This window comes from Halomonas organivorans (genome assembly GCF_014192055.1).
Classification (GTDB): domain Bacteria; phylum Pseudomonadota; class Gammaproteobacteria; order Pseudomonadales; family Halomonadaceae; genus Halomonas; species Halomonas organivorans.
The window spans coordinates 236,590-288,389 of the sequence record NZ_JACHXM010000002.1 but is presented as its reverse complement, the minus strand read 5'-3'; the positions used below and the strand labels follow the sequence as shown (position 1 = coordinate 288,389).

The following is a 51,800-nucleotide window of genomic DNA, read 5'->3' as shown; positions in this document are numbered from 1 at the left end:
GACCACGACCACGACCACGACCACGACCACGACCACGACCACGACCACGACCACGACCACGACCACGACCACGACCACGACCACGACCACGACCACGACCACGGCGCCGGGCACCATCATGCTCACCACGGCCTCGATCCCCATGCCTGGCTGGACCCGCGCAATGCCCAGGTGTGGCTCGGCGTCATGGCCGAGACGCTGGCCGAGGCCGACCCGGAACATGCCGATGCCTATCGCGATAACGCCCGTCGCGGTCAGGCGGAGCTGGAGCAATTGATCGGGCAGGTCCAGCAGCGTCTGGAGGATGCCGGTGACCCCCGCTTCATTGTCTTCCACGATGCCTACCAGTACTTCGAGCGGCGCTTCGGCGTACCGGCGGCCGGCGCCATCTCGCTGGGAGACGCCTCCGACCCGAGCCCGGCGCGAATTCGCGAGATCCAGCAGAAGGTCACGGAACTCGGCATCGACTGCGTCTTCTCCGAGCCCCAGTTCAATCCCGATCTGGTGCGCAGCGTGTTCGGCGACATGCCCGTGGATACCTCGACGGTCATCGATCCGCTGGGCGTGGGGCACGAGCCCGGCCCCGACCTCTATGCCGGGGTCATTCGCGACCTGGCCGAAGGCGTGGCGGGGTGTGCGGCGCATTGACGACGGCAAGCAGGCGAAGGGGCAGAGAGAAAGTGTCCATGGAGGAGGCCGTGGAGCTAGCGAGATGGTCATGTGGCGATGTCTTGGGCAGCGTCGAGCGCCCTGCTAGAGTTTCGGGGCAATCATCTCGACACTCACGGAGGACCGCGTCCGATGAGCATCTCCGACGCCCGGCTTGGCATCCTGCTGCCCGATGACGGCCCGGACGACTACGAGTGGCACGAGCTGGCCGCGCGCCAGGGCGGGGAGTCGCCCCGTTTCCTGGTGGGCAGGGTGTCCAGCGATGGCCATCATTCCCCGGCGGCGCTGCTGGCCCTCGGTGACCCCGAGCGGCTTGCGCCGGTAGGCCGCGAACTCGTCGCTCAGGGCGCCGGGGCCGTGATCTGGGCCTGCACCAGCGCCAGCTTCATCGGCGGGCTCGAGTGGGCCCGCGAACAGGCCAAGCGACTGGAAACGGTCCTGGACGTGCCGGTCACCAGCACCGCACTGGCCTTCCTGGAGGTCCTCGAGGCGCTGGGTCACCGCCAGGTGGACCTGCTGAGCCCCTATCCCGACGACGTCACCCTGCGCCTGGTGAGCTTCCTGCGCGAGGCGGGGGTGTCGGCGGGCACGGTGAAGTCCCTCGACTGCCCCTATGCCGCCGATTCCCATGCGGCTGACATCCTGTACGAGGTGAGATCCCTGCGCGCGCAGCATCCAGAGGCCACCGCGCCGCTGTTGATCCCCGATACCGCCGTCAACAGCCTCGGCGTGCTGGCGGCCCTGCAGGCAGAGGCGGGCAGGCGCGTGTTGACCGCCAACCAGGTGACGCTATGGGCGGCACTTCGTCGCCTGTCGGCCGTCGAGGCTACCCCATGGCCGCTTGGCGACCTGGACGGGTTGCGCTGAGCGCAAGCGCATCGGGCCGGTTTGGCAAGCGAGATCAGCGACACGCCGGCCCCGGCAGCCGGACTTTTTTTCATTGGCCTCTCGCAAGGGTGGCCGAGAGCTATAGTGAAGAAGCCAACGCCGGGCGCCCACCCAAGGCGGCCAGAAGGCGAAGCGCCGAGAACCTGGGGCCTCCCACGGGTCCCCACTTTCCCCCGCAACTCCTCTCCACCACACCAGGACGGGCATGGCTGGTGGCACGGTCGTGCCCCGGTCGAGCATCGTGTCGGCCGGGTGCATGCTTTGCAATACGGATCGTAGAATCGTTGAGGTGTCCCATGAAACGCATGATTCTGGCGACGTCATTGGTCGTGGGGCTGATGACATGCGGTTCACTGATGGCCATGGAGCCGCTCATGTCGGTATCGCCTTCCGCCGACCTCCGCACCGCCGGGAACGACACTGCGCTGCAGATCGGCGAGAGCCCGATGCTGCTTGCCTCAGGCGATGCCTGGGAAATGCGCAGCGAACCACTGCAGCAGCCGCTCAGCCGCAAGATCGACAGGCCGATGCGGCGTCAGGACGTTCGCGAGACCAATCCCTGGTGGCGGTGAGCCACGCGGACAGGAAATGGCCGGGGCCATTGCCCCGGCCATTTCATTGGCGTGGCCGATGGCCCACCGCAAGAGGTTCTCATCGGCTAGGCTGTGGGCGACAGCGCAGCCCGAGGAGAGGCACCATGAAGCTAGAAGGATCCTGCCATTGCGGGTCGATACGCTTTCGCGTGGAGGCGCCGCACCCCTATCCCTTCAACCGTTGCTATTGCTCGATCTGTCGCAAGACCGCGGGTGGTGGCGGATACGCCATCAATCTCGGAGCGCTCGCCGCGACCCTGGAGGTCGAGGGCGCTGAACATGAGACGGTCTATCGTGCGGTCATCGACGGCGAAACGAGCAGCGGCGAGCGGCACTTCTGTTCGCGCTGCGGCAGCGCGCTGTGGGTCCATGATCCCCACTGGCCCGAGCTGGTGCATCCCTTCGCCTCGGCGATCGATACCGAATTGCCGGTGCCGCCGGAGCGTGTCCACCTGATGCTGGACAGCAAGGCATCCTGGGTCGACGTCGAGGCGGGGCCCGACGATCGCTGTTTCGCCGGCTACCCGGACGAGAGCCTGGCCGAATGGCACCGGCGCCTGGGCTTGGAGAGATAGGCCTGGAACCCGAGACCGATGGCGCCAGAGTGTCGACGTCGGAATATCGAGGTGAAAACGGTGGCCATGAAAGAACGCGCGGCGGGCCAGGGCCCGCCGCGCGTAGAGTGGATACCGGCCCGCCGGGGCCGGCCGTGTTCAGTGGAAGACCGTGAAGCTGTCGGCGTTGATCCACAGGTGGGTCAGCACGCTGGCGACGTAGCCAAGTGCAATGACCGGCGCCCAGCGCATGTGGGCGGCGAAGGTGTAGATGCCGCGGGCCTGGCCCATCAGCGCCACCCCGGCGGCGGAGCCCACCGACAGCAGGCTGCCGCCGACGCCGGCGGTCAGGGTGATCAGTAGCCAGTTGCCCATGGCCATGTCGGGGTTCATGGAGATCACCGCGAACATCACCGGGATGTTATCGACTACCGCCGAGACCAGGCCCAGTACCACGTTGGCCCAGGTCGGATCCCAGCCGGCATAGAGGGTCTGGGAGAGCAGGCCCAGATAGCCCATGAAGCCCAGGCCGCCGACGCTCATCACCACGCCGTAGAAGAACAGCAGGGTGTCCCACTCGGAGCGGGCGATCCGGGTGAAGACGTCGAATGGCACCACGCTGCCCAGCGACTCCAGCTTGCGCCAGTCTCCGCGCTGGCTGTAGCGGGTGCGCTTGCGCTCAAGCGAGCGCGGCAGGCTGCGGCGCAGGTAGTAGCCGAAGAACTGCAGGAAGCCCAGGCCGGTCATCATGCCCAGTGCCGGCGGCAGGTGCAGCACGGTGTGGCACAGTACGGAGATGACGATCGTCAGCAGGAACAGCAGGACGATCCGCCGAGCGCCGCGCTTGAGCCAGATATGCTCCTCGAGGGCACTGGGCTTCTTGTTCTGGATGAACAGGCTCATGATGATCGCCGGCACCAGATAGTTGACCAGCGATGGCCCCAGCAGCTCGAAGAACTCCTGGAACTCGACCAGCTTGGACTGCCAGACCATCAGCGTGGTGATGTCGCCGAAGGGGCTGAAGGCGCCGCCGGCGTTGGAGGCCACCACGATGTTGATGCAGCACAGGCCGATGAAGCGCTTGTCGCCCTCGGCCACCTTGAGCACCACCGCACACATCAGCATCGCGGTGGTCAGGTTGTTGGCGACGGTCGAGATCCAGAAGGCGAGGATGCCGGTGATCCAGTACAGGGCACGATAGCTGAAGCCCTTTTCCACCATCCAGGCGCGCAGCTTGTCGAAGACGCGGCGTTCCTCCATGGCGTTGACGTAGGTCATCGCCACCAGCAGGAAGAGCAGCAGTTCGGTGTATTCGAGCAGGGTTTCCTTGAAGGCGTGCTCGGCGGCATCCGGCAGGCCTTCCTGGACGTAGACCCAGCCGATCAACGTCCAGATAAGGCCCGCCGCGACCAGCACGGGCTTCGACTTGCGCATGTGCAGCTGTTCCTCTGCCATGACCAGGCCATAGGCAACGATGAACAGCGTGACGGCAATGAAGCCGCTCAACGAGTAGGTGAGATTCAGCTCGCCGGCCCCGGCGGCCAGCACCTGAGGGCTGAACAGCAGCAGGGCGGCGAGCACGACAAAACCTGGCAGCCGGTCGCGTTGCCGGAGCCAGTGTTGCGTACGACATCTTGTCAGCATGACGAAAGCATCCTGAGGTAGAGGAGGAGGGGTTGAAAAAGCGTGCGTAATTCTACTACATGACCGACTCGATCACTATGGACGTTTCACCTGGATGAGGGGTCCTGGCCCCCGACTTTCGGCTAGTTCTGAAGGAATCGTCATGGTCATCTGCCAGGCGGGCGCCAGCCTGGCGGAGCTGGCTTAAGGAACTCTTAAGACGCGGCGCAACAGGCAGGCGCCAGGGTGAAAAAGATGACAGGGTGGCATGGATCGCGTCGGTCGCGGTTCATGGGGCCGGAAAGCGGGCCAGCAGCTCTCGGCGTCGACCGTCCCGCTCCACCACGAGGGGCAGGGCGGTGCCGGGGAGCATGTCGTCGAGCAGGGCAAGCAGAGCGCCGGGGGCGTCCAGCGGTCGCCCGGCCGCCGAGACGAGGCGATCTCCCTCGCGCAGGCCGGAGGCCGCTGCCACGGAGTCCGCGGCCACCGCTTGGACGACCATGTCGTATGGCCCGGGACCGAGGCGGATGCCCAGCCGCCGCGGGGCGGGCGCGGTGTCATCGAGGGAGGTCGCCATGACGAAGAAACCGTCGGCCTGGCCTCGGGGCATTGGGTCGCAGGCAGCGGCCGCGTCCTGGGGCAGCAGTACCGCGGCATCCGGGATGCCCAGGTCCGCCAGCTGATGCGGCACGCCGTGGCCGCCGGCCAGGTGGCGAGATCCCATCAGTCCCACCACCAGGCCGTCGCCCTCGGCGGCCTGTGCCAGGCCGCTGGCCATGGCACGGTCCCACACCAGTTGGGCAGCGACGAAGGTGGCCTTGGCCTCGTCGTCCAGGTCGAAGCCGTGTTCGGAGAAGCTGTCCTCCAGCTCGTGGCGATAGGCAGGCGAGGCCGGGGCCGGCGCGGTGATGCCGAAGCGCTCCGCGAGTGGCACGCGGTTCCACCCCTCGCGAGACAGCCGATGGCGTAGCGCGCGCGAGACGTTCAGCGCCACCAGCGGCACCCTGTGCAGGCGTGCGAAGTGCAGGATGGGCCAATAGAGATCGGGATCGAGCCCCCAGTGCCGATACCAGTGGCTGGCGGCCAGGAACTCGGCCTCGCCGAGTTCTCCGGCCACCCAGGCGTCCAACGCCGGCTGGGCCTCTCGCGGAAGCATTTCCAGGCCGATCATCAGCTTCGGGTGCAGCGCAAGCAGCCCGGCCAGGGTATGCAACTGCCAGCGATGATGGTCGGGGCGATCGTGCCGCTCGCCCAGCAGCAGCACCCGGCGTTGGGCCATGGCGCCGAGCAGGGCGTCGTCGGCCACCGGAGCACCGTCGCCGGACAGCCACTGACCCGGGGCCGGGCAGTCGCGCGTTTCGGCGGCTGCCGGCGTGGCGAGGCCAAGCCACAGGGCGAGGGCGGCGAGGGCGCTGGCGGGGCGAGGGAACATGCGTGCTCCGGCAAGTGGTCCTGGCGCCAGACTACCCGGGGCGGGTGTGGCGGCAAAGTCCCCGGATGCCTAACTGGCTTGCATGGCGCGAGGTGCCCCGGCGCGTTGTGCTGCCGTGCCGGGCTGATCCTGAGCGGCCATGCCAAGCTCAACATCGGTAGCCAGGCCGAGCTGTTCCGGCAGTTCATGCTGTTCCAGCATCGCGAGGCGCGCGCCTGATCGGGCCTGGCATCTCGCGAGCCCAGGCGCCCGGCGTTATCCTGTGCGCATGGCAGTCACTGGCACAGGAGCGCTTGGCATGGCGCAGCAATCACAGCACGGCATCCCGGTCGGCATCAGCGCCTGCCTGACCGGCCAGGAGGTGCGCTACAACGGCGGTCACAAGCGGTCGCGCTACTGTCTACAGGTGCTCGCGGAGCGCTTCGCGTTCGAGCCCTTCTGCCCGGAGCTGGCGGCCGGGCTGGGCGTGCCCCGCGAGCCGATCCGCCTGGTCGGGAAGAGCGGCGAGACGCCCCGCGTCAAGGGCACCGTCGACGAGACGCTGGACGTCACCGAGAGATTGGAAGAGGTAAGCGAGACCTTCATCGAGGCGCACCGCCACCTGCGTGGCTTCATCTTGATGAAAGGCTCGCCCAGCTGCGGGCTCGAGCGGGTCAAGGTCTATCATCCCAACGGCATGCCCAGCCATGCCGATTCGGGCGCCTTCGTGCGTGCCTTGCGCCGCGGCTTTCCGGAACTGCCGCTGGAGGAGGAAGCTCGGCTCAACGACCCGGTGCTGCGCGAGAACTTCATCACCCGCATCTATGCCCTGGACGACTGGAAGCGCAGCGTCGAACCGGCGCCCAGCCATCATGCCCTGCTGCAGTTCCACAGCCGCCAGAAGTTCCTGCTCATGGCGCATCGGGTGGAGACCTATCGCGAGCTGGGCCGCTACCTGGCCGAGGCCCACCAGGTGCCGGTGGAGGAGGCCATGGCCCACTACCTGCAGCGCTTCATGGCGGCGCTGTCGCGGCCGGCCACCCGCAAGTCCCACACCAACGCCTTGATGCACGTGATGGGCTATCTCAAGCGCGCCCTGGATGGCGAGACCCGCCAGGACCTGCTGGCCGTGGTGGAGGAGTATCGCCTCCAGCAGGTGCCCCTGGCGGTGCCCATGCGGCTGCTCAATCACTATCTCAAGCGCCACGGCTCCGACTACATCCGTGCCCAGTCCTATCTCGCCCCGCATCCCTACGAGCTGGGCCTGCGCAATGCCATCTGAGCCGGACCTCGAGGCCCGCTTCGTCGCGCTCACCCGCCTGCTGGCCGACGGCCAGCCGCTGTGGCGACCGCTGCCGTTCCAGCACCGTGCCACGCCCTGGGGAAAGCATGCCCCGGGGCTCGCCGAGGCGCTGCTGGCGCTGCCCGACGACGCGGTCGAGCGGCTCCAGGCGGCGCCCTTCGAGGCGTCGCCGCTGGCGGCCTGGCTGCCGGTAGCCGAGCTTGCCGAGGCCGCGGCCCTGCCGGATCTGTCGGCAGGTGGCGCTGCGCTGCCCGAGGCCTGGGGCGAGGGCATCGGGGCGCGCAAGTGGCGTCAGCTCCAGGCCTTCGCCGGTTGCGTGGCGCCCGCCGAGGGCGAGTCGCTGGTGGAGTGGTGTGCCGGCAAGGGCCACCTGTCACGCACCCTGGCGCGGCTGCATGGCCGCCCGGTGACGGGCCTGGAGTGGCAGGCGGCGCTGTGCGAGGCGGGCCAGGCGCTAGCCGAGCGGCAGGCGCAGCCGGTGCGGTTACACCGGCAGGACGTGCTGGCCGACGACGCCGGAGATTGGCTGGAACCCGGGCGGCGGGTGACGGCGCTGCACGCCTGCGGCGACCTGCATGCCCGGCTGCTCGAGCTGGCCGCCGAGCGCGGCGCGGCGGTGAGCCTGGCGCCCTGCTGCTATCACCGTACCGAGGCCAGCGAGTATCTCGCGCTGTCGCGTCGCGGACGCGCGCTGATGGCCGAGCACGGCCTGGCGCTGTGCCGCGAGGATCTGGCCATGGCGGTGCAGGAGACGGTGACCGCACCGCAGGGCGTGCGCCGCCACCGGCAGCGCGCCAATGCCTGGCGGCTGGGCTTCGACCGACTGCAGCGCGAAGTGCGTGGCGATGACGCCTACCTGCCGGTGCCGAGCCTCGCCTATGGCCGGTTGCCCGATGACTTTGCCGGCTTCTGCCGCTGGGCGGCCGAGCGCAAGGGCGTCGCGCTGCCGGCCACGCTCGACTGGGCGGCCTATGAGACGGCGGGCTGGCGGCGCCTGGCCGAGGTCTCGCGCCTGGAGCTGGTGCGCCATCTTTATCGTCGCCCGCTGGAGGTCTGGCTGGGGCTGGATCGCGCCTGGCGACTGGTGGAAGCCGGCCAGCGGGTGCGCCTCGGTACCTTCTGCACGCGAGAGCTGACGCCTCGCAACCTGCTGCTCGAGACATGCTGATCGAGCCGGTTGTCGGGGCCCGGGGCCCGGCCCCATCATGACCCCGCACACTATGGGAATACTGACTGGGAAGACCGCATGTCCGACGACGACCTCCTGATCCGTCCGCTCCAGATGAGCGACAAGCCGGAGTGGGCCCGCCTGTGGCAAGACTATCTGACCTTCTACGGCACCGAGCTGCCGGAGGCGGTATATGACAACACCTTCGCCCGCCTGCTGACCCCGGGGCCCGGCGAGCCGAGCGGCTTCGTGGTCGAGGTGCCGGGGGAGGGGGAGCCTGATGCCCCGGTGCTCGCCGGGCTCGTCCACTACCTGTATCACGCCCACTGCTGGAAGCTGACCTCGGTCTGCTATCTCCAGGACCTGTTCGTCGACTCCCGCTATCGCGGGCGGCGCCTGGGGCGGCAACTGATCGAGCGGGTCTACGCCCAGGCCAGCGAAGACGGGGCGCCCGATGTCTACTGGATGACCCAGGACTTCAATCGCGAGGCCCGGCAGCTGTACGAACGCGTTGGTGCGCTGACGCCGTTCATCAAGTATGTACGCCCCCCACGCGATGCCTGAAGGCATGCCGGCGATGCCCTGACAGCGCTCGGCCACGCGACGAGGCGTGGCCGAGCGGTGGTGAACCCGGCCAGGGCTCAGTGGGGGCGACTGAAAGCGCCGTGTCGGCTTTCGGCCATCAGACGGTCGAACTCGTTGCCGCTCATGTGCACCAGCGTTTCGTGGTCGCCGGCATCGAAGTAGATGTCCGGCTGGTGGCGTAACTGGTCGTCGAGATAGACCTTGAGGCCATAGGCCTGGCCCACGGCGATCGTCGCGCCGGGGTCGCAGTCGCTGAACTCGTGCTGAATCTCCTCCTCGCTAGCCAGTTCGAGCTTCTCGTGGAACATCTGCGAGAGTTTCTCCAGATCCGCATCGCAGGTGCTGGGCACCACGGCGACGCGATAGCCCTGGTCGCCGTGCAGCATGATCGCCTTGGCCAGCTGGCTGCCGCCGATGTGCGATATCTGGGCGATGCGGCTGGTGGAAACTTCGCGTGGATGGGGAACCTCCTCGTAGTCGATATCACAGGCGCGGAGATACTCCCGTATCGTCATCGGCATGGCCATGACGTGCACTCCTTCGGCCCCCAGGGCCGACCCATCGGATTACCGTGTCTCCCTGCTTGGCATGCGTGTCTCCCTGACTAACAGGATAGTCCGCTCTGCAACGTCATCCAGGGAGCGGCCTGGCGGCTTTCGGCCGTCGGTCGCACCCCTGCGAGAAGCCGGCCTCGGGCCGGGCATCGCCCGGCGGGCGGCCATGGTCTGTCTCCGCGTTCACTGGGTGGGACGGGGAGCAAGCCTGCGCCGTTGCTCTTCGTCGAGGAGTTCGAACAGCGATTGCTGGAGCTGGCGGTGCTCCTGCCACATCTGTCGCTGCAGTTCGGCCAGCCGGGATTGCGTGTCGGCGAGGGCCTGGGGATCGCGCTTCTCGTCGGCGTAGAGCTGGGTCATCAGATCCTGCTGGAGGACCATCATCTCTCCCCCGTGCTCACATTGGCGCTGATGGAAGTCGTCCATCAACGCTCTGGCGCGCTGGCGTTGATCTTCGTTGAACAGCGACCAGGTATCGGGGCCCATGCCTGGGCCGTAGCCCCCCATCATGCCGGGACCCATGCCGTGACCGTAGCCCCCCATCATGCCCGGGCCCATGCCGGGACCGTAGTCGGCTCCACCATGGGCAAAGGCGGCGGGGCTGGAGAAGGCGGCGACGAGTATGGCGCCAAGGGCGTGACGCCGCAGTCTGCAACGTGGCATGAAGGTGTCTCCTGGCGGGCTCGGCCCGCGGTGCAGGGCGGATGCGGGCCTGGCCTACCGGGCGGAACCCGCATGTCTGCAGGCTAGCGCGGTGCCCTGGAAACGCCGTTGACACGCATCAATGAAACGGCGAGTCGGCATACCTGTTGGCCGCCCATAGGCTGCTGATTTCATGAGATTCAGCAAGGGAGGGCGACCCGGCAGGGTGCGGAGGATCTCGCCCTCGCCCGACGGACGGCTCCGTCGACAGAGGCGAGTGCCGTCACCGGCGCGTCACCTTGCGTCCCACCGCCAGGAAACGCCTCAGAGCGTTTGGCGTGTCGCCAGGACGCGCGTGGCGATATCGCAAAGCCCCTCCGGCTGCCAGGCACTGCGCCCGATGAACAGGCCGGCGACCTCGGGCAGTGAGGCGAGCTCCGCGCAGTTTTCCGGGTTGACGCTGCCGCCGTAGAGCACCGGCAGCGGCGCGCCCTGGGGCGTGTTCGGCAGCGCCTCGCGAATCCGGCGATGCATCCAGCCGGCATCCTCGGCCGTGGCGGGTGTGCCGTGTTCGCCGATGGCCCATACCGGCTCGTAGGCGATCAGCACCCGGTCCAGCGCCTCGGCGGACACCTCGCTGAGGGCGATCCGGCACTGGCGGATCACGGTATCGGCGGCCACGCCCTGGGCTTTCTCCTCCGCGGTCTCGCCGACGCAGATCAGCGGACGCAGCCCTTGGGCCAGGGCGGCTCGAACCTTGCGGCTGACCGCGCTGTCGGTCTCGTTGAAGTACTGGCGTCGCTCGGAGTGCCCCAACTCGACGATGTCGGCGCCGCAGTCCCGGACCATCGGCGGCGATATCTCCCCGGTGTAGGCGCCGTCATCGGCCCAGTGCATGTTCTGGGCGCCGACCATCACCGGCGTGTCGGCCAGCGCCCGGCATACCTCGCCGAGCGCGGTGAAGGGGGGAATCACGAAGCCCTGCAGCCGCGAGTCGCGCAGTACGTCGGCGTCCTGCAGGGCGGCGCAGTAGTCGGCGGCCTCACCCAGCGTCTTGTTCATCTTCCAACTGGTGCCTACCCAGAATGGCATGGTCATGTCGGGCGTCCTCTCATGTGGTCGGTCTTGTGGTCGGTCTTGTGGTCGGTCGGTGTCGTCGATCTCGGTGGGCATCAGGCGTGGCGGATGTCGTAGTCGCGGATCCAGGCCAGCGAGGCTTCGGTCCCGGCACTGGGGCTGTACTCCAGCGAGATGAAGCGGTCGAAGGCCAGGCGCTCCAGCTCGGCGAACAGGAAGCGGTAGTTGATCTCCCCGGTGCCCGGCTCGTGGCGCCCCGGGTTGTCGGCCAGTTGGATGAAGCCGATGCGATCCAGGTAGTGGCGCAGCGTTTCGACGAGCTCTCCCTCCGAGCGCTGCATCTGATAGAAGTCGTACTGGATCAACAGGTTGGGATGTTCGACTGCGTCCAGAAGGGCCGCCGCCTGGGCGGTGTTGACCAGCGGGTAGCCGGGGTGGGTGATGGGATTGAGCGGCTCCACCAGCAGGCGGATGCCGGCCTGGGCGGTGGCCTCGGCAGCAAGGCGCAGGTTGTCGATCAGCGTCTGGCGCTGGCGCTCAGGCGCCAAGCCCTCGCGCGGGTAGCCCAGCGGGCAGTTGAGCTGGCCGCAGCCGAGCTTCCCGGCGATCTCGATGGTGGCGTCTAGCCCGCGAAAGAACTCGTCGCGGCGATCCGGCAGTACGGCGATGCCGCGCTCGCCGGCCTCCCAGTCGCCGCCCGGCAGATTGAAGTGAATGATCGACACGCCGGCCCGATCGGCGGCCTCGCGAATCGCCTCGGGGCGCTCGCAGAACGGATAGGGGTTGTGGAACTCCACGTAGCGAAAGCCCGCGGTGCGGGCACGGGCGAAGCGCTCCAGGAAGGGCACTTCGGTGAACATGAACGTCAGATTGGCGGCGAGCTTGAGCACGCTGACCTCCTGCCTTGTCGTTGTTGGTGGGGCCTGGGGCACCGCTTCCTGGCGCCTTGCGGCCCGTCATGGTGAGGCTGTCGAGGTCGATATCGCGCATCGACGGAACGTCTTGACAGGCTCGATAACCTACCCTAGCGTTATTTTTAACAACGCATGAACAAAATATCAAAGCCGGAGACCACCATGAAAAACACCCCGCCCAGCCATAGCGAGAGCGACCTGGCCCTGAGAGCGGCCTGGCTGTCCTATGTGGGGGGCTATACCCAGGCGCAGATCGCCGATCGCCTGATGGTGTCGCGCATGAAGGTGCACCGGCTGATCGCTGCGGCCCACGAAATGGGCGCCGTCCAGGTGTTCATCAAGGGCTCGCCCGAAGCGTTGCTGACCCTGGAAGACGAGCTCAAGCGGCGCATGAACCTCGAGACCTGCTCGGTGGTGCCGGCGATGCCGGCGGAGGAGGGCGTCAACCCCGCCGCCAATCTGGGCATGGCTGCGGCCTACTACCTGAAGAGCCGGCTGGATGCCAAGAGTGTCGAGGTGCTCGGGCTGGGCTGGGGCCGAAGCCTGTCGGAGATGGTCAACTGCCTGCCGCAGATGGACTGCCCCCGGCTCAAGATGGTCCCGGTGCTGGGCAGCGTGGTGCGCAAGATGGCCCTGAACCCCTACGACGTCATCCATCGCCTGGTCGACAAGACCGGCGGCGAGGGCTACCTGCTGCCGGTGCCGCTGTTCGCCGACACCGCCGAGCACAAGCGCGTGCTGATGGAGCAGCGCAGCGTGCAGGACGTCATCAATATCGCCACGTCCGCCGACCTGACCATGGTGGGGCTGGGCGCGGTGCCGTCGCAGGGCCATTCGCTGCTGATGGAGCTCGGCGAGCTCGACGCCGAGGACGCCCGCCGGCTGCGCGACGCCGGCGCCGAGGCCGAACTGCTGGGCCAGTTCCTGGATGCCCACGGCAACCGGGTGGACTGCGAGATCAACGCCCGCACCCTGGGGCTCGGCCTCGAGCAGTTGCGTGACCATCACATCGTGGCCGTCGCCGGCGGCGAGGAGAAGGTCAGCGCGACCCTCTCGGTGCTGCGCAGCGGGCTGCTCAAGGGGCTGATCACCGACGAGGTCGTCGCCCGCGCGGTGCTGGACCGGCTCGACCAGGAGAGTAGCTAGGCCACCGCGGCCGTCAGCCGAGACACGCCACGACAACGATAACGACGGAAGACGCGCATGGCCCTCAGGCGAGACGAACGCCGCCGGGCCCGACGATCTTCCGCGAGGTACCAGGCGGCACCGCATCGCCGTGCCGCTCGCCAGCTCACAACAAGAGACAACATCATGTCGAGCTCGACCCACGACGACGCCCGCGTGCGTCTCGCCACCGTCCCCGCCCGGGAGGTGTGCCATGCAGGATGAGGTCATCGTCGGCCTGGATGCCGGCACTTCGGTGATCAAGGCCGTGGCCTTCGATCGCCAGGGCCGCGAACTGGCCAAGTCCCAGTGCGAGAATCGCCTCGAGAACCGCCCGGATGGTGGCGTCGAACAGAGCCTGCCGGACACCTGGGCCGCGGCCCGGACCACGCTCCAGCGCCTGTTCGCCGAGCATCCCGCGCTCGTCTCGCGCCTGGCCGCCATCGCGGTGACCGGCCAGGGCGACGGCACCTGGATGATCGACGCCGAGGGGCGCCCCGTGGGCAATGCCCTGCTGTGGCTCGACAGTCGCGCCAGCGACATCGTCTCCCACTGGCGGGCGACCCGCACCGGACCCGAGGCCTATCGTCGCACCGGGACCGGGCTCAACCAGTCGATCCAGAGCGGCCAGCTGAGCTGGCTCGAGCGCCATGCCCCCGAGCGCCTCGAGGCCGCGGCCACCGTCTTCCACTGCAAGGACTGGCTGTACTTCTGCCTGACCGGCGACCGCGCCACCGACCCGGCCGAGGCGCTGTGGACCTACGGCGACTTTCGCAGCGGCGAGTACTCGGACTCGGTGCTCGAGGCCTTCGGCCTGGCCGGATACCGCGACCGGCTGCCGCGGATCGTCGACGGCAGCCGCGAGCACGGCGCCCTCGACGCCGCGGTGGCCCGCGAGATCGGCGTGGCCGAGGGCACGCCGGTGGTGCTGGCGCCGGTGGACATGCTGGCCACCGGCCTCGGCGCCGGCGTCTATGAGCCCGGCAAGCGGGTAGCCTGCAGCATCATCGGCACCACCGGTGCCCACCTGTGTGTGCGCGAGGACCCGCGAGACATCGTGCTCAGCAATCAGTCCTGCTACACCATGCCGTGCGTGGCGCCCGACACCTGGGTCCAGCTGTGCTCCAACATGGCCGCGACCCTCAACCTGGAGTGGTTCATCAAGGGTCTCAACCAGATGCTAGAGGCGCTGGGCGAAGCGCCACTCGCCGCCGATGGCCTGCTGCCTCGGCTCGATGCGGCGCTGGCCGACACCCCGCCGGGGCGACTCATCTATCACCCCTTCATCTGCGCCAACGGCGAGCGCGGCCCCTTCTTCAATCCCCGGGCCCGGGCCCAGTTCCTGGGGCTGTCCACCGAGGTCAACCACCTGCACATGGCGCGGGCCATCTACGAGGGCGTCGCCTTCGCCGCCCGCGACTGCTACCACGCCCTCGAGGCCCATCCGGAGGAGCTGCGGCTGACCGGCGGCGCCGCCCAGAGCCGCACGCTGTGCACCATCCTCGCCTCGGTGATGGGCGTGCCGGTGCGCACCCTGACGCGGAGCGAAACCGGCGCCGCCGGCGCCGCCATGGTGGCGAGCCTGTGCCTGGGACATCACCGCGACCTGGCCGAGGCCTGCCGGACCTGGGTGACGCCCTTCCTGGCCGAGGAGTGCGTGGCGCCGGATCCCGCGCTGCAGAACCTCTATGAGCGGCTGTTCGGCGTCTACCGCCGTTCCCATACCAATTCCGACGGCTTCTGGCGCCATCTCGAGCGTGTCAACGCCGAGAGCTGAAGCGGTCCACGACATTTCCCCACGGAGGCAGACGGCATGTCCGATTCCCCCGCCCAGTCCCGCCCGCGCGACGAGCGCCCGCTCTATGACCTGCTGATCATCGGGGCCGGCATCAACGGCGCCGGCTTCGCCCGCGACGCCGCCGGCCGTGGCCTGTCCGTCGCGCTGTGCGAGAAGGACGACCTGGCCCAAGGCACCTCGTCGCGCAGCGGCAAGCTGATCCACGGCGGCCTGCGCTATCTGGAGTACTACGAGTTTCGCCTGGTGCGCGAGGCGCTCAAGGAGCGCAGCGTGATGCTCAAGAAGGCGCCGCACATCATCTGGCCGATGCGTTTCGTGCTGCCCCACAGCCCCGAGCAGCGCCCGGCCTGGCTGGTGCGCGCCGGGCTGTTCCTCTACGACCACCTGGGCGGCAAGGACGACCTGCTGCCCGGCAGCCGCGGTCTCGACCTGCGCCGCTGCCCGGAGGGCGAGGCGATCAAGGACGCCTATCCCAAGGGCTTCGAATACGCCGATTGCTGGGTCGACGATGCCCGCCTGGTCATCCTCAACGCGCTCGACGCCGCGCGCCTCGGCGCCGATGTCTACACGCGCGCCGCCTGCACCAGGGCGACCCGGCGGGCCGACCGCTGGGAGGTCGAGCTCACCGACACTGGCAGCGGCGAAGTCCGTTCGCTGGCCGCCAGGGCGGTGATCAACGCCGCCGGACCCTGGGTGGACAAGGTGCTCAAGGGGGCGTTCGAGCAGGGCGGCAAGGACCGGGTCAAGCTGGTCAAGGGCAGCCACATCGTGCTGCCCAAGCGCTACGCCACCGCCAACTCCTACCTGCTGCAGAACGACGACAAGCGGGTGATCTTCGTCAATCCCTACGAGGGCGACAAGCTGTTGGTGGGCACCACCGACATCGTCTACGAGGGCGATCCGGACCGGGTGGCGATCGATCAGGGCGAGGTCGACTACCTGCTCGGCGTGGTCAATCGCTACTTCGCGACCCCCTATACCCGGGACGATGTCCTGACCAGCTTCTCCGGGATCCGCCCGCTGTTCGACGATGCCCAGGACAATCCCTCGGCGGTGACCCGCGACTACGTGTTCGACGTTTCCGACGACGACGGCAAGGCGCCGCTGCTGTCGGTGTTCGGCGGCAAGATCACCACCTACCGCAAGCTGGCCGAGCACGGCCTGGAAAAGCTCGCGTCCTACTTTCCGGACATGGGCAAGACCTGGAACGAGACCGCGCCGCTGCCCGGCGGCGACATGCCGGGCGCCGACTTCGAGGCCTTCCTCAAGGGCCTCCAGCGCGACTACCCCTGGCTCGAGGCAGATACCGCCACCCGCTACGCCCGCCTCTACGGCACCCTTGCCCGCGGGATCCTCGGCGATGCCCGGGACTACGCGGACCTTGGCGAGCACCTGGGGGCCGATCTCTACGCCGTCGAGGCGCGCTATCTGGTGGATCACGAATGGGCGCGCAGCGCCGCCGACATCCTCGAGCGACGCACCAAGCTCTACCTGGTCATGAGCCAGGCGGAGGTCGAGCGAGTCGAGGCCTGGGTGGCGCGCGAGGTCAGCTCGCACGCGAGTGCCAGCACCGCCGCCGGTGTCGACCGCGTCGCCGCCTCCTGAGGCCGGCACGTCGCATGCGCTGGCGCAGAACGGACGACGACAACTTCATACAACGACGTTTTACAACAATGTCTTACAACAACGTTTTACAACGGCGAGGTCTTTCATCATGAGTGCGTCAACCAATGCCATATCGCCGTCGCGTCCCGGCAAGGGGCGAGGCCTGATCGCGGCCATCGGCGTGGCGATCGTCCTGCTCGGCGCCATGGCCCTGGATACCACGGTCGTGACGATCGGCTCCCAGGACGACGTCGCCGATGACGGCTTCTCGGCCGAGCGCTTCGGCGCGGAGCAGTTCCCGCTGGTGCGGGACAGCGTCGAGGAGCGGGCCGTCTCGGCCGATGAGCTGGCGGCCGCGATCGCCGAGGACAAGGCGGCGGCCGGTGAGCGCTTCGGCGTGGGGGCCGGCATCGGGCCGGTGATGCCGGTGCGCTTTTCCGGCGTGGTCGGGGAGGGCAAGGCCGGGATCTATCCGGTCGAGGTCGAGGGGCTTCCCGACGACCTGACGATCCGGGTCCAGACCGGGCCGGCGATCAACGGCACCGATCTGCGGGATGCCACCGGCAACATCCAGTTCGGCCAGTTCACCAACCAGATCGAGTACCAGAACGCCGGCGCGGCGATCAACGATGCGATGAAGGCGCAGGTGCTGTCGGGGATCGACGCCGAGACGCTGTCCGGACGGACCATCACGGTCACCGGAGCCTTCAAGCTGATCAACCCGAGCAACTGGCTCGTGACGCCGGTCAGCCTGAGCGTGCAGTGAGCCGGCCCCCCCCTTGAATGACGGATGAGCATGCCATGAACGCGACACTTCAAGAACAAGACGGCACCGACGAGGTCATCCTCTCGGCGCGTCATATCGCCAAGTCCTTCGGCAACGTCCATGCCCTGAAATCGGTGCACTTCGATATCCACCGTGGCCAGGTCACTACCCTGTTCGGCGAGAACGGCGCCGGCAAGTCGACGCTGATGAAGATCCTGTCGGGGGTGCTGCAGCCGACCTCCGGCGAGATCCACCTCGACGGTCGCCCGGTGAGCGTCGCCTCCACGACCGAGGCGCAGCGCCTGGGCATCTCGATCATCCACCAGGAGCTGAGCCTCGCCCCCAATCTCAGCGTGCGCGACAACATCTTCATGGGGCGCGAGCTGGGCGGGCCGACCGGTATCGACTACGCCGAGGAGGAGCGTCAGACGCGCTTGTTGATGGAAGAACTGGACGAGCCCATCGATCCGCGCACGCCGGTGGAGGAACTGCGCCTGGGGCAGCAGCAGATCGTCGAGATCGCCCGGGCGCTGTCGGCCAACTCGCGCATCCTGATCATGGACGAGCCGACCTCGGCGCTCTCCGCATCAGAGGTCGAGGTGTTGTTCCGGGTGATCCGCGACCTCAAGAGTCGTGGCGTCTCGATCGTCTACATCTCCCACCATCTCGAGGAAGCCCTCACCATCACCGACCACGCCGTGGTACTGCGCGACGGCACCATGACGGCCTATGCCCCGCGTCGCGACATCGACCTGGAGTGGATCGTGACGAACATGGTCGGCGAGGGCTTCGACCTTGGCGCGCCGCCCTCCGGCTACGTCATGGGCGAGGTGGCGCTGTCGCTGCGCGAGGTGTCCGTGCCGGATGCCACGCTGCCGGAGCGTTCGGCGGTCGACCGGCTGTCGCTGGACGTCAAGGCCGGCGAGATCGTCTGCATCTACGGCCTGATGGGCGCCGGGCGCACCGAGCTTCTCGAGAGCGTGGCCGGGCGCCTGCCGCTGTCGGGGGGCAGCGTGCTGCTCCAGGGCCGTGACGTCTCGCGGCTGGGCATCGCCGAGCGCATCGAGCAGGGCCTGGTGCTGGTGCCGGAGGACCGCCAGCGCGACGGGCTCGTGCAGACCATGTCGGTGGGCGAGAACCTGTCGCTGGCCAGTATCGGCAGCTTCACCCGGCGGCTGTTCACTTCGCGTCGCCGCGAGCAGTCGGTGGTCGAGGAGTCCATTCGCAACGTGCATATCAAGACCGACGGTGGCGGCGCCGAGATCGGCTCGCTGTCGGGCGGCAACCAGCAGAAGGTCGTCATCGGCAAGATGCTGGCCACCCATCCCGACGTCGTGCTGCTCGACGAGCCCAGCCGCGGCATCGACATCGGCGCCAAGGCCGAGGTGTTCCGTCTGCTCAGCGAGGGCGCGCGGCAGGGGCTGGCCGTGGTCTTCACCACGTCCGAGGTCGGCGAATGCCTGAGCATCGCCCACCGGGTAGTGGTGATGAGCCGCGGCCGGATCGCCGCCGAGTTCGGCGCCGACGTCAGCAAGGCCGAGATCATGGCCGCCTCGGGCGAAGCCGTGGCCGCCTGAACCAATCACCATCGGAGACCATAACAATGACCCATGCCAGCAAAGCTCAACGCAACGCCCGGCCGGGTGCCGGCGGCGGATTCGACCTGGGGCGCCTGCTGCTCGAGGGCAGGGCGTTCTTCGCCCTGATCGCTATCATCCTGATCTTCTCGATCCTGTCGCCGGTCTACTTCTCGACCAACAACTTCCTGACCATGTCGTCCCACGTGGCGATCTTCGGCCTGCTGTCCATCGGCATGCTGCTGGTCATCCTCACCGGCGGCATCGACCTCTCGGTGGGCTCCACGCTCGGGTTCGCAGGCGTCTTCGCCGGTTTCCTGATGCAGGGCGTGTCGTTCGAGGCCTTCGGCGTGGTGGTCTATCCGCCGGTGTGGGCGGTGGTGATCCTGACCTGCGCCATGGGCGCCCTGGTCGGTGCCATCAACGGCGTGCTGATCGCCTACTTCAAGGTGCCGGCCTTCGTCGCCACTCTCGGCATGCTCTACGTGGCCCGCGGCGTCGCACTGCTGATGACCGACGGCCTCACCTACAACAACCTCGGCGGCAGCGAGGCGCTGGGCAACACCGGCTTCGACTGGCTGGGCTTCAATCGCCTGTTCGGCGTGCCGGTCGGCGTGCTGGTGCTGGCGGCCGTGGCCATTGCCGCGATGCTGGCGCTGTCGCGCACCCCCTTCGGCCGCTGGGTGTACTCCACCGGCGGCAACGCCCGGGCGGCGGAGCTTTCCGGGGTGCCGGTCAAGCGTGTCCAGGTGTCGGTCTATGTGCTGTCGGGGATCTGTGCCGCCATCGCTGGCCTGGTGCTGTCGTCGCAGCTGACCTCGGCGGGCCCGACCGCGGGTACCACCTACGAACTGACCGCCATCGCCGGCGTGGTCATCGGCGGGGCGGCGCTGACCGGCGGCCGCGGCAACGTGCGCGGCACCCTGCTCGGCGCCTTCGTGATCGGCTTCCTGTCCGACGGGCTGGTGATCATCGGCGTTTCCTCCTACTGGCAGACCGTGTTCACCGGCGCCGTCATCGTGCTTGCCGTGCTGCTCAACAGCATCCAGTACAAGGGACGCAAGGGCCGCAAGACGTCGCCCCCGGCGGCGTCCGACGACAAGGCATCCTCCTCTTCCTCGCCACAGCGTGTCGCGGCCTGAGCGGCGCGACCGTCTGTCGCCAACCCTGCCGAGCCTTCGGCATCACAACCACAACAGTAAGGAAGGTCCAACATGTTCAAGAACGGAAAACGCCTGCTCATCACCGCCCTTGCCGTAAGTGCACCGCTGTTTGCCGGTGTCGCTGCGGCCGACGACAAGGGCCTCATCTCGATCATCGTCAACGATAACTCCAACCCCTACTGGTTCACCGAGGGCAAGATCGCCCGGGAAACGGCCGAGGAGTTGGGCTACGAGGCGAACGTCAGCTCCCACAAGGGCGACACCAACGCCGAGAGCCGCCAGATCGATACCGCGATCACCAACCAGGCCGAGGCCATCATCCTCGATCCGGCCAACGCCGATGGCTCCATCGGTGCCGTGCGCAAGGCCGTCGATGCCGGGATCCCGGTGTTCATCGTCAACGCCGAGATCAACCAGCAGGGGCTGGCCGAGGCACAGCTGGTGTCCAACAACGCCCAGGGGGCGGCGCTCGGCGCCCAGCAGTGGGTCCAGACCGTCGGTGATGGGGCAGACTACGTGGAGCTCAAGGGCGCGCCCTCCGACAACAACGCCGCGACGCGCTCGAACGGCTACGAGACCGTGCTCAGCCAGTACCCGAGCCTGGAGCGGGTCGGCGTGGACGTCGCCAACTGGGACCGCACCCAGGGCTACAACAAGACGCAGAGCCTGCTGCAGGCCAACCCCGGCATCCAGGGGGTGATCAGCGGCAACGACGAGATGGCGCTCGGTGCGATCGCGGCGCTCAAGGAAGCCGGCCGGCTCGACGACGTGGTGGTCGGCGGCTTCGATGGCTCGCCCGATGCGATCGATGCCATCAAGGCCGGCGAGATGGCCTACACGGTGCTGCAGCCGGTAGCGATCTTCTCCGAGCAGGCGGTGCGCCTGGCCGACCAGTTCGTGCGCACCGGCGAGACCGGCCTTGCCAGCGAGAAGAAGCTCTTCGACTGCTTCCTCGTCACCGCCGACAATGTCGATCAGTACAGCGCGCCCTTCGTGCTCGACATCTGACGCTGCCCCGGGCGACCTGCCGCGTCGCCCGCGCTCGATCGCCGCCGCCGGGTTTCCCGGCGGCGGCGTTTTTTGTGGATGCTTCTCCGACACACTGAGCCCCGTCCCGGCGATGCCCACGAAACGACACTGCCCGGCGCAAGGCCGGGCAGTGTCGTCGGGCATGCTGTGCCTGGCGGCCTGCGTCAGCTGGCTAGTCGACGCGCCTGGCGGTGGTTCTCCAGGGTCATGGCGCAGGCCTCGGCGGCCTCGCGACCCTTGGTGACGAAGTGCTCGTGGAAGAACGACGTGTGGGTGGCGTGCTCGTGGAAGTGGTGTGGGGTGAGCACCACCGACAGCACCGGCACCTCGGTGTCGAGCTGAACCCGCATCATGCCCTCGATGACCGCCTGGGCGACGAAGTCGTGGCGATAGATGCCGCCGTCGACCACGAACCCGGCGGCGACGATGGCGTCATAGCGCCCGCTTTCGGCCAGCAGCTTGGCCTGCAGGGGGATCTCGTAGGCGCCGGCGACGCTGAAGACCTCGACCTGGTCGGCGACGATGCCGTGCTTTTCGGCGAGGGTGGCGGTGAAGGCCTCGCGGGCCTGGCCGACGATATCGCTGTGCCAGCTGGCCTGGATGAAAGCGATGCGTGGGGACTGACTGGGGGTAGACTGATTCATGGTTTCCTCGTTGATCTCACCAGAATCAGGGCATGCGGGACCCGTCGTCGGGCCAGCCGGGGCAGGCGGCATGAACCGCGAGCGCGTGTCTGGCCCGTCTAAGGTGCCGTTCTCTTCCATCCGGACTATCACCGTCGGCTTCGGAGTCACACCGAATCTGCTGACCCCGGTCGTGACCGCGTGGATGGGGAATCGCACGTCGGCCCTTCCGGGCGCTCGCGGGCTGAGGCGAAAGAGGCCATCACCGCCGGTGGGGACTTTCACCCCGCCCTGAGAACAATGACCGCGGACCGGTGCCTGTCGGATGTCACCGACCCATGTCCGGTTCGCGGTCGCGCCATTGTATTCGGCGACGCCCTGCGCCGCCAGTCTCGCCGTTTTCGCCGTCGTGAATCCGGCGCTGCGAGGATCCCCGATGTCGCTGTCAGGCGGCCCGTCGGGCCATCAGCTTCTCTGCTTCGGCCACCAGGTTGTCCACGGTGAAGCCGAAGTGCTCGAACAGGTCGTCGGCCTGGCCTGACTCGCCGAAGGTGCTCATGCCGATCACCTGGCCATTCAGGCCCACGTACTTGTACCAGACGTCACGATGACCGGCCTCGATGGCGATGCGGTTGCCGACTTCCGCCGGCAGCACGGCCTGGCGGTAGGCGGCGTCCTGGGCGTCGAAGGCGTCGGTGGACGGCATCGACACCACGCGCACCGCGCGGCCTTGCTCGCCGAGCGCGGCGGCGGCGTCCATGGCCAGGCCGACCTCGGAGCCGGTGGCGATCAGGATCAGCTCCGGAGTGCCGTCGCCGTCCTTCAAGACGTAGCCGCCGCGCTGGATGTTGGCCAGCTGCTGCTTGTCGCGGGCCTGGTGCGGCAGCCCCTGGCGCGACAGCACCAGGGCGGTGGGGCCGGCCTGGCGCTTGAGCGCGGCGTCCCAGGCGGCGGCGGTCTCGGTGGCGTCGCAGGGGCGCCAGGTCGACAGGTTGGGGGTCGAGCGCAGGGTGGTCAGCTGCTCCACCGGCTGGTGGGTGGGGCCGTCCTCGCCAAGGCCGATGGAATCGTGGGTGAACACGTAGATCGCCCGCTGGCCCATCAGCGCCGCCATGCGCACGGCGTTGCGCATGTACTCCATGAAGATCAGGAAGGTCGCGCCGTAGGGGATGAAGCCGCCGTGCAGCACGAGGCCGTTCATGATCGCGCCCATGCCGAACTCGCGCACGCCGTAGTGCAGGTAGTTGCCGCCCGGGGCCTCGGATGAGATCGCCTCGGCGCCCTTCCAGAAGGTCAGGTTGGAGGGCGCCAGGTCGGCGCTGCCGCCGAGCAGCTCGGGCAGCTGCGGGCCGAGCTCGTTGAGGCAGGCCAGCGAGGCCTTGCGGCTGGCGATCGACTCGCCCTTGGCCTGGGCCTGCTCGATCAGCGCCTCGCTGGTCAGCTCGGCGGGCAGCTCGCCCTTCTGGCGGCGCAGGAACTCGCGGGCCAGCGCCGGATAGGCCTCGGCGTAGCGCTCGAAGCGTGCCTGCCAGTTGGCCTGGCGGCTGCGGCCGGCCTCGGCGGCGTCCCAGCCCTGGTAGATGTCTTCCGGCACGTGGAAGGGGGCGTGGGGCCAGTCCAGCTGCTGGCGTGCCGCGGCAACCTCGTCCTCGCCCAGCGCGGCGCCGTGGCACTCTTCCTTGCCCTGCTTGTTGGGCGCACCGAAGCCGATGATGGTCTTGCAGACGATCAGGCTCGGCTTGTCGTCATGGCTTCGGGCCAGCTCGATGGCGGCCTTGATCTCTTCGGGCTTGTGGCCGTCGACGGCGGGCACCACATGCCAGCCGTAGGCCTCGAAGCGCTTGGCGGTGTCGTCGGTGAACCAGCCCTCGACCTCGCCGTCGATGGAGATGCCGTTGTCGTCGTAGAAGGCGATCAGCTTGCCGAGCTGCTGGGTGCCGGCCAGCGAGCTGACCTCATGGGAGATGCCCTCCATCAGGCAGCCGTCGCCGACGAAACAGTAGGTGTAGTGGTCGACGATGGCGTGGCCGGGACGGTTGAACTGGGCGGCCAGGGTGCGCTCGGCGATGGCCATGCCCACGGCGTTGGCCAGGCCCTGGCCGAGCGGGCCAGTGGTGGTCTCGACGCCCGGGGCGTAGCCGAACTCGGGGTGGCCGGCGGTCTTCGAGTGCAGCTGGCGGAAGTTCTGCAGCTGCTCGAGGTCGAGGTCGTAGCCGGTCAGGTGGAGCAGGGAGTAGAGCAGCATGGAGCCGTGGCCGTTGGAGAGCACGAAACGGTCGCGGTCGGGCCAGTGCGGGTCGGCCGGGTTGTGCTGGAGGTAGTCGTTCCACAGCACCTCGGCGATGTCGGCCATGCCCATGGGGGCGCCGGGGTGGCCGGAGTTGGCCTTCTGGACGGCATCCATGGACAGGGCGCGAATGGCATTGGCCAGTGGGAAGCGGGTTGGCATGTGAGTCGTCCTCCGTCAGTGGGCGGCAAGGCGGTCGGCGATCAGGCCTTCGAGGCGCTGCTGGTCCTCGGCGAAGCGACGGATGCCCTCGGCCAGCTTGTCGTTGGCCATGGCGTCCTGATTGTGCCCCCAGCGGAACTCCGCTTCGCCGAGCGGCGTCGGCCGCGGGCCACCGGATTTTTCCATGGCGACGCCAGGTGCCACGTCGCCTTGCGTAGCGGCCAGCTCTTCGAGCAGCGCCGGCGAGATGGTCAGCCGTGGGCAGCCGGCCAGCGCCAGCACCTGATCGACGGTGCGGAAGCTCGCACCCATCACCACGGTGTCATAGCCGCCCTGGCCGACGCGCTGGCAGACGCCGCGCACGAACTGCACGCCGGGATCGTTCTCGGGGGTGAAATCCTGACCGGTCGCCTGCTTGTACCAGTCGGTGACACGGCCGACGAACGGCGAGACCAGGAACACGCCGGCATCGAAGCAGGCCTGGGCCTGGGCATCGCTGAACAGCAGGGTCAGGTTGCAGTTGATGCCTTCGCGCTCCAGCACCTTGGCGGCGCGGATGCCTTCCCAGGTGGAGGCCAGCTTGATCAGCACGCGATCCCGCGAGACGCCACGCCGCTCGTAGAGCTCGATCAGCTCGTGGGCCTTGTGGATGCTGGCTTCGGTATCGAAGGACAGCCTGGCGGCGACCTCGGTGGACACCCGACCGGGCACCACCTGGGCGATCTCGCTGCCCATGGCTACGGCGAGCCGGTCCACGGCGTGTTCGGCCTGGGTCTGGCGATCGCCGCCCTCGGCACGGATCGCCGCCAGCTCCTCGTCGATCAGCGGCTGGTAATCGGAGAGTTCGAAGGCCTTGAGGATCAGCGAAGGGTTGGTGGTGGCGTCCTGGGGGCGGTAGCGGCGGATGGCGGTCAGGTCGCCGGTGTCGGCGACCACCAGGGAGTGCTGCTTGAGCGCGTCGAGTCGGGTCGGCATGAGGGCCTCCTGAGGCGTGGTCGTGCAGTGACGAGCTTGTTTTTGATCTTGGTTTGTTCAAATGATTGGGCTTTGAGCGGAATGTGTCAAGCCAATGAGGGTGCGGTAAGTGTGACCTTGGGCGCGTCATAGGGCGTGATTTCCGCGCTTTACTGATTAATTTACTGATATTTAGGCTTCTTTGCCGTATCCAGGGCGTAAGGATGAGGGCTGTCTGGTGGTGTTCTTTTGATCTTTGTCTTTACAAATGAACGGGCGGTGTTATGTTGATCGTCATGCCCGGCCACAAGCGAGGTGCCGCTCGGGCCAGGATTTCCCCATCCATAGCGAGGTACCAGCCATGTCCAGCAACGCGACTTCCCAGCGGATCGCCATCGGTGGCGACGAAGCCGGCTTCCAGCTCAAGGAAACGTTGATCGAGCATCTGCACGCGCGGGGGTATGCCGTGGAGGATTTCGGCACCTACGATGCAGAACCGATCCTCTACCCTGATGTGGCGGTCACGGTGGCCCAGGCGATACGCGAGGGGGACTTCGACCGCGGCATCCTGGTATGCGGTACCGGCATCGGCGTGGCGATCGCCGCCAACAAGGTGCCGGGTATCCGGGCCGCCCAGGCGCATGACACCTATTCTGCGGCCAAGGCCAGGACCAGCAACGATGCCCAGATCGTCACCCTGGGCGCGCGCGTGGTAGGTCCGGAGCTGGCCAAGAGCATCGTCGACGCCTTCCTGGCCAACGACTTCCCCGGTGGGCCGTCGGTCGCCAAGCTGGCACGGATCAGCGAATACGAGAGCGGCCTGGAGCGCCCCCGGCTTTAAGCGGGAATGCAGTGGCGATCAGGCGTCACGGCACTGATACCCGTCCGGTAAGTTGTAGGAGAGGACGATCGGGCAGGCGGCGGTCGATGTGCTATCGTATGGCGCCTTTCGCCACGATATTCGACCATCAGGGACGCGTTCGATGAACGATCGCCAGGACAATGCCGACATCGATCTGATGACCGAGATCGCTACCCTCTATTACGTGGAGGGCGAGACGCAGGAGGTCATCGCCAATCGCCTGGGTATCTCGCGGGTGCGCGTCGGGCGCCTGCTGAAGCGGGCGCAGGCGGAAGGCATCGTCGACGTGCGGGTGCGTCAGCATCCCGCCGTGAGCGCCGAGATCGAGCAGGAGCTCAAGCGCCGCTTTGGCCTAAAGCGGGCGCTGATCGCCCTGGACAACGGCGACGTCGATGTTCAGCGCGCCTCGGTGGCCAGCCTGGTGGCCGACCACCTGTCGCGGCGCCTGGAGGACGGCAGCATCGTGGCAGTGGGCATGGGGCGCAACGTCGGCGCGGTGGCCGACAACGCCTTCGATCACGGCGAGCGCCAGTGCTCCTTCGTCTGTGCCATCGGGGGGTCGCTGCGTGCCGGCGAGTACATGAACCCGGACCACATCTGCCGGCGACTGGCGCTGAAGTACGGCGGCGACAGCGAGACCCTCTATGCGCCCGCCCTGGTGCAGAACGCCGAGCTGCGCGATGCCCTCTACGACAATCCCACGGTCCGCCAGACCCTAGACCGGGCCCGTCGCGCCGACGTCGCGTTGATCGGCGTCGGCGACGTCAGCGAAGACAGCAACATGGTGCGCATGGGCTGGTTCTCGCCCCAGGAGATCGCCGAAGCCCGGCTGGCCGGCACCGTGGGCGACATGATGGGCTACGACTTCATCGACATCCATGGCCGGCCATCGGCCACGCCGATGCAGGGTAGGGTGGTCGGCCTGAACATTGCCGATCTGGCCCGTATTCCCGACGTCATCGCCATCGCCAGCGAGAACACCAAGGCGGTGGGCATCCTCGGTGCCCTGCGCACCGGGGTGATCGACACCCTGGCCACCAGCGCCACCAACGCTCACACCATCATTCGCCTCGACGAAGCGACGGCCGTGGAAGAATAGCGCTCACGGTGCCGGCAGGCGCGCCCGCCAGGTGGGACCTCCAAGAAGGCAGCGTTTCCAGAAGGGTAAGTCTGTCCCGTCAGGCGAACGTCATGTCCGCCGGCATATCCTCCCGCCAGTCATGGGGCTCGCTCGGTGTCTTGGGCGTGGATGGTTTGCTTGGCATCGACTCAGCGCCCGTTGAGGGTGGCAATGAGCCGCCGGCTGCCGCCCTGATCCCGATGTTCGCCGAGCCAGATACCCTGCCAGGTGCCCAGTGCCAGTCGGCCGTCGCGCACCGCAAGGGTCAGCTGGGTGCCGAGCAGGCTGGCCGCCACGTGGGCGGGCATGTCGTCCGGGCCCTCCATGGTGTGGCGGAAGTAGGGCAGGTCGCCGGGCACCAGGTCGCGCAGGAAGGCGTCCAGGTCGTGGCGCACGTCCGGGTCGGCGTTTTCGTTGAGGGTCAGCGAGGCCGAGGTATGTAGGAGCTGCAGGTGCAGCAGGCCGACCTCGAGCTCCCTCAGGACGGGGAGGGTGCGAGTGATCTCGTCGGTGATCAGATGGAAACCCCGTTCGCGCGGTGCAAGCCGGATCTCCTGCTGGTCCCAGGTCATGGTGGTCTCCCTTGGTGTGGCGGTCGCCCAGCATAGGCGAGGATGGGCTGCGACGACACCCGGACTTGTCTTCACTCCCGACTTGTCTTCACTCCCGACTTGTCTTCACTCCCGGTAGCGCAGGCGGTCGATCACCAGCCTCAGCGCTGAGCTGACCTGGCGCCGGCCCGAGTAGAACAGATGGTAGCCATCGAAGGGCGGGCACCAGTCCGCCAGCACTCGCTGCAGGGTGCCGGCTTCGATGTCCCGGATCACCTCGGGCTCGGTCACGAAGGCGATGCCGTGGCCCGCCCTGGCGGCGTCGATGCAGACATCGCTCTCGCTGAAGATGAAAGGGCCCGAGACCTTCTTCACGAGCTCTTGCTCGCCCTTCTCGAATTCCCACTCGTAGGCGGGCGCGTGTGGGTGAAAGCGCAGCGACAGGCAATCGTGTTCATCAAGGTCGTTCGGGTGATGGGGCACGCCCTGCGTCTCGAAATAGCTCGGCGTGGCGACCGCCGCCATGCGCAACGGCGGACCGACCTTGACGGCGATCATGTCCGGGCCGACGAATTCGCCCAGCCGTACGCCGGCGTCGAAGCGGTCGCCGGCCAGGTCGGACAAGTGAGGGTCGAGATTGAGCTCGATCTCCACTTCCGGATAGTCGCGCACGAGCTGTGACAATATCGGCATCAGCACCGTCTGAGCGGCCGGCTTGCTCGCGGTGAGGCGGACCCGGCCGCTGGGGGCGTCGCCGAGATGGCGCAGCTCCTCGATACGCCCTTCAATCTGGCCGAAGGCGGGGCGCAGCGTCGCCAGCAGCTTTTCGCCGGCGTCCGTGGTCGAGACGTGCCGCGACGAGCGGTGGAGCAGCTTCAGACCGATCGAGGCCTCCAGCCGACGCACCGTATGGCTGACGGCCGACTGTGAAAGGCCCAGCCGCACCGCGGCGCGGGTGAAGCTACGCTCCTCCGCCACGTGCATGAAAACGGTCAGGTCGCCCAGCGTCTCGCGCTTCATCGATGAATCCCATGGCATGAACGGGGAGTGTATCCTGCCTAACTCCCTCCATCATCCTTCCATTCATGCACCGTATTCATGGTTGCCATGAGCCGGCGGCGATTGTTGTCGTTGTGGTCGAGCGGTAGCGTAGCGCACCTCGCCGCGGGCAATGCCCGCATCGAACCGCATCCAGCAAGCCGAGGAATCGCCCATGACCGCTAGGTCCACGATCCTGGCGTCCGAGCAGAAGACCGCTGCCTGGGGCGCCGTATTCTCCATGTCCCTGTGCGTCGCCATGCTGATCGCCGCTGAATTCATGCCCGTCAGCCTGCTGACACCCATCGCCGACGGCCTGGGCGCCACCGAGGGCCAGACCGGCCAGGCGGTGTCCATCAGCGGCTTCTTCGCGGTGGCGGCGAGCCTGCTGATGACCACCCTGGCGGGGCGTCTCAACCGCAAGTGGGTACTGCTCACCATCACCACCCTGATGCTGGTGTCGCTGGCGCTGATGGCATCCGCACCGAGCTTCGCCGTGCTGATGCTGTCGCGGGCGCTGCTGGGGGTCTGCATCGGAGGCTTCTGGTCGCTGGCGACGGCGGTGATCATGCGCCTGGTGGAAGTCGAGCACGTCTCCCGGGCGCTGGCGATCATGTATACCGGCCAGGCCATCGCCGCCGCCTTCGCCGCACCGATCGGCAGCTACCTGGGCGGTATCATCGGCTGGCGTGGGGTGTTCTGGGTGCTGGTGCCGATCGTCGCAGTGAATCTGGTCTGGCAGTGGGCGACCCTGCCGTCGCTGCCCGCCAGCCAGCGTCAGACCTTCCGCTCGCTGAAGGGCGTGCTGACGCGCTCCTACTTTGCCCGGGGCATCGTCGCCGCGGTGTTCGGCTTCGCCGGCGCCTTCTCGATGTTCACTTACCTGCGGCCCTTCCTGGAGGGAGTGACCGGGGTGGACGTGACGATGCTGTCGGCACTGTTCCTGGTGCTCGGCTGTGCCGGCTTCCTGGGGACCTGGGCGGGCGGCAAGTTCGCCAGCCAGCGCGTCGTGAGGCTGCTTCAGGCCGTGCCACTGCTGATGGGGCTCTCGACGCTCGGCCTGCTCGGCTTCGGCCAGCAGCTGGCGGTGGTCGCGGTGCTGCTCGCCATCTGGGGCGCCATGAACACCGTGATGTCGATCGCCTGGATGTCCTGGCTGTCGCAGAACGTGGACGATGCGCCGGAGGCGGCGGGCAGCCTGATCGTCGCCGCCATCCAGGCGGCGATTCTGCTCGGTGCCGCCTTCGGTGGCTGGCTGCTGGACCATCTCGGCATCCAGGCCACCTTCATCGGCAGTGCCGTGCTGTGCGCCGCGTCGCTGCTGCTGATCGGCAGCGGCCGGCGACTGCTCAAGCCCGACTGAAGAGCGGGCGTCTCAGCCGGCGAGGGCTTCGTCGGCCAGGCGCAGGACCGGGCCATCGAGCAGCCGCATGAGGTCGCCGAAATAGCCGGCCGACCGCGCCGGGCGGCTCGGATCGGAGGTGATGGCGACGGCCAGGCCGCGTTCGCGATGTGCGGCGATGACCTGGCCGCCATAGCCCCTGGCCAGGACGTAGCCGCTGTCGCTGATGAACCAGCCATAGCCGTATCCCATGCCCGAATAGGGCGAGTGCGCCCTGGGCTCCAGGGAGGCCTGGATCCAGTCGGCGGGGATCACCTGCTGGCCATCGAAGTGGCCGCCATCGCGGATCAGTCGGGCCAGCGACAGCATCGCGCGGGGTGTCAGCGCCATCTCGTTGCCGCCGAGATAGTAGCCTTGGGGGTCGCGGACCCAGGGCGGGATATCGAACCCCATCGGTGCGCCCAGTCGCCCGCGCGCGAGCTCGAGCAGGCTCTGCCCCGAGGCCTCGGCCAGGGCGGCGCCCAGCACATGGGTGGTGCCGGTCGAATAGATCATGCGACCGCCTGGCCTGGCCACCATGGGCTGGGTCAAGGCATCGTCCAGCCAGTCGGATGAGGCCACCCAGGCGCCGTAGCGCTTCCCGGAAGTGCTTTCGAGCCCGGCGCGCAGCGTCACCAGGTCCTCGAGCGTGAGATCGTCGACGCCCTCGGTGGCGTTCGGCGGCACGATCGCGGGGGCGACGTCGATCAGCCGACTGGCGACCGACGGGATTTCGCCGGTGTCGATGCAGCTGCCCAACAGCAGTGCCACCAGGCTCTTCGAGCAGGACTTGATGTTGGCCAGTGCGTCCAGGCCGGGGCCTCTCGGCGCCTCGGCGATGATCAGCCGGTCGCCGAGCTGCACCTGGATCGAATGCAGCTGGTCGAGCCTGTTCAAGGCCTGGTCGAGGCTGAGGCCTTGCTGCGCGAACGCAGTCGCGGTGATAGTCCCCGACAGCGGCGAGACGAGACCCGCGAGGGCCAGCCTGGTGAAGGCGCGGCGAGTGATCATGAGGCGCTACCCCTTTTCGTTAGCCGGTCGGCTGGGCCGGGATCACTCGGCGCGCGACTCGAACACTTCCTTGGCAACCGGCAGGGTCGAGAAGATGTTCGGCCAGCCGGCATAGAAGGCCAGTTGGGTCAGCAGCTCGGAGGCCTCGCCGCGGGTCAGGCCGTTGTCCATGGCGCGGTTGAGGTGAAAGCCGACCTGCTCGGTCTTGCCGGAGGCGATCAGCGCGCTGACGGTCACCAGGCTGCGGTCACGCGGCGTCAGCCCCGGACGCAGCCACAGGTCCTTGAACAGCGCTTCGGTGGTGTAGTGCAGCACGCCTTCGGACGAGCCGCCGTAGGTCTCCTGAACGATCTCCTGGCGGGCCCGTTCGGCTTGTTCGTCGAGCGGCAGCAATTCGGGGTCAGCCGGGGGCAGTCGGTCGGCGCCGATGCCGTGCTCGGCGAAAACGTCCTCGGCGATGGTGACCGCCGACATGGCATTGCCCCAGCCGGTGTAGAAGGCCAAGTGAGTGATGATCTCGGAGATCACCGCCGGTTCGACGCCGTTGTCCAGCGCGTGCTCGAGCTGGGCGCGAATCTCGACGCGGTGGTCGCGGGCGATCACCGCGGCCAGGGTGGCAACGCTGCGATCGCGCATCGATAGGCCCTCGCGTTCCCACACCTCGCCCAGCAGCAGGTTCTCGGTGTAGTCGGCCAGTGCCGGGGACACGGAGGCGACCTCCTCGGCCGTGGGTACCCGTGAGGAAGGATCACTGGCCTGGACGGGCAGGGCGGCGGCCGCCGACATGGCGAGCGTCAGCATTGAGGCGGACACGAATTTCATGATGATCTCCTGGGCGTGGGTGAGCGCGGCACAGGGTGCCGGTGAGCCGTCGTGCGAAGCGCCTTTCACGGTGGCAAGGGGGGCGCCAGGGAACAATCCCGTCAGGCGGGATGCTGTTATGAAGTGGGTTCATGAAAGACGCGATCACTCATGATGCTGCAGCGCCTCGACGATGACTCGAAAGGCCAGCGAAGACTGTCGGCGGTGCGGGTAGTACAGAAAGTAGCCGGGGAAGGGCGGGCTCCAGTCATCCAGCACCGCTACCAGGCGGCCCTGATCGATGTGCTCGCGCACCAGGCTCTCCGGCACGTAGCCCAGGCCATAGCCCGCCAGGGCGGCGCGTACCACGGGATAGATGGTGTTGAACGTGCACTGGCCGTCCACCCGAACCTTCAGTTCGCGACCGTCTTTCTCGAACTCCCAGGCATAGAGGCCGCCGTGGGTCGGCAGCCTCAGGTTGATGCAGTCGTGATCGGTCAGGTCCTGGGGTTCGCGGGGTATCTCGCGTCCTTCGAAGTAGGCGGGGGCGCCGACCACCAGCATGCGGAAGTCGGGGCCGACGCGCACGGCGATCATGCCCTCGGAGACCTGCTCACCGAGACGCACGCCGGCATCGAACTTCTCTGCCACGATATCGGTGAGGCTGTAATCCGTGACGACTTCCACCTTGAGGTCGGGGTAATCCCTGAGCACCGGCGACAGTTTCGGCCAGATCAGGGTATCGGCGGCATAGTCGGTGGTGGTGATGCGAATCGTCCCGGCGGGGCGGTCGCGCATCTCGACCAGCGCCTGTAGTTCCTCTTCGATCTGCGAGAAATGCGGCGCGATGCGCTCGAGCACGCGCTCTCCCTCGGGAGTCGGCGTCACCTTGCGCGTGGTGCGGGTCAGCAGGCGTATGCCGAGCCGGCGCTCGAGCCCGCGCACGGCATGGCTCAGCGCCGACTGGGAGACACCGATCTGGGCGGCGGCGCGGGTGAAGCTGCCGACCCGGGCGACGACGACGAAGGACATCAGGTCGGTGACGTTCTCTCTCAGCATTGATGAATTCCCTGCATAACTATTTTTCGATTGTAGCGGATTATCACTGGCATGCAGGGTGCTACGGTTTGATCAGCACGTCGAGACGGGGAGGCAGAGATGAAGATCGCGATACTCGGTTCCGGCCTGATGGGGGCCAAGCTCGGCACGATCTGGGCGAGAGTCGGCCATGAGGTGTCGTTCAGCTATTCGCGCCGCCCCGACAGACTCGAGCGCCTGGCCCGGGACGCGGGCGCACGCGCCGGCACGCCCGCCGAGGCGGTTGCCGGCGCCGATGCCGTGTTGCTGGCCGTGCACTGGTCCCGGGTCGAGGATGTGCTGGCCCTGGCCGGCGATCTGGCCGATCAAGTGGTAGTGAACTGCTGCGTGCCGCTCGACGAGCATGACCGCGACCTGGTGATGGGCACCACCACCTCGGGGGCGGAGTGGCTGGCCGAGCGTCTACCCCGTGCGCGACTGGTCTCGGCTTTCAACACCTCGCCCAGCGAGGCCCTGTTCGGAGTGTTCGAGAATCGGGAAGACGCCGCGCCGCATCCGCAGCTGCTCTACTACGGTGACGACGCTGGCGCCAAGGCGCTGGCCCGACGGCTGATCGAGGACGTCGGCTACGAGCCCCTCGACGCCGGGGCGCTGCGCACGGCGCGCTTCGTCGAACCGTTTGCCATGGTCACCGCGGAGCTCGCCTACGGCCAGCCTGGAGGGCCAGGGCTCGTCTATCGTTTCGACCGCCTGGGCCGCTGAGGACAGGCGGTCATATTGATGATGCAGGCTCATGACTGCTAGCGGCCGACATCAATTTATCGATGCCCGGGCGCCGACCAGGATCGAGTTCATCGTGGGGCCGACGGAACAGGGGACCGCGGCCGCCTCTCGTCTTTCATTTCCCTCCCGACCAGTGAGGTCATCGCCGCCATGCGCCCCAGGATCACCTGCCACATGATCACCTCCCTCGACGGTCGCCTGCATCCGGAGCGCTGGAGCGATCCGCAGGACGAGCGCATCGACGCGCTGGTGGAAACGCACTACGAGGCGACGGCCGGCCGATTGCAGGCCGAGGGCTGGATCGTCGGGCGCCGGACCATGGCGGAATTCGTCGATGGGGAGACGGTTCCCGAGCGTCTCGACGCCCCGCAGGCGCGCCCCCATCATCTTGGCGAGCGCAGCGACCGTCATCTGTGCGTGGTGATCGATCCGGCCGGGCGGTTGCGCTTCGATGCCGACCACATCGAGGGCGACCACGTGGTGGTGATCCTCTCCGAGCGAGTGACGGATGCCGCCCTGGAGCGACTGCGCGCCGCGGGCGTCTCCTACTGCTTCGCCGGGCCGGACGGCGATCGGCTCGGCCCGGCGCTGGAGATGCTCGGCGAGGCGTTCGGCGTTACCCACCTGCTGCTGGAGGGAGGGGGCGTCACCAACGGCGCCTTCCTGGCGGCCGGGCTCATCGATGCCTTCAGCACGCTGATCTGCCCGGCCCTCGACGGCCTGGCCGGCGAGCCCGCCATCGTCGAGCACGCCGGTTCTGCCGGCAGCCGGCCCGCCGCGGGGCAACACCTTTACCTGCGTGCCTGCCAGACCCTCGAAGGCGGCGTCATCTGGCTTCGTCACGACGTCGAGCGCGACGCGTCGCCGTCGTAGCCACCGATTATTCGACGCCGACCCGGATCCCTCCGCCGCGTCGGCGCCTCCAGGCATCCCGCCATGGCGGGGCATTCCGGCCAGCAACGGCCGGGCGCAGCACCGCGGCCACCTGGCTGCCTGACCAACACCATGCCCAAGCAAGGAGACACGACATGATCAGGTTTAGTGCGATTGCCCTGACGGCGGCGCTGGCATCGACCAGCGTGTTCGCGCAGAGCATGGACGTCATCAAGAACGGCACTCGTGAAGGGTTCATGGGCCCGGATGACAAGTTTACCGGCACGGCCTATATCGAACCGGTCTTTTCCAACGAGCCCCCCTTCGCCGTCAACGGCGGCAAGGTGACCTTCCTGCCAGGAGCGCGCTCCAACTGGCATACCCATCCGGCGGGTCAGGTTCTGGTGGTGACCGACGGCGCCGGCTGGGTGCAGGAAGAGGGCCAGCAAAAGCAGCTCATGGAGCCGGGCGACGTGGTGTGGTGTCCGCCGGGCGTCAAGCACTGGCACGGTGCCACCGACACCACCGCGGTCACGCATATTGCGATCCAGCAGATCGAGAACAACGAGAACGTCACCTGGATGGAGCCGGTCACCGATGAGCAGTATGTCGGTGACGCCCCGTGATGGAGATGACCGATAGCAAGGCGGGCGCCGACAAGGCGCTCGCTCTCACCATCGTGTCTGGGGCGACCATGCTCGCCCTGATGATCTTCACCGTACCGCTGACCACCCTGACGCCTACTGCCCAAGCGCTGGCCGCCGGGCCGAGCGCCCAGGCCTGGATGCTCAGCGGCATGCCGCTAGGCGCCGCGGCGGGCCTGCTGGGTGCCGGCGCCCTGGGCGACAATCATGGACGTCGTCGGGTGTTCCTGTGGGGGTTGGCGGTCATGTTCGCCGCCTCGCTTGCGGGCGCGCTGGCGCCGGGCGGCATCACGCTGATCCTGGCCCGTGTGATCCAGGGGCTTGGCAGCGCAGCCGTACTGGCCTGCGGCCTGGGGCTGCTGGGCCAGGCATTCGTCGAGGCCCACGAGCGCATCCGCGCCACGGCCATCTGGGCCGCCGGGCTCGGCGCTGGCGTTGCCAGCGGGCCGATCTTCGCCTCCGCCTTGACCATGGTGGGCGGCTGGCGTGCCGCCTATCTGGGCACCGGGCTGCTCGCCGCGGCGCTGCTGGCCCTCGGACGCCACCGGCTGCCTGACACCGAGGCCAGCCATGGGGGGCGCGTGGACTGGCTCGGAAGCCTGCTGCTGGTCGGCGGCCTGGCGTGCCTGATGTCGGCGCTTACCGAGCTGCGCATCGGCTGGGCGCGTCCCGTTCCAATGCTGCTTGCCTTGGCGGGGGCGGGATTGCTGGCGGGCTTCGTCGTCGTCGAAAGGCGGCACGCCAATCCCATTCTCGACCTGTCGCTGTTTCGTCGCGCCGACTTCGTGGGCGCGACCGTGGCCGCCTTCGCCTCGGGAGCGGGCATCCTCGCCCTGATGACGCTGGTGCCGACGCTGCTGCAGCGTTTCCTGGATACCGGCGCCCTGGCGGCGGCCTTCGTGCTGCTCGGCTGGTCGCTGACCAGCGTGGTCACGGCGCTGTCGGCGCGCTGGCTGCCGTCGGGGTTGTCCCCTCGCGCGCTGATGATCGGGGGGCTCGTCGCCTGTGCCGTGGCCCAACTGATGCTGTTTGGCCCCGAACCCGACAGCTCGGCGCTGCGCTTCCTGCCCGGGCTGCTGCTGGCCGGGGCCGCTAACGGCATTCTCAATGCCGCACTGGGGCGACAGGCCGTGGCCAGCGTACCGGCCCGTCGCACCGCCATGGGCAGCGGTGCCAACAACACCGCCCGCTATCTCGGTTCGGCCATCGGCATCACCCTGGGCGCGGTGCTGATCGCCCACGGCGAGGCTGTCAACGGCATGGCGGGGCTGGTGACCGGCTGGGATCAGGCGGTGGTGCTGTCGGCGGGATTCTCGCTGCTCGGTGCCCTGGTCGTGGCCATGGCACGTGACTGATGAGTAGGGTTCATGAGTCCTTGCAAATTGCCCGGGCTAATCGCGGTAGCGAACCCGTCGTACCATGTCCCCCAAGCTGCTTCACCATCATCGACATGGGAGAAAGAACATGAGCCATGATTTCACGGGAAAGGTGGCGCTGGTTACCGGCGCGGCGTCCGGGATGGGACTGGCGACGGCCAAGGCCTTTGCCGAAGCCGGTGCGGCGGTCGCGCTTGCCGACATTGATGGCGAGGCCGTCCAGGCGGTGGCCGACCAGCTGGCGGCCGGCGGTGCCCGGACACTCGCCATCAGCTGCGACGTGACCGATGAGGCCGACGTCAAGGCCATGGTCGAGCGCACGGTCACCACCTTCGGCGCCCTGGATGCCGCCTTCAACAATGCCGGCGTGCAGTCGATCGCTACCGAAACTGCGGATCTCGAGAGCGAGGAGTTCGACCGGGTCAACGGCATCAACCTGCGCGGCGTGTGGCTGTGCATGAAGCACGAACTTCGCCAGATGCGCGAACAGGGCAGCGGTGCCATCGTCAACTGCTCCTCGCTCGGCGGCTTCGTCGGTGTGCCGGGCCGCGGCGCCTACCATGCCGCCAAGCACGGCGTGCACGGCCTGACCAAGACCGCGGCGCTCGAGTATGCCGACCAGGGCATCCGCATCAACGCGGTCTGCCCCGGCATCATCGACACTCCGATGGTGGCTGGCATGAAGGAGCAGGAGACCGCGGCCATGGACCTGCTGATGGAGCAGGTTCCGGCGCGACGCCTGGGCCTTGCCGAAGAGGTCGCCGATCCGGTGCTGTGGCTGTGCGGTCCTGGTTCCACCTTCGTCATGGGCCATGCCTTGGCCGTCGATGGCGGCTACACGGTGCGCTGAGGCCATGATACACGGCGCGCTGCGGACCGTGATGGCCGTCGCCTTCCTTGCCGGGATGACGACGGTCTTCGCCGAGGGCGCCTCGACAACGGAGACTCCGATGAAGATTCGACTCCTGGTGGAGGGCCAGACGCTGGCCGCCACCCTGGAGGACACCCCGGCCGGCCGCGCCTTTGCGAACATGCTGCCGCTGGAGCTGAACCTCCAGGATTACCACGCCATCGAGAAGATCGCCGACCTGCCCGGCTCGCTGCCGACGAGCGGCGAGCCGGAGGGAATCGATCCCGACATCGGCGATATCACCCTCTACGCGCCCTGGGGCAACCTGGCGATCTTCTATCGCGACTTCGGCTATGCCCGCGGCCTGGTACGCCTGGGGCGAATCGAGGGCAGCACCGCGGCGCTCGAGGGCAAGGGGCCGCTTGATGCCCGCATCGAGCGCATGGATGCCACGCAGTGACAGCCCGACCGACGATACACGTCGGGCCATCAGCAAACACCTGAACAGATGAGGTAAACGACATGATCGACAACGTGAAAGGTAAAGTCGTCGTTATCACCGGCGCGAGCAGCGGCAACGGCGAGGCGGCGGCACGGCACCTCGCCGAGCGGGGCGCGACCGTGGTGCTCGGCGCACGCCGCCAGGATCGCATCGACGCCTTGGCCAAGGAGCTCACCGACGCCGGCCATCAGGCCATCGCCGTGGCCACCGATGTCACCGACAAGGCCCAGGTGCAGCGGCTGGTGGACGCCGCGGTCGAGCGCTTCGGCAAGCTGGACGTGCTGCTGAACAATGCCGGACTGATGCCGCTGGCCCCCCTCGAAGCGCTGAAGACCGACGAGTGGGACCAGATGATCGACGTCAACCTGAAGGGCACCCTGTATGGCATCGCAGCGGCGTTGCCTCACATGCAGCGCCAGAAATCCGGCCACATCATCAACGTATCGTCCGTCTACGGCCACAAGATGGGGCCGGACGCGACCGTGTACTGCGCGACCAAGTTCGGCGTGCGCGCGCTCTCCGAGGGGCTACGCCAGGAAGTGAAGCCCTACAATATCCGCACCACCGTGATCTCGCCCGGGGCCGTGGCTACCGAGCTGCTCGACCATATCAGCGACCAGGGCATCCAGGAGCAGACCAAGGATTTCGTCAGCCAGATCGCCATTCCCGCCGACAGCTTCGCCCGCATGGTGGCGTTCGCGATCAACGAGCCGGAAGACGTCGATGTCAACGAGATCCTGTTTCGCCCCACGGCGCAGCCGATCTGATCGAGCGGGATATCCCGTGGTGCGAGTCCCGGTGGGCAGATCGGCGGTCGGGAACCGGCAGATATCCCGCGTCCCGACACCGCCGTCATGACCGAGGCGATGCCCCTGTGGCATCGCCTCACTCGTCTGAGGGCTCGGCCTCGGTGGGCTCGGCTTCGGTGGGCTCGGTAGGCTCGGGAAACAGCGCGGCGCGAAAGTAGTCGCCGATCCGATCATGGGTTTTCGCATACCAGGCCTCGTCCTTGGTAATCGCGCCCTCGGCGTTGAGCGGGTGGGTGGGGATGTGCAGGCGCATGTCGATGCCGCTGTCGGCGTGGGTGGTGATGCGCTCGGTCGCGCTGTGCCGTGACGGGCCGTAGGGAATGTAGCGGGTCAGCGCGGCCTGGCGCTCGGTGGAGGTGGCGAAGCGGATGAAACGGCGCGCCGTCTCGGCATGCCGGGCGTGGCGTGGAATCGCCCACACCTCGTGCTCCTGGACCTGGCCGTCCCAGAGGATGGCGATGGGGGCGTCGCGGTTGACCATGGCGTCGAAGAAGCGCCCGTTGTAGCCCGAGGCCATCACCACCTCGCCGTCGATCAACAGCTCCGGGGGCGTGCTGCCGGTTTCCCACCAGCGCAGGTCCTCGAGGCCGGCCAGCCGCGACAGGGCCAGCGACAGGCCTCTGCGGGTGCTGAGCAGCCGGTACAGCTCCTCCCGGGGTACGCCATAGGAGAGCAGTGCCCACTCCAGGTTGACCGAGGGGGTGCGCTGCAGTGCCCGAGGGCCGGGGAAGCGGCGCTGGTCGAAGAGGTCGGCGATCTCGGTGGGCCGTCGGCCCGGGAAGGCATCGGTACGATAGGCAATCACCGTGGCGAACACCGAGTGGGTAATGCTGCAGGGCCCGAAGGCGCCCTTGATGAAGTCGCGATCGGCGGATGTGCCGTCCGGCGCCGGAGCGACGATATCCGGCGATAGTGGCTCGAGCAGCCCCTCTGCGCAGGCGGCCATGGCCTCGCTGCGGGTCATGTCGATCACGTCCCAGGGCGCCTGCTCCTGCTGTACCGCGCGACGCAGCGCCGCCAGTCCGCCGTCGTAACGCTCTACCTCGACCGGAACCCCGGTGGCTTCGGTGAAAGGAGCGAACAGGGCGCGGCGCTGGGCGCGCTCGTAGGAGCCGCCCCAGCTCAGCACCGTCAGCGGCTCGGCCCCGGGTGCGGCGTGCGGGGAGCTCTGGGCCGAGGTCGTCGCGCTTGCCAGCGGCGCCAGCAGCGTCAGCGATAACACGAGCCGGGCGAGGGCGCCCGTGGATCGTCTAGCCGGTGCCATGTTCCTCCCGCCTGAGTTCATCGCTGTAGCGCAGGAAGGCTCGGGCGATGCTGGCCTCGAAGACCACCCCGTGGAAGACGTGGTGCTCGTCGACCACGGCGATGGCTTCGCCGGTCACTTCCTGCAGATGGCGCATGGCCATCCACACCGAGGTCTCCGGCCCCAGCACCGGGCGCGGCGTGGTGGGGCAATCGGCAATCGGTGTCGTCCCTTGGCCGGCTTCGCGCATTACCTCCAGGCTGGCCAGGGTGAGGCTGCCCCGGTAGTGCCCCTGTCCGTCAACCAGATAGGCTTCGCCATGGCCCGCCTGGCCCAGCGCCTTGATGGCCGCGTCGACGGACGTCTCGGGCCGCAGGGTCACGCCCTCCTGGCTCAGCAGGTCGCCGAGCCGGGCCGCCTCGAGCACCGCCCGACTGCGTCCCGAGGAGAGGTCGAGACCCCGTGCCGTCAGTTGGATATCGAACAGCGAGCGGCCGAACAATTGAGCGGCGATGGGGCTCGCCAGGGTCACGCTGGCCAGCGCCGCGGTGGTCAGGGCGTAGCTGCCGGTGAGCTCGAAGACGATCAGCAGACTGGTCAGGGGCGCGCCGATCACCGGCGCGGTGACCGCCACCATCCCGCAGATGGCATAGAAGACGAAGGTGTCCTGGGCGCCGCCGACCAAGGCCACCAGGGTGCCGCACAGGGCACCGAACAGGGTGCCGATCACCAGTGCCGGGCTGAACACCCCGCCGCCGAATCCCATCCCCAGGCACAGTGCCGTGGCGGCGAGCTTGAGTACCATCACCACCACCAGCTCGGTGCCCCCGAAGGCCCCGGCGATGGTGGCGAAGCGTAGCGTCTCCTGGCCCATGCCGAGGATGTCGGGCACCCACAGTGCCGTCACGCCCAGCAGCGCGCCTGCCAAGGCCGGGCGCAGCGGTGTGGCCAGTGGCAGGCGCTGGGCCAGTCGGCCGACGCCGAGAATGGCGTGCATGTAGCCGCCGGCCACCAGTGCGCCCAGCCCACCGATGGCCAGGAACACGGCGAACTCCCAGGGGCGAGGGATGGCCAGGTCGACCACGTGGAACAGCGCGCCGCGCTCCAGCACCTCGCCGGCGATCACATGGCCTACCAGCGCGGCGGCGGCCACCGGGGCGAAGGCGCGCAGGGCATAGTGGCGTAGCACGACCTCATGGGCGAAGACGATGCCGGCCAGCGGGGCATTGAAGGCGGTGGCGATGGCCGCCGCTACCCCGCAGGCGATGGTGATGTTGTCCTCGGAGCGCCCCAGCCGCAGCAGTCGAGCCCCCGCCGAGCCGAGGCTCGCGCCCATGTGCACCAGCGGACCGTACTGACCCACCGAGGCGCCGGCACCCAGCGACACCAGGCCTGAGAGGGCGGAGAGCGCCCCGGCCCGGGGCGGCAGTCGCCCGCGCCGGGTCTGTACGGCGGCGATGGCATCTGCGGGGGTGTGAGGGCGTCCCTCGGGAATGGCGCGGTGTAGCTGGCCGACCACCAGGCCGCCCAGGGTCGGCACGAGTACCGTGGCCACGGCCAGCCACTCGGGGTGGGCGAACATCATGCGTCCGCGGGGCGACACCAGCAGCAGGTCGTTGAGCCACAGCACTGCACTGACGAAGCCGACGGCGGCCAAAGCCGCCAGACCGCCGGTCACGCCGCCGAGCGCCACCAGTCCCAGAAAACGCAGCACGCCCCGTGCCCCGCGGCCCTCGACTTTCCCTGTATCCGGCATGGTCATGTAGAAGGTGTAGGTGCTGGGCGACCTGAGGTCCACTGGCGACTTCTCACGGACGCGGCGTGAGGCGGTTCGACGACAGGCCGCGCACTACACTTAATGGGCCAGGCAACCCGTTGACGCAGAGAGGTGGGCAATGAGCGAGCGCTATCAAGGCGGCTGCTTCTGTGGGGCCGTTCAGGTGGAGGTGGTGGGCAAGCCGGAGGCCATGGGGTATTGCCACTGTGACTCCTGCCGGCACTGGTCGGCTGGCCCGGTGAATGCCTTTACCCTCTGGAAACCCGATGCGGTGCGAATCACCCAGGGGGAAGAGGCGTTGGAGAGCTTCGAGAAGACCCCCGCCAGTCGGCGTCGCTGGTGTCGGCGCTGCGGCGGGCACGTGCTGACCGAGCACCCGGGCATGGGGCTGGTCGATGTCTACGCGGCGCTGCTGCCCGACCTGGCCTTCGCGCCCCAACTGCACGTGCACTATCAGGAAGCGGTGCTGCGCATTCCCGATGGCTTGCCAAAGATGAAGGACGTTCCGGCGGAGCTGGGCGGCTCCGGGGAGGTGCTGGAGGAGTAGAGAGAGAAGAGGGAAGAATGGCGAGTGGAAAGGTGCGAGAAGCAAAACGTGGGGGAGAGGAGGCGTCATGGGCGGGGCCCGACGGGCCCCGCGTCGTCTCTGATCGAGGCGGTTCAATCCATCGAGGTGGCGCCGATGTGGTGGATGCTCAGGTCGGCGCCGTTGAACTCCTCTTCCTGGCTGAGGCGCAGGCCGGAGATCTTGGCGACCAGGCCGTAGACCACCAGGGCGCCGATGACCGCGACGAGCACGCCGGCCAGGGAGCCGATGAGCTGTGCCATCAGGCTGACGCCACCGAGGCCGCCCAGGCACGCCTGGCCGAAGATGCCGGCGGCGATGCCGCCCCATACGCCGCACACGCCGTGCAGCGGCCATACGCCCAGCACGTCGTCGAGGCGAACGATGCGCTCCTGGGCCCACTCGAAGAGCCACACGAACAGGGCACCTGCCACGCCGCCGGTGATCAGTGCACCGATGGGGTGCATCAAGTCGGAGCCTGCGCACACCGCCACCAGGCCGGCCAGTGGACCGTTATGGATGAAGCCCGGGTCCTTCTTGCCCAGCACCATGGCGACCAGGATGCCGCCGACCATGGCCATCAGGCTGTTGACCGCCACCAGGCCGCTGATGCTGTCCAGCGTCTGGGCGGACATGACGTTGAAGCCGAACCAGCCGATGGTCAGGATCCAGGCGCCCAGCGACAGGAAGGGGATGTTGGAGGGCGCGAAGGCCACGACCTTGCCGCCGCGGTAGCGGCCGTGGCGGGCGCCCAGCAGCAGCAGCGCCACCAGTGCCACCCAGCCGCCGAAGGCGTGCACCACCACCGAGCCGGCAAAGTCGTGGAAGCCGGCGCCGAACGTAGCGGCCAGCCAGTCCTGCAGGCCATAGTTGCCGTTCCACACGATGCCCTCGAAGAAGGGATAGACCAGGCCCACGATCGAGCCGGCGGCGATCAGCATCGGGTAGAAGCGGGCGCGCTCGGCGATGCCCCCGGAAACGATGGCCGGGATCGCCGCGGCAAAGGTCATCAGGAAGAAGAACTTCACCAGTGCATAGCCGTTGCCGGCGGTCAGCTGGTCGGCGCCGGCGAAGAAGTGGGTGCCGTAGGCGATGTAGTAGCCGACGAAGAAGTAGACCAGGGCCGAGACGCCGAAGTCGGTCATGATCTTGACCAGGGCGTTGACCTGGTTCTTGTGGCGCACCGTGCCCACCTCGAGGAAGGCGAAGCCGGCGTGCATGGCCAGCACCATGATGGCGCCGATCAGGATGAACAGCGTGTTGGCGCTCTGGGTCAGGGTCTCGACGGCACTGGTGATATCCACGGGAATGATCTCTCCTGATGCATGAAGGGTTCACAAGATTCACCGGAGAGATGCAAGTCGTGTTCCATCCTGGCGCATCCTCCGACAGGACAGCATGTTCCCGGCACCGAAGTAGCGCGTGCCGATGTCGCCAGGCCATGTTTGCACCGTCGTGGTGCCCAGGGGGCTTGCTGTGCACGTTTGGGGTGAATTCCCGACCGTGCACGTGTTGTTGGCCCGGTCGTCAACTGCCCGGGGCGGCAGGCGTCCCACGAGCGCTATAAGGTCTGCCAGGGCGACGAGGGCGGCTCGCATAACAGTTCGTCAACGATCGTCAGCGCTCGAGCGAGGGTCTCGCGGGTCTCTGCCGGCCCCAGGCATAGCCGTACGGCCTGCGGGGCAGGCTCGCTGCCCATGCAGAAGGGTTCGGGGGTGGACACCTTGACGCCTCGCCGGGCGAGCAGCGCCTGCACCTCGCTGCTGCGCCGTCCTGACGGCAGCGGTAGCCAGATCAGCGACGAGCCCTCGCGGCACAGCGGCCCGTAGGCGGCCAGGCGTTCCAGCGCCAGGCGGCGGCGGGCGGCGAGCTCGTCGATCTGCCAGCGCAGCAGTTCGCGGCTGTCCGGGTCCTCCATCCAGCGACAGGCGGCCTCCACCATCAGCGGCGGCACCATCCAGCTCTGGGAGCGCAGGGCCGAGCAGAGGCGTTCCTGCAACTGCTCCGGCACCGTCAGGCTGCCGATGCGCAGCCCGCCGGCCAGCACCTTGGAGGTGCTGAAGATATGCAGGGTGCGCTCCGGGGCCAGGTCGATCAGCGGCGTGCCGCGCTCGGCCTCTGGCAGGTACTGCACGGCATCCTCGATCAGCCAGATATCGTGCTCGCGGGCTAGTGCCACCAGGCGCTCGCGGCGGGCCTCGCTGAGCCGCGCACCGGTGGGGTTGTTGAGGTCCGGGGTGGTGTAGAGCAGGCGCGGCGGCTGGCGGGCGCACAGCCGGGCCAGCGCCGCGACGTCCAGGCCGTCGGCATCCATCGGTACCGCCATCGGGCGCAGGTGGGCCTGCTGGGCGGCACACACGAAGCCGGGATAGGTGAGGGCATCGGCGGCCACCAGGTCGCCCGGCTGGGCGAGGGCGTGCGCCACCAGGTGGATACCGTGCTGGCCGCCCTGGGTGATCAGCAGGCGCGAGGGATCGTCGGGCAGGCCGAGGCTGCCCTGCCAGGCGGCAATGCGTGCCCGCTGGGTCTCGCTGCCCGCTTCGTGCTGATACTCGGTGGCGTCCTGCAGGGCCTCGGGGGAGGCGGTGATGCCCTCGAGCGCGCGCTTGAGGCCCAGCGCGCGCAGCGGATGGGGCGGCGGCAGGCTCATGCTGATGTCGATGACGCCGTCGCCCGCCGGCTGGCCGGCACGGAAGAAGGGCACCGGTTCATCCTCGGCCGCCCGGCGCACGTAGGTACCGCTGCCGACCCGGGATTCAACCCAGCCGTGGCGCTGGGCCTCGGCATAGGCGCGAGTGATGGTGCCGACCGTGACGCCCAGGCGATCGGCCAGCTGGCGCTGGGGTGGCAGCTTCTCGCCCGGGCTGAGGTCGCCGCGGCCGATCGCCTCGGCCATGGCCTCGGCGATGCGCCGATAGCGCGGGCCGCCGTCGGCGAGGGTCGGAGTCCAGATTGTCATGGTGACAATAAAACCTTTGACGCCAATATTGTGCCCATTATGCTCAGAAAAGCCGGCATGAATACACCCATTCACCAAAATTGTAGGGGTACAATTTCGATGGACACCCTGGCCGCCTTCGGGCCCGCGTCGCTGTTCATGATCTCCATGACCATCACGCCCGGCCCCAACAACGTGATGCTCACCGCCTCCGGGGCCAACTACGGCTTCCGGCGCACCCTGCCGCACTTGCTGGGCATCATGGGCGGCTGCTTCGTGCTGTTTTCGGCGGTGGCGCTGGGCCTGGGCATGGTCTTCGAGCGTTTCCCGCTGGTGCAGACCTTGCTGCGTGTGGTCGGCAGCCTGTACCTGCTGTACCTGGCCTGGGGCATCGCCACCGCGCCGCCGCCGCGCTTCGGCGACGCCGAGGGTCGGCCGCTGCGCTTCTGGCAGGCGGCGGCCTTCCAGTTCGCCAATCCCAAGGCCTGGGTGATGGGCCTGACGCTGATGGCGAGCTTCCTGCCCGAGGGCGGTAACACCGTCGTCAACGCCCTGGTGCTGGCCGCGGTGGCTGAGCTGGTGGCGCTGCCCTGCATCTCGCTGTGGGCGGGGTTCGGCATGGCCATCGGCCGCTGGCTCAAGGGACCGCGTGCCTGGCGGGTGTTCAACGGCACCATGGGCGCGCTCACCGCCGCCTGCGTGATCTTCATCCTCGGCTGAGGGCAGTGCCTCGAAGCCCGTCATGGACACACACTCGGAGGGCGACATGAACGCCAAGCTGGTGGACGTATTCAGCGCCGAGCGGTTCAGCGGCAACGGTCTGACGATCTTTTCCGAGGCCGAGGGCCTGTCGACGGCGGAAATGCAGGCCCTGACCCGCGAGATGCGTCAGTTCGAGTCGATCTTCGTGTGGCGCGAGGGGGATGCCTTCGCGGCGAGGATCTTCACCCTCGAGGAGGAGCTCGACTTCGCCGGACACCCGTTGCTGGGCCTGGCCTATTACTTGCACCAGGCGTTCGGCGACGGTGATCGCCACGAGTGGCGAGTCCGGCTCGGCCGACGCACGGTCGAGCTGGCCAGCGCCTGGCAAGACGGCCGATTCACTGCGACCATGGTCCAGGGACGTCCGGCGTTCATCAAGACGTTGACGCATGACGAAGTCGGTGCGTTTCACGAGGCCCTTGGCCTGGCGCCCGACAGGCGGCGCCGTTACCCGGCTGAGGTGGTCTCCACCGGCTTGCCCTACCTGATCCTGCCGGTGGTCGGCGGCCTGGAGCGGATCGCCTTTCAGGTCGCCGACCTGTCGCCGCTGCTCGAGGCCCACGGTGCCAAGTTCGTCTATGTGCTCGACGTGGAACGCTTCGAGGGCCGCACCTGGGACAACGCCGGGCGGGTCGAGGATGTGGCCACCGGCAGCGCTGCCGGGCCCGCCGCGGCCTACCTGCACAAGCACGGTCTGGCGCTTGGCACGTCCCTGTCGATCGCCCAGGGGCGCTTCACGGGCCGGCCGAGCCGCATCGCGGTGGAGCTGGTCATCGAGGGCCTGGAACTCGCCGACGTGCGCGTCAGTGGTGACGTGGTCGAGGTGGCCGATATCACTTTCGTCGAGTGACCCCACGGGGCCTCCAGCGGCTATGCTGGAGGCTGGCGCCACAGATGTCATGCGGTCGGCAAGCGGGCTTGCCGCGACCTCGACCCAGGGCGCCGTGCCAGGGAACGGCCCCGGGAGCGCTATCGCCATGCAGGTCCAGGTCTCCATCGACTCTCTCTATCGTCGCCACGCCCCGCGCGTGCTGGCGACGCTGATTCGCCGCCTCGGCGACTTCGATGCCGCCGAGGAGGCCATGCACGATGCCTTTGCCGCGGCGGTGTCCCGCTGGCCGGAAGAGGGCGTGCCCGATGCCCCGGTGGCCTGGCTGATCCGGGTCGGCCATCGTCGCGGCATCGACCAGATCCGGCGCCGGCAGACGGCCCGCCAGCATGCCCACCTGCTGATGCCCGATGAGGGCGAGGCGGAGGAAGCCCGTGACATCGAGGACGATCCCCTGCGGCTGCTGTTTACCTGCTGCCATCCGGCGCTGTCCATGTCCGACCGCCTGGCACTGACCCTGCGCGAGATGGCCGGACTGACCACCGAGCAGGTCGCCAGTGCGCTGCTGCAGCGCCCGGCCTCGCTGGCCCAGCGAATCGTTCGCGCCAAGCGCCGGCTGCGCAACGCCGGCATTCCCTACGAGGTGCCCGATGCCGCCGAGCTGCCGACGCGGCTGCCTGGCGTTCTGGGAGTGATCTACCTGATCTTCAACGAAGGCTATTCCTCCAGCGACGGCGAGCGGATCGTCGACGTTCGGCTCGCCGACGAGGCGATCCGCCTGGGTGAGGCCCTGGCTCGGCTGTTGCCCCAGGGCGAGGTGTTCGGCCTGCTGGCCCTGATGCATCTCCATCATGCTCGCCGCGGGGCGCGCCAGGACGCGCGAGGCGAGCTGGTACCGCTGGAAGAACAGGATCGGCGCCGCTGGGACGCTCGGCAGACCCAGGCCGGGCTGGCCTGGCTGGAGCGGGCCCTGGCGCTGACGCCCACGGCCCCCTATACCCTTCAGGCTTCCATCGCCGCCGTGCATGCCCAGGCGGAAAGCGCCGAGGCCACCGACTGGCGGCGCATCGTGATGCTCTACGGCGCCTTGCAGCAGCGCCAGCCCTCGCCGGTCATCGAGCTGAATCGCGCGGTGGCCGTGGCGATGCACGACTCGCCAGAGGCCGGACTGGCACTGCTCGAGGCGCTGGCCGAGCACCATCAACTGGTCGACTACCACCTCTTTCACGCCGCCCGGGCCGACCTGCATCGACGTGCCGGTCATCGCGAGGCGGCTCGCCATGCCTACGAGCGGGCCCTGGCGCTGACCGTGCAGCAACCCGAGAGACGTTTCCTGGCCCGCCGTCTGGCGGAGCTGGAGGCCGGCGACGGGCCTCCGCGATCAACCGAGGAGAATAGCCATGTCGTCGACACCCCGTAAGCCCGTCCATCTCGCCCCGGGCGAGGGGCGTGCCTACCCGATGGGGAACATCTCCGCGCTGTTCAAGGCCGACGGGGCCGATACCGCGGGACGCTATTCCATCTCGGAGTGGTGGCTGGAGCCCCATACCCGAGGTCCGGGGGCTCACTCGCACGACGAGGATGACGTCTTCTACGTACTGGAAGGCACCATGAGCTTCCTTGTCGGAGAGGCCTGGATAGAAGCGCCGAAGGGATCGTTCGTGCTGGCGCCGGGCGGGGTCACTCACGACTTCGAGAATCGGGGCGCGGTACGGGCCGGGGTGCTGAACCTCTCTGTGCCGGGCGATTTCGAGCGGCACATGCCGGAGATCGCGGCCTGGTTCGCGGCGCATCCCCCGGGGGATACCCGCGGCTGAAGTCGCGTGGTCACGCTGATGGCGTCTACCGGTACCACCAGGCCCGCTTGGCTCGTGCGCGGCCTGGTGGCACACCATGTCTGCATGTGCCCGTCATCGTCGGCGTTGCATGATCCGGCGGAATCAAGGGGGCGAAAATTTTTTTCCCAGCCTGTCGATTCGTCTCTTCCTCGCGCGACTCCTTGATATCCCCACAGGGAAAGCGCTGGAGGATGTCGCGAGCGAAACGATCCGTCGGCCTTTCCCACAGACAGGAGCGATGCCATGCGATACATGCTGATGCGCAAGGCCGATGCGGCCACCGAGGAGGGCGTGTTGCCCAGCCAGGAACTGCTGCAGGCCATGGGAGACTACAACGAGCGCATGATCCGTGCCGGGGTCTTCGTCACCGGCGACGGCCTGCGCCCCAGTCGGGAGGGCTGCCGGATCGAATTTCGCGGCGGCGAGCCGCACATCGTCCAGGGGCCCTTCGCGGCCACCGAGGAGCTGCTGGCGGGCTACAGCGTGCTCGAGGTCGATTCCCTGGAGGACGCCATCGAGTGGGCCAAGGACTGGCCGCGGGAGGATGGCGAGGGTCACGTCACCCTGGAGCTGCGCCGCTACTTCACCATGCAGGACTTCGAGCCCGGCGCCGGGCTGGAGCGGCACGTCGCCCAGGCCAGGCTGCCCCGGGGGCTTCAGGTGCATCTCACTTTCCCGGGCAACTGCCGCGAGGCGATGGCCTTTTACGCCGAGGTCACCGGTGGCCACCTGGAAGCGATGCTGGCCTTCGGCGAGACGCCGGCGGCAGCGGAGGTGCCGGCCGAATGGCACGATCGGATCGCCCACGCCTCGCTCAATGTCCGCGGCCATCGCCTGATGGGCGCCGACATGATGGGCGACTGCTACCAGGCACCCCAGGGGGCCCAGGTGTTCCTCGACTACGAGGATGTCGAGCAGGCAGCGGAGGTGTTCCGGCGCCTGGCCGAGGGCGGCCAGGTGCAGATGCCCTTCGAGGCCACCTTCTGGGCCAAGGGCTTTGGCATGGCGACCGACCGCTTCGGCGTGCACTGGATGGTTTCCACGCCCGGCGAGCAGTGTCCGTGAGGCTACGGCACCCATCACCCCATCGTGTCGACGACACAAGGAGGAAGGCATGCAGTACGTCGCCTTGGTGTACTACCAGGAGCAGTTGATCGAGGCCATGTCCGAGCGCGAGTGGCACGACCTCAACCAGGAATGCCTGGGCTGTGTCGAGCGCCTGACCGAACAGGGCCATTTCATCACCGGGCGGGCGTTGCAGCCGGTGGAGAGCGCCACCAGCGTGCGCCGACGCGACGGCGAGACGCTGGTCTCCGACGGCCCCTTTGCCGAGACCAAGGAGCAGCTGGCCGGCTTCTACCTGCTCGAGGCCCGTGACCTCAACGAGGCGCTGCGCCTGGCCGGGGGCATTCCCCCGGCGCGGTTGGGCACCATCGAGGTGCGCCCGGTGCGCGAGCTGCCCCCCAAAGACGAGACGGGAGAGACATCATGAACTATGTGGATGGTTTCGTGGCTGCCGTGCCCACCGCCAACCGGCAGGCCTTCATCGAGCACGCCAGGAAAGCGGCGGTGGTGTTCAAGGAGTATGGGGCGCTCAAGGTGGTGGAGTGCTGGGGCGATGACGTGCCGGAGGGCGAGGTGACTTCCTTCACCATGGCGGTGCAGCGCAAGCCCGATGAGAGCGTGATCTTTTCCTGGCTGGTCTGGCCGTCTCGGGAGATACGCGACCAGGCCATGGCCCGGATCATGGAGGACTCGCGCCTGTCGCCAGAGGCCAATCCCATGCCCTTCGACGGCAAGCGGCTGATTTATGGGGGCTTCGAGATGGTGATCGACGATTAGGTGAGGACATCGACGCATGATGCCGGCCGGGGCGAATTGCCGGCCGGTGTCTTTCGAGTTGCTTTTGTTTCCACGATGCAGTGGCAGGCGGGTGCCTGCCGGGAGGATGCGATATGCACCGGATCACGCCTTTCCTGTGGTTCGATGGCCAGGTGGAAGAGGCTGCCCGCTTCTACGCCTCGGTATTCCCCGATTCCCGCATCGAGCGGGTGGTGCACTCGCCGGTCGACACCCCGAGCGTGCCGGCCGGCGAGGTGCTGCTGGTGGAGTTCGTCCTCGACGGGGCGCGTTACCTGGCCATGAACGGCGGGCCCGGCATGCCCTTCACCGAGGCGATCTCGCTGCACATCGACTGCGCCGACCAGGCCGAGGTGGATTACTACTGGAATGCCCTGAGCGAGGGCGGTCGCCCCATCCAGTGCGGCTGGCTCCAGGATCGCTGGGGGCTGCGCTGGCAGGTGGTGCCCGTGCGCATGCACGAGCTGATGCGCGACTCCGATCCCGGCCGGGCGCGGCGTGCCATGGAAGCGATGATGCAGATGGAGAAGTTCGTCATCGCCGACCTGGAGCGCGCCGCGGACGGCGGGTGAGGGCAGGGCGCCTGGCGGCGCCATTCGCCGATGCGTCGAGCGGATCTGAAGATCGCTACCGCAGGGTTTGGGGCAATTGCCTGTCTGGATGCCTCATCTTTCGCGATCTAAAGATCGCTCCCACGAAGAGCGCCCCTCAGCGGATCAGAGCGATTGAGCCGGTTTTCGTGGGAGCGCAGCTTGCTGCGCGAATGGCGCCGTCAGGCGCCGATGCGTCGAGCGGATCTGAAGATCGCTACCGCAGGGTTTGGGGCAATTGCCTGTCTGGGTGCCCCCACCTTTCGCGATCCAAAGATCGCTCCCATGAAGATCACCCCTTGGCGGAGCAGAGCCATTAAGCCGGTTGTCGTGGGAGCGCAGCTTGCTGCGCGAATGGCGCCACTCGCCGATGCGTCGAGCGGATCTGAAGATCGCTACCGCAGAGTCTGGGGCAATTGCCTGTCTGGGTGCCCACACCTTTCGCGATCTAAAGATCGCTCCCACGAAGAGCGCCCCTCAGCGGATCAGAGCGATTGAGCCGGTTGTCGTGGGAGCGCAGCTTGCTGCGCGAGTGGCGCCGTCAGGCGCCGATGCGTCGAGCGGATCTGAAGATCGCTACCGCAGGGTTTGGGGAAATTGCCTGTCTGGGTGCTCCCATCTTTCGCGATAAAGATCGCTCCCATGAGAGC

The 51,800-nt window shown here is 67.9% G+C and carries 51 protein-coding genes and 1 riboswitch; of the genes, 33 read left to right on the top strand and 18 right to left on the bottom strand.

Translation table 11 applies throughout. The features are described 5' to 3' along the window. The 4 genes from FHR96_RS04000 to FHR96_RS03985 all read left to right on the top strand — a co-directional run. Positions 1 to 648: zinc ABC transporter substrate-binding protein (locus tag FHR96_RS04000; RefSeq protein WP_183386364.1), on the top strand; the 648-nt coding region annotated here is incomplete at its 5' end. A gap of 153 nt (positions 649 to 801) precedes the next feature. After that, a complete protein-coding gene (locus FHR96_RS03995; RefSeq protein ID WP_183386363.1) occupies positions 802 to 1,536 on the top strand; it encodes a maleate cis-trans isomerase family protein in 735 nt (244 codons plus the stop codon). Positions 1,537 to 1,853: 317 nt separating this feature from the next. After that, complete coding sequence (locus FHR96_RS03990) at positions 1,854 to 2,129, top strand: hypothetical protein (protein ID WP_183386362.1); 276 nt, start codon at positions 1,854 to 1,856, stop codon at positions 2,127 to 2,129. Between the two features lie 125 nt (positions 2,130 to 2,254). Beyond that, positions 2,255 to 2,725, top strand: a complete 471-nt coding sequence (locus FHR96_RS03985) for a GFA family protein (protein WP_183386361.1) — start codon at positions 2,255 to 2,257, stop codon at positions 2,723 to 2,725. Positions 2,726 to 2,863: 138 nt separating this feature from the next. Here FHR96_RS03985 and nhaD read toward each other — a convergent pair whose 3' ends face one another. Together nhaD and FHR96_RS03975 are read right to left on the bottom strand one after the other, a co-directional pair. Continuing rightward, the gene (gene nhaD, locus FHR96_RS03980; RefSeq protein ID WP_221195684.1) at positions 2,864 to 4,348 is read right to left on the bottom strand and encodes a sodium:proton antiporter NhaD; all 1,485 of its coding nucleotides are present in this window, start codon (positions 4,346 to 4,348) and stop codon (positions 2,864 to 2,866) included. A 268-nt stretch (positions 4,349 to 4,616) separates the two neighbouring features. After that, positions 4,617 to 5,759: a ChaN family lipoprotein gene (locus FHR96_RS03975; protein ID WP_183386360.1), complete on the bottom strand. Its 1,143-nt coding sequence runs from the start codon at positions 5,757 to 5,759 to the stop codon at positions 4,617 to 4,619. 298 nt (positions 5,760 to 6,057) lie between these two features. Here FHR96_RS03975 and FHR96_RS03970 point away from each other — a divergent pair, with 298 nt between their 5' ends. From FHR96_RS03970 to FHR96_RS03960, 3 genes are all read left to right on the top strand, one after another. Further along, positions 6,058 to 7,020 (top strand): YbgA family protein, encoded by a 963-nt coding sequence (locus FHR96_RS03970; protein ID WP_183386359.1) that lies wholly within the window; start codon positions 6,058 to 6,060, stop codon positions 7,018 to 7,020. Continuing rightward, the gene (locus tag FHR96_RS03965; protein ID WP_183386358.1) at positions 7,010 to 8,209 is read left to right on the top strand and encodes a methyltransferase; all 1,200 of its coding nucleotides are present in this window, start codon (positions 7,010 to 7,012) and stop codon (positions 8,207 to 8,209) included. The genes FHR96_RS03970 and FHR96_RS03965 overlap by 11 nt, the downstream gene beginning before the upstream one ends. A 78-nt stretch (positions 8,210 to 8,287) precedes the next feature. Then, entirely contained in the window at positions 8,288 to 8,773 is a 486-nt protein-coding gene (locus FHR96_RS03960; RefSeq protein ID WP_183386357.1) for a GNAT family N-acetyltransferase, read from the top strand. A 77-nt stretch (positions 8,774 to 8,850) separates the two neighbouring features. On the opposite strand, the gene FHR96_RS03955 is transcribed toward FHR96_RS03960, so the two are convergent. The 4 genes from FHR96_RS03955 to FHR96_RS03940 all read right to left on the bottom strand — a co-directional run bounded on the left by FHR96_RS03955 (position 8,851) and on the right by FHR96_RS03940 (position 11,957). After that, positions 8,851 to 9,321, bottom strand: coding sequence for an aminoacyl-tRNA deacylase (locus tag FHR96_RS03955; protein ID WP_183386356.1), 471 nt, complete (start codon positions 9,319 to 9,321; stop codon positions 8,851 to 8,853). A 210-nt stretch (positions 9,322 to 9,531) separates the two neighbouring features. Beyond that, positions 9,532 to 10,011 carry a hypothetical protein gene (locus FHR96_RS03950; RefSeq protein WP_183386355.1) on the bottom strand — a complete coding sequence of 160 codons (480 nt, stop codon included), beginning with the start codon at positions 10,009 to 10,011 and terminating at the stop codon, positions 9,532 to 9,534. Between the two features lie 303 nt (positions 10,012 to 10,314). Further along, on the bottom strand, positions 10,315 to 11,088 hold the full coding sequence (locus FHR96_RS03945; RefSeq protein WP_183386354.1) for a triose-phosphate isomerase: 774 nt from the start codon (positions 11,086 to 11,088) through the stop codon (positions 10,315 to 10,317). Positions 11,089 to 11,162: 74 nt separating this feature from the next. Beyond that, the gene (locus tag FHR96_RS03940) at positions 11,163 to 11,957 is read right to left on the bottom strand and encodes a TIM barrel protein (protein WP_183386353.1); all 795 of its coding nucleotides are present in this window, start codon (positions 11,955 to 11,957) and stop codon (positions 11,163 to 11,165) included. 186 nt (positions 11,958 to 12,143) lie between these two features. On the opposite strand from FHR96_RS03940, the gene FHR96_RS03935 reads away from it, so the two are divergent. From FHR96_RS03935 to FHR96_RS03905, 7 genes are all read left to right on the top strand, one after another. Beyond that, positions 12,144 to 13,127, top strand: coding sequence for a sugar-binding transcriptional regulator (locus tag FHR96_RS03935; RefSeq protein WP_183386352.1), 984 nt, complete (start codon positions 12,144 to 12,146; stop codon positions 13,125 to 13,127). Between the two features lie 232 nt (positions 13,128 to 13,359). Continuing rightward, positions 13,360 to 14,922 (top strand): FGGY-family carbohydrate kinase, encoded by a 1,563-nt coding sequence (locus FHR96_RS03930; RefSeq protein ID WP_183386351.1) that lies wholly within the window; start codon positions 13,360 to 13,362, stop codon positions 14,920 to 14,922. 36 nt (positions 14,923 to 14,958) lie between these two features. Beyond that, positions 14,959 to 16,548, top strand: coding sequence for a glycerol-3-phosphate dehydrogenase (locus tag FHR96_RS03925; RefSeq protein ID WP_183386350.1), 1,590 nt, complete (start codon positions 14,959 to 14,961; stop codon positions 16,546 to 16,548). A gap of 109 nt (positions 16,549 to 16,657) precedes the next feature. Further along, entirely contained in the window at positions 16,658 to 17,314 is a 657-nt protein-coding gene (locus FHR96_RS03920; protein WP_183386349.1) for a DUF2291 family protein, read from the top strand. A gap of 35 nt (positions 17,315 to 17,349) precedes the next feature. Next, positions 17,350 to 18,891 (top strand): sugar ABC transporter ATP-binding protein, encoded by a 1,542-nt coding sequence (locus FHR96_RS03915; RefSeq protein WP_183386348.1) that lies wholly within the window; start codon positions 17,350 to 17,352, stop codon positions 18,889 to 18,891. Positions 18,892 to 18,917: 26 nt separating this feature from the next. Continuing rightward, the gene (locus FHR96_RS03910) at positions 18,918 to 20,033 is read left to right on the top strand and encodes an ABC transporter permease (protein ID WP_183386347.1); all 1,116 of its coding nucleotides are present in this window, start codon (positions 18,918 to 18,920) and stop codon (positions 20,031 to 20,033) included. Between the two features lie 72 nt (positions 20,034 to 20,105). Further along, positions 20,106 to 21,062, top strand: coding sequence for a D-ribose ABC transporter substrate-binding protein (locus tag FHR96_RS03905; protein WP_183386346.1), 957 nt, complete (start codon positions 20,106 to 20,108; stop codon positions 21,060 to 21,062). Between the two features lie 185 nt (positions 21,063 to 21,247). Here FHR96_RS03905 and FHR96_RS03900 read toward each other — a convergent pair whose 3' ends face one another. From FHR96_RS03900 to tal, 3 genes are all read right to left on the bottom strand, one after another. After that, positions 21,248 to 21,727, bottom strand: a complete 480-nt coding sequence (locus tag FHR96_RS03900; RefSeq protein ID WP_183386345.1) for a 6,7-dimethyl-8-ribityllumazine synthase — start codon at positions 21,725 to 21,727, stop codon at positions 21,248 to 21,250. Positions 21,728 to 21,831: 104 nt separating this feature from the next. Then, a riboswitch (FMN riboswitch) is annotated at positions 21,832 to 22,009 on the bottom strand. Positions 22,010 to 22,151: 142 nt separating this feature from the next. Continuing rightward, positions 22,152 to 24,155: a transketolase gene (gene tkt, locus FHR96_RS03895; RefSeq protein WP_183386344.1), complete on the bottom strand. Its 2,004-nt coding sequence runs from the start codon at positions 24,153 to 24,155 to the stop codon at positions 22,152 to 22,154. Between the two features lie 15 nt (positions 24,156 to 24,170). Then, positions 24,171 to 25,130, bottom strand: coding sequence for a transaldolase (gene tal / locus FHR96_RS03890; protein ID WP_183386343.1), 960 nt, complete (start codon positions 25,128 to 25,130; stop codon positions 24,171 to 24,173). A 340-nt stretch (positions 25,131 to 25,470) separates the two neighbouring features. Here tal and rpiB point away from each other — a divergent pair, with 340 nt between their 5' ends. Beyond that, a complete protein-coding gene (rpiB, locus tag FHR96_RS03885) occupies positions 25,471 to 25,950 on the top strand; it encodes a ribose 5-phosphate isomerase B (RefSeq protein ID WP_183386342.1) in 480 nt (159 codons plus the stop codon). A gap of 142 nt (positions 25,951 to 26,092) precedes the next feature. Continuing rightward, positions 26,093 to 27,070, top strand: a complete 978-nt coding sequence (locus tag FHR96_RS03880) for a sugar-binding transcriptional regulator (protein WP_183386341.1) — start codon at positions 26,093 to 26,095, stop codon at positions 27,068 to 27,070. Between the two features lie 170 nt (positions 27,071 to 27,240). Here FHR96_RS03880 and FHR96_RS03875 read toward each other — a convergent pair whose 3' ends face one another. Together FHR96_RS03875 and FHR96_RS03870 are read right to left on the bottom strand one after the other, a co-directional pair. Then, the gene (locus tag FHR96_RS03875) at positions 27,241 to 27,663 is read right to left on the bottom strand and encodes a secondary thiamine-phosphate synthase enzyme YjbQ (protein ID WP_183386340.1); all 423 of its coding nucleotides are present in this window, start codon (positions 27,661 to 27,663) and stop codon (positions 27,241 to 27,243) included. 105 nt (positions 27,664 to 27,768) lie between these two features. After that, positions 27,769 to 28,662, bottom strand: a complete 894-nt coding sequence (locus FHR96_RS03870; protein WP_183386339.1) for a LysR family transcriptional regulator — start codon at positions 28,660 to 28,662, stop codon at positions 27,769 to 27,771. A gap of 193 nt (positions 28,663 to 28,855) precedes the next feature. On the opposite strand from FHR96_RS03870, the gene FHR96_RS03865 reads away from it, so the two are divergent. Then, positions 28,856 to 30,043, top strand: coding sequence for an MFS transporter (locus FHR96_RS03865; protein ID WP_183386338.1), 1,188 nt, complete (start codon positions 28,856 to 28,858; stop codon positions 30,041 to 30,043). Positions 30,044 to 30,055: 12 nt separating this feature from the next. On the opposite strand, the gene FHR96_RS03860 is transcribed toward FHR96_RS03865, so the two are convergent. The 3 genes from FHR96_RS03860 to FHR96_RS03850 form a co-directional block, all read right to left on the bottom strand. After that, positions 30,056 to 31,072, bottom strand: coding sequence for a serine hydrolase domain-containing protein (locus FHR96_RS03860; RefSeq protein ID WP_183386337.1), 1,017 nt, complete (start codon positions 31,070 to 31,072; stop codon positions 30,056 to 30,058). 42 nt (positions 31,073 to 31,114) lie between these two features. After that, positions 31,115 to 31,894 (bottom strand): carboxymuconolactone decarboxylase family protein, encoded by a 780-nt coding sequence (locus FHR96_RS03855; protein WP_183386336.1) that lies wholly within the window; start codon positions 31,892 to 31,894, stop codon positions 31,115 to 31,117. 144 nt (positions 31,895 to 32,038) lie between these two features. Continuing rightward, a complete protein-coding gene (locus FHR96_RS03850) occupies positions 32,039 to 32,932 on the bottom strand; it encodes a LysR family transcriptional regulator (protein WP_183386335.1) in 894 nt (297 codons plus the stop codon). A gap of 99 nt (positions 32,933 to 33,031) precedes the next feature. Here FHR96_RS03850 and FHR96_RS03845 point away from each other — a divergent pair, with 99 nt between their 5' ends. The 7 genes from FHR96_RS03845 to FHR96_RS03815 all read left to right on the top strand — a co-directional run bounded on the left by FHR96_RS03845 (position 33,032) and on the right by FHR96_RS03815 (position 38,706). Continuing rightward, positions 33,032 to 33,673 (top strand): NADPH-dependent F420 reductase, encoded by a 642-nt coding sequence (locus FHR96_RS03845; protein WP_183386334.1) that lies wholly within the window; start codon positions 33,032 to 33,034, stop codon positions 33,671 to 33,673. A 171-nt stretch (positions 33,674 to 33,844) separates the two neighbouring features. Further along, positions 33,845 to 34,567 (top strand): dihydrofolate reductase family protein, encoded by a 723-nt coding sequence (locus FHR96_RS03840; protein ID WP_183386333.1) that lies wholly within the window; start codon positions 33,845 to 33,847, stop codon positions 34,565 to 34,567. 155 nt (positions 34,568 to 34,722) lie between these two features. After that, a complete protein-coding gene (locus FHR96_RS03835; protein WP_183386332.1) occupies positions 34,723 to 35,193 on the top strand; it encodes a (R)-mandelonitrile lyase in 471 nt (156 codons plus the stop codon). Positions 35,194 to 35,198: 5 nt separating this feature from the next. After that, positions 35,199 to 36,566: an MFS transporter gene (locus FHR96_RS03830; RefSeq protein ID WP_183386331.1), complete on the top strand. Its 1,368-nt coding sequence runs from the start codon at positions 35,199 to 35,201 to the stop codon at positions 36,564 to 36,566. A 109-nt stretch (positions 36,567 to 36,675) separates the two neighbouring features. Continuing rightward, on the top strand, positions 36,676 to 37,437 hold the full coding sequence (locus FHR96_RS03825; protein ID WP_183386330.1) for a glucose 1-dehydrogenase: 762 nt from the start codon (positions 36,676 to 36,678) through the stop codon (positions 37,435 to 37,437). Positions 37,438 to 37,537: 100 nt separating this feature from the next. Continuing rightward, on the top strand, positions 37,538 to 37,897 hold the full coding sequence (locus tag FHR96_RS03820; protein ID WP_183386329.1) for a cyclophilin-like fold protein: 360 nt from the start codon (positions 37,538 to 37,540) through the stop codon (positions 37,895 to 37,897). Between the two features lie 62 nt (positions 37,898 to 37,959). Continuing rightward, a complete protein-coding gene (locus FHR96_RS03815; protein ID WP_183386328.1) occupies positions 37,960 to 38,706 on the top strand; it encodes an SDR family oxidoreductase in 747 nt (248 codons plus the stop codon). Positions 38,707 to 38,824: 118 nt separating this feature from the next. Here the strand turns inward: FHR96_RS03815 and FHR96_RS03810 are convergent, their stop codons facing one another. Together FHR96_RS03810 and FHR96_RS03805 are read right to left on the bottom strand one after the other, a co-directional pair. Continuing rightward, complete coding sequence (locus FHR96_RS03810) at positions 38,825 to 40,012, bottom strand: ABC transporter substrate-binding protein (RefSeq protein ID WP_183386327.1); 1,188 nt, start codon at positions 40,010 to 40,012, stop codon at positions 38,825 to 38,827. Then, complete coding sequence (locus FHR96_RS03805; protein WP_343066324.1) at positions 39,999 to 41,789, bottom strand: chloride channel protein; 1,791 nt, start codon at positions 41,787 to 41,789, stop codon at positions 39,999 to 40,001. The genes FHR96_RS03810 and FHR96_RS03805 overlap by 14 nt, the downstream gene beginning before the upstream one ends. A 97-nt stretch (positions 41,790 to 41,886) precedes the next feature. Here FHR96_RS03805 and FHR96_RS03800 point away from each other — a divergent pair, with 97 nt between their 5' ends. Further along, positions 41,887 to 42,315 (top strand): GFA family protein, encoded by a 429-nt coding sequence (locus FHR96_RS03800; RefSeq protein ID WP_183386326.1) that lies wholly within the window; start codon positions 41,887 to 41,889, stop codon positions 42,313 to 42,315. Between the two features lie 113 nt (positions 42,316 to 42,428). Here the strand turns inward: FHR96_RS03800 and FHR96_RS03795 are convergent, their stop codons facing one another. After that, positions 42,429 to 43,637 (bottom strand): ammonium transporter, encoded by a 1,209-nt coding sequence (locus tag FHR96_RS03795; protein WP_183386325.1) that lies wholly within the window; start codon positions 43,635 to 43,637, stop codon positions 42,429 to 42,431. 257 nt (positions 43,638 to 43,894) lie between these two features. Continuing rightward, positions 43,895 to 45,292 carry an aminotransferase-like domain-containing protein gene (locus FHR96_RS03790; protein ID WP_183386324.1) on the bottom strand — a complete coding sequence of 466 codons (1,398 nt, stop codon included), beginning with the start codon at positions 45,290 to 45,292 and terminating at the stop codon, positions 43,895 to 43,897. A gap of 99 nt (positions 45,293 to 45,391) precedes the next feature. Here FHR96_RS03790 and FHR96_RS03785 point away from each other — a divergent pair, with 99 nt between their 5' ends. From FHR96_RS03785 to FHR96_RS03750, 8 genes are all read left to right on the top strand, one after another. Further along, on the top strand, positions 45,392 to 45,991 hold the full coding sequence (locus FHR96_RS03785; protein ID WP_183386323.1) for a LysE family translocator: 600 nt from the start codon (positions 45,392 to 45,394) through the stop codon (positions 45,989 to 45,991). Between the two features lie 46 nt (positions 45,992 to 46,037). Then, the gene (locus FHR96_RS03780; RefSeq protein ID WP_183386322.1) at positions 46,038 to 46,883 is read left to right on the top strand and encodes a PhzF family phenazine biosynthesis protein; all 846 of its coding nucleotides are present in this window, start codon (positions 46,038 to 46,040) and stop codon (positions 46,881 to 46,883) included. A gap of 127 nt (positions 46,884 to 47,010) precedes the next feature. Beyond that, positions 47,011 to 48,282 (top strand): RNA polymerase sigma factor, encoded by a 1,272-nt coding sequence (locus FHR96_RS03775; RefSeq protein WP_183386321.1) that lies wholly within the window; start codon positions 47,011 to 47,013, stop codon positions 48,280 to 48,282. Beyond that, positions 48,263 to 48,679: a cupin domain-containing protein gene (locus FHR96_RS03770; protein WP_183386320.1), complete on the top strand. Its 417-nt coding sequence runs from the start codon at positions 48,263 to 48,265 to the stop codon at positions 48,677 to 48,679. Before FHR96_RS03775 ends, FHR96_RS03770 begins: the two co-directional genes overlap by 20 nt. Positions 48,680 to 48,943: 264 nt before the next feature. Beyond that, positions 48,944 to 49,765, top strand: coding sequence for a YciI family protein (locus FHR96_RS03765; RefSeq protein ID WP_183386319.1), 822 nt, complete (start codon positions 48,944 to 48,946; stop codon positions 49,763 to 49,765). Positions 49,766 to 49,814: 49 nt separating this feature from the next. Beyond that, positions 49,815 to 50,192 (top strand): YciI family protein, encoded by a 378-nt coding sequence (locus FHR96_RS03760; protein WP_183386318.1) that lies wholly within the window; start codon positions 49,815 to 49,817, stop codon positions 50,190 to 50,192. After that, on the top strand, positions 50,189 to 50,542 hold the full coding sequence (locus FHR96_RS03755) for a DUF1428 domain-containing protein (RefSeq protein WP_183386317.1): 354 nt from the start codon (positions 50,189 to 50,191) through the stop codon (positions 50,540 to 50,542). The genes FHR96_RS03760 and FHR96_RS03755 overlap by 4 nt, the downstream gene beginning before the upstream one ends. A gap of 113 nt (positions 50,543 to 50,655) precedes the next feature. Next, the gene (locus tag FHR96_RS03750; RefSeq protein WP_183386316.1) at positions 50,656 to 51,132 is read left to right on the top strand and encodes a VOC family protein; all 477 of its coding nucleotides are present in this window, start codon (positions 50,656 to 50,658) and stop codon (positions 51,130 to 51,132) included. Positions 51,133 to 51,800: the final 668 nt, after the last annotated feature.

Excerpts from the sequence above, each read along its gene's own strand:
- FHR96_RS03855 (WP_183386336.1), bottom strand. The coding sequence starts at position 31,894 with ATGAAATTCGTGTCCGCCTCAATGCTGACGCTCGCCATGTCGGCGGCC.
- FHR96_RS03755 (WP_183386317.1), top strand. The coding sequence starts at position 50,189 with ATGAACTATGTGGATGGTTTCGTGGCTGCCGTGCCCACCGCCAACCGG.
- FHR96_RS03925 (WP_183386350.1), top strand. The coding sequence starts at position 14,959 with ATGTCCGATTCCCCCGCCCAGTCCCGCCCGCGCGACGAGCGCCCGCTC.
- FHR96_RS03845 (WP_183386334.1), top strand. The coding sequence starts at position 33,032 with ATGAAGATCGCGATACTCGGTTCCGGCCTGATGGGGGCCAAGCTCGGC.
- FHR96_RS03850 (WP_183386335.1), bottom strand. The coding sequence starts at position 32,932 with ATGCTGAGAGAGAACGTCACCGACCTGATGTCCTTCGTCGTCGTCGCC.
- FHR96_RS03825 (WP_183386330.1), top strand. The coding sequence starts at position 36,676 with ATGAGCCATGATTTCACGGGAAAGGTGGCGCTGGTTACCGGCGCGGCG.
- FHR96_RS03905 (WP_183386346.1), top strand. The coding sequence starts at position 20,106 with ATGTTCAAGAACGGAAAACGCCTGCTCATCACCGCCCTTGCCGTAAGT.
- FHR96_RS03920 (WP_183386349.1), top strand. The coding sequence starts at position 16,658 with ATGAGTGCGTCAACCAATGCCATATCGCCGTCGCGTCCCGGCAAGGGG.
- FHR96_RS03790 (WP_183386324.1), bottom strand. The coding sequence starts at position 45,292 with ATGACAATCTGGACTCCGACCCTCGCCGACGGCGGCCCGCGCTATCGG.
- FHR96_RS03775 (WP_183386321.1), top strand. The coding sequence starts at position 47,011 with ATGCAGGTCCAGGTCTCCATCGACTCTCTCTATCGTCGCCACGCCCCG.
- FHR96_RS03820 (WP_183386329.1), top strand. The coding sequence starts at position 37,538 with ATGAAGATTCGACTCCTGGTGGAGGGCCAGACGCTGGCCGCCACCCTG.
- FHR96_RS03950 (WP_183386355.1), bottom strand. The coding sequence starts at position 10,011 with ATGCCACGTTGCAGACTGCGGCGTCACGCCCTTGGCGCCATACTCGTC.
- FHR96_RS03830 (WP_183386331.1), top strand. The coding sequence starts at position 35,199 with ATGACCGATAGCAAGGCGGGCGCCGACAAGGCGCTCGCTCTCACCATC.
- nhaD (WP_221195684.1), bottom strand. The coding sequence starts at position 4,348 with ATGCTGACAAGATGTCGTACGCAACACTGGCTCCGGCAACGCGACCGG.
- FHR96_RS03840 (WP_183386333.1), top strand. The coding sequence starts at position 33,845 with ATGCGCCCCAGGATCACCTGCCACATGATCACCTCCCTCGACGGTCGC.
- FHR96_RS03785 (WP_183386323.1), top strand. The coding sequence starts at position 45,392 with ATGGACACCCTGGCCGCCTTCGGGCCCGCGTCGCTGTTCATGATCTCC.
- FHR96_RS03930 (WP_183386351.1), top strand. The coding sequence starts at position 13,360 with ATGCAGGATGAGGTCATCGTCGGCCTGGATGCCGGCACTTCGGTGATC.
- FHR96_RS03910 (WP_183386347.1), top strand. The coding sequence starts at position 18,918 with ATGACCCATGCCAGCAAAGCTCAACGCAACGCCCGGCCGGGTGCCGGC.
- FHR96_RS03995 (WP_183386363.1), top strand. The coding sequence starts at position 802 with ATGAGCATCTCCGACGCCCGGCTTGGCATCCTGCTGCCCGATGACGGC.
- FHR96_RS03815 (WP_183386328.1), top strand. The coding sequence starts at position 37,960 with ATGATCGACAACGTGAAAGGTAAAGTCGTCGTTATCACCGGCGCGAGC.
- FHR96_RS03960 (WP_183386357.1), top strand. The coding sequence starts at position 8,288 with ATGTCCGACGACGACCTCCTGATCCGTCCGCTCCAGATGAGCGACAAG.
- FHR96_RS03750 (WP_183386316.1), top strand. The coding sequence starts at position 50,656 with ATGCACCGGATCACGCCTTTCCTGTGGTTCGATGGCCAGGTGGAAGAG.
- rpiB (WP_183386342.1), top strand. The coding sequence starts at position 25,471 with ATGTCCAGCAACGCGACTTCCCAGCGGATCGCCATCGGTGGCGACGAA.
- FHR96_RS03970 (WP_183386359.1), top strand. The coding sequence starts at position 6,058 with ATGGCGCAGCAATCACAGCACGGCATCCCGGTCGGCATCAGCGCCTGC.
- FHR96_RS03985 (WP_183386361.1), top strand. The coding sequence starts at position 2,255 with ATGAAGCTAGAAGGATCCTGCCATTGCGGGTCGATACGCTTTCGCGTG.
- FHR96_RS03990 (WP_183386362.1), top strand. The coding sequence starts at position 1,854 with ATGAAACGCATGATTCTGGCGACGTCATTGGTCGTGGGGCTGATGACA.
- FHR96_RS03765 (WP_183386319.1), top strand. The coding sequence starts at position 48,944 with ATGCGATACATGCTGATGCGCAAGGCCGATGCGGCCACCGAGGAGGGC.
- FHR96_RS03915 (WP_183386348.1), top strand. The coding sequence starts at position 17,350 with ATGAACGCGACACTTCAAGAACAAGACGGCACCGACGAGGTCATCCTC.
- tal (WP_183386343.1), bottom strand. The coding sequence starts at position 25,130 with ATGCCGACCCGACTCGACGCGCTCAAGCAGCACTCCCTGGTGGTCGCC.
- FHR96_RS03965 (WP_183386358.1), top strand. The coding sequence starts at position 7,010 with ATGCCATCTGAGCCGGACCTCGAGGCCCGCTTCGTCGCGCTCACCCGC.
- FHR96_RS03900 (WP_183386345.1), bottom strand. The coding sequence starts at position 21,727 with ATGAATCAGTCTACCCCCAGTCAGTCCCCACGCATCGCTTTCATCCAG.
- FHR96_RS03860 (WP_183386337.1), bottom strand. The coding sequence starts at position 31,072 with ATGATCACTCGCCGCGCCTTCACCAGGCTGGCCCTCGCGGGTCTCGTC.
- FHR96_RS03935 (WP_183386352.1), top strand. The coding sequence starts at position 12,144 with ATGAAAAACACCCCGCCCAGCCATAGCGAGAGCGACCTGGCCCTGAGA.
- FHR96_RS03865 (WP_183386338.1), top strand. The coding sequence starts at position 28,856 with ATGACCGCTAGGTCCACGATCCTGGCGTCCGAGCAGAAGACCGCTGCC.
- FHR96_RS03945 (WP_183386354.1), bottom strand. The coding sequence starts at position 11,088 with ATGACCATGCCATTCTGGGTAGGCACCAGTTGGAAGATGAACAAGACG.
- FHR96_RS03810 (WP_183386327.1), bottom strand. The coding sequence starts at position 40,012 with ATGGCACCGGCTAGACGATCCACGGGCGCCCTCGCCCGGCTCGTGTTA.
- FHR96_RS03760 (WP_183386318.1), top strand. The coding sequence starts at position 49,815 with ATGCAGTACGTCGCCTTGGTGTACTACCAGGAGCAGTTGATCGAGGCC.
- FHR96_RS03870 (WP_183386339.1), bottom strand. The coding sequence starts at position 28,662 with ATGAAGCGCGAGACGCTGGGCGACCTGACCGTTTTCATGCACGTGGCG.
- FHR96_RS03975 (WP_183386360.1), bottom strand. The coding sequence starts at position 5,759 with ATGTTCCCTCGCCCCGCCAGCGCCCTCGCCGCCCTCGCCCTGTGGCTT.
- FHR96_RS03875 (WP_183386340.1), bottom strand. The coding sequence starts at position 27,663 with ATGACCTGGGACCAGCAGGAGATCCGGCTTGCACCGCGCGAACGGGGT.
- FHR96_RS03800 (WP_183386326.1), top strand. The coding sequence starts at position 41,887 with ATGAGCGAGCGCTATCAAGGCGGCTGCTTCTGTGGGGCCGTTCAGGTG.
- FHR96_RS03955 (WP_183386356.1), bottom strand. The coding sequence starts at position 9,321 with ATGGCCATGCCGATGACGATACGGGAGTATCTCCGCGCCTGTGATATC.
- FHR96_RS03835 (WP_183386332.1), top strand. The coding sequence starts at position 34,723 with ATGATCAGGTTTAGTGCGATTGCCCTGACGGCGGCGCTGGCATCGACC.
- FHR96_RS03770 (WP_183386320.1), top strand. The coding sequence starts at position 48,263 with ATGTCGTCGACACCCCGTAAGCCCGTCCATCTCGCCCCGGGCGAGGGG.
- tkt (WP_183386344.1), bottom strand. The coding sequence starts at position 24,155 with ATGCCAACCCGCTTCCCACTGGCCAATGCCATTCGCGCCCTGTCCATG.
- FHR96_RS03780 (WP_183386322.1), top strand. The coding sequence starts at position 46,038 with ATGAACGCCAAGCTGGTGGACGTATTCAGCGCCGAGCGGTTCAGCGGC.
- FHR96_RS03880 (WP_183386341.1), top strand. The coding sequence starts at position 26,093 with ATGAACGATCGCCAGGACAATGCCGACATCGATCTGATGACCGAGATC.